The organism is Melghirimyces algeriensis (assembly GCF_900182565.1).
GTDB classification, from domain to species: domain Bacteria; phylum Bacillota; class Bacilli; order Thermoactinomycetales; family DSM-45169; genus Melghirimyces; species Melghirimyces algeriensis.
The window spans coordinates 1-55,390 of sequence record NZ_FXTI01000017.1 but is presented as its reverse complement, the minus strand read 5'-3'; the positions used below and the strand labels follow the sequence as shown (position 1 = coordinate 55,390).

The 55,390-nt window shown below is 46.3% G+C and carries 52 protein-coding genes, 12 tRNA genes, 1 rRNA gene and 1 riboswitch; of the genes, 10 read left to right on the top strand and 55 right to left on the bottom strand.

Going from position 1 to position 55,390, the window contains the following annotated elements; genetic code table 11:
• From FN782_RS16210 to FN782_RS16130, 17 genes are all read right to left on the bottom strand, one after another.
• Positions 1–139, bottom strand: a 16S ribosomal RNA gene (locus FN782_RS16210); the annotation flags it as partial.
• 463 nt (positions 140–602) lie between these two features.
• Complete coding sequence (locus tag FN782_RS16205; protein WP_142506829.1) at positions 603–1,844, bottom strand: MFS transporter; 1,242 nt, start codon at positions 1,842–1,844, stop codon at positions 603–605.
• A gap of 488 nt (positions 1,845–2,332) precedes the next feature.
• The gene (locus FN782_RS16200; RefSeq protein ID WP_246064999.1) at positions 2,333–2,650 is read right to left on the bottom strand and encodes a helix-turn-helix domain-containing protein; all 318 of its coding nucleotides are present in this window, start codon (positions 2,648–2,650) and stop codon (positions 2,333–2,335) included.
• Positions 2,651–3,177: 527 nt separating this feature from the next.
• On the bottom strand, positions 3,178–3,384 hold the full coding sequence (locus FN782_RS16195; protein WP_142506828.1) for a hypothetical protein: 207 nt from the start codon (positions 3,382–3,384) through the stop codon (positions 3,178–3,180).
• A 31-nt stretch (positions 3,385–3,415) separates the two neighbouring features.
• Positions 3,416–3,805, bottom strand: a complete 390-nt coding sequence (locus FN782_RS16190) for a hypothetical protein (RefSeq protein WP_142506827.1) — start codon at positions 3,803–3,805, stop codon at positions 3,416–3,418.
• Positions 3,806–4,065: 260 nt separating this feature from the next.
• Positions 4,066–4,743 carry a hypothetical protein gene (locus FN782_RS16185; RefSeq protein ID WP_142506826.1) on the bottom strand — a complete coding sequence of 226 codons (678 nt, stop codon included), beginning with the start codon at positions 4,741–4,743 and terminating at the stop codon, positions 4,066–4,068.
• 121 nt (positions 4,744–4,864) lie between these two features.
• Complete coding sequence (locus FN782_RS16180; RefSeq protein WP_142506825.1) at positions 4,865–7,882, bottom strand: efflux RND transporter permease subunit; 3,018 nt, start codon at positions 7,880–7,882, stop codon at positions 4,865–4,867.
• Between the two features lie 137 nt (positions 7,883–8,019).
• The gene (locus FN782_RS16175; RefSeq protein WP_142506824.1) at positions 8,020–8,529 is read right to left on the bottom strand and encodes a PadR family transcriptional regulator; all 510 of its coding nucleotides are present in this window, start codon (positions 8,527–8,529) and stop codon (positions 8,020–8,022) included.
• Between the two features lie 95 nt (positions 8,530–8,624).
• Complete coding sequence (locus tag FN782_RS16170) at positions 8,625–11,099, bottom strand: ABC transporter permease (protein ID WP_185956385.1); 2,475 nt, start codon at positions 11,097–11,099, stop codon at positions 8,625–8,627.
• A complete protein-coding gene (locus FN782_RS16165) occupies positions 11,062–11,778 on the bottom strand; it encodes an ABC transporter ATP-binding protein (RefSeq protein ID WP_342778413.1) in 717 nt (238 codons plus the stop codon). The genes FN782_RS16170 and FN782_RS16165 overlap by 38 nt, the downstream gene beginning before the upstream one ends.
• A gap of 146 nt (positions 11,779–11,924) precedes the next feature.
• Positions 11,925–13,079, bottom strand: coding sequence for a peptidase MA family metallohydrolase (locus tag FN782_RS16160; protein ID WP_142506821.1), 1,155 nt, complete (start codon positions 13,077–13,079; stop codon positions 11,925–11,927).
• A 146-nt stretch (positions 13,080–13,225) separates the two neighbouring features.
• Positions 13,226–14,554, bottom strand: coding sequence for an NCS2 family permease (locus tag FN782_RS16155; protein ID WP_142506820.1), 1,329 nt, complete (start codon positions 14,552–14,554; stop codon positions 13,226–13,228).
• A gap of 28 nt (positions 14,555–14,582) precedes the next feature.
• Entirely contained in the window at positions 14,583–16,121 is a 1,539-nt protein-coding gene (gene guaA / locus FN782_RS16150; RefSeq protein WP_142506819.1) for a glutamine-hydrolyzing GMP synthase, read from the bottom strand.
• Between the two features lie 122 nt (positions 16,122–16,243).
• Positions 16,244–16,345, bottom strand: a riboswitch (purine riboswitch).
• 128 nt (positions 16,346–16,473) lie between these two features.
• The gene (locus FN782_RS16145; RefSeq protein WP_142506818.1) at positions 16,474–16,791 is read right to left on the bottom strand and encodes a hypothetical protein; all 318 of its coding nucleotides are present in this window, start codon (positions 16,789–16,791) and stop codon (positions 16,474–16,476) included.
• An 18-nt stretch (positions 16,792–16,809) separates the two neighbouring features.
• Positions 16,810–18,195 (bottom strand): TcaA 3rd/4th domain-containing protein, encoded by a 1,386-nt coding sequence (locus FN782_RS16140; protein ID WP_142506817.1) that lies wholly within the window; start codon positions 18,193–18,195, stop codon positions 16,810–16,812.
• 200 nt (positions 18,196–18,395) lie between these two features.
• A complete protein-coding gene (locus FN782_RS16135) occupies positions 18,396–18,590 on the bottom strand; it encodes a hypothetical protein (RefSeq protein ID WP_142506816.1) in 195 nt (64 codons plus the stop codon).
• A gap of 328 nt (positions 18,591–18,918) precedes the next feature.
• Positions 18,919–19,125, bottom strand: coding sequence for a CDGSH iron-sulfur domain-containing protein (locus tag FN782_RS16130; protein WP_142506815.1), 207 nt, complete (start codon positions 19,123–19,125; stop codon positions 18,919–18,921).
• Between the two features lie 165 nt (positions 19,126–19,290).
• Here FN782_RS16130 and FN782_RS16125 point away from each other — a divergent pair, with 165 nt between their 5' ends.
• Positions 19,291–19,770, top strand: coding sequence for a PH domain-containing protein (locus FN782_RS16125; protein WP_142506814.1), 480 nt, complete (start codon positions 19,291–19,293; stop codon positions 19,768–19,770).
• A gap of 246 nt (positions 19,771–20,016) precedes the next feature.
• On the opposite strand, the gene groL is transcribed toward FN782_RS16125, so the two are convergent.
• From groL to FN782_RS16095, 6 genes are all read right to left on the bottom strand, one after another.
• Positions 20,017–21,657: a chaperonin GroEL gene (groL, locus tag FN782_RS16120; protein WP_142506813.1), complete on the bottom strand. Its 1,641-nt coding sequence runs from the start codon at positions 21,655–21,657 to the stop codon at positions 20,017–20,019.
• A 54-nt stretch (positions 21,658–21,711) separates the two neighbouring features.
• Complete coding sequence (gene groES, locus FN782_RS16115) at positions 21,712–21,993, bottom strand: co-chaperone GroES (RefSeq protein ID WP_142506812.1); 282 nt, start codon at positions 21,991–21,993, stop codon at positions 21,712–21,714.
• Between the two features lie 398 nt (positions 21,994–22,391).
• A complete protein-coding gene (gene tatC, locus FN782_RS16110; protein ID WP_142506811.1) occupies positions 22,392–23,186 on the bottom strand; it encodes a twin-arginine translocase subunit TatC in 795 nt (264 codons plus the stop codon).
• Positions 23,187–23,229: 43 nt separating this feature from the next.
• Complete coding sequence (locus tag FN782_RS16105; RefSeq protein WP_142506810.1) at positions 23,230–23,913, bottom strand: redox-sensing transcriptional repressor Rex; 684 nt, start codon at positions 23,911–23,913, stop codon at positions 23,230–23,232.
• Positions 23,914–23,972: 59 nt separating this feature from the next.
• Positions 23,973–24,968, bottom strand: a complete 996-nt coding sequence (locus tag FN782_RS16100) for a molybdopterin-binding protein (protein WP_142506809.1) — start codon at positions 24,966–24,968, stop codon at positions 23,973–23,975.
• Positions 24,969–25,261: 293 nt separating this feature from the next.
• Entirely contained in the window at positions 25,262–25,834 is a 573-nt protein-coding gene (locus tag FN782_RS16095; RefSeq protein ID WP_142506808.1) for a 5-formyltetrahydrofolate cyclo-ligase, read from the bottom strand.
• A gap of 118 nt (positions 25,835–25,952) precedes the next feature.
• On the opposite strand from FN782_RS16095, the gene FN782_RS16090 reads away from it, so the two are divergent.
• From FN782_RS16090 to FN782_RS16080, 3 genes are all read left to right on the top strand, one after another.
• Positions 25,953–27,872 carry an ABC-F family ATP-binding cassette domain-containing protein gene (locus FN782_RS16090; RefSeq protein WP_246065001.1) on the top strand — a complete coding sequence of 640 codons (1,920 nt, stop codon included), beginning with the start codon at positions 25,953–25,955 and terminating at the stop codon, positions 27,870–27,872.
• 161 nt (positions 27,873–28,033) lie between these two features.
• Positions 28,034–29,395 (top strand): vWA domain-containing protein, encoded by a 1,362-nt coding sequence (locus FN782_RS16085; RefSeq protein WP_185956384.1) that lies wholly within the window; start codon positions 28,034–28,036, stop codon positions 29,393–29,395.
• Positions 29,396–29,415: 20 nt separating this feature from the next.
• Positions 29,416–29,889, top strand: coding sequence for a hypothetical protein (locus tag FN782_RS16080; RefSeq protein WP_142506806.1), 474 nt, complete (start codon positions 29,416–29,418; stop codon positions 29,887–29,889).
• Positions 29,890–30,019: 130 nt separating this feature from the next.
• Here the strand turns inward: FN782_RS16080 and FN782_RS16075 are convergent, their stop codons facing one another.
• The 23 genes from FN782_RS16075 to FN782_RS15970 form a co-directional block, all read right to left on the bottom strand.
• The gene (locus FN782_RS16075; protein WP_142506805.1) at positions 30,020–30,784 is read right to left on the bottom strand and encodes a LamB/YcsF family protein; all 765 of its coding nucleotides are present in this window, start codon (positions 30,782–30,784) and stop codon (positions 30,020–30,022) included.
• 124 nt (positions 30,785–30,908) lie between these two features.
• Entirely contained in the window at positions 30,909–32,999 is a 2,091-nt protein-coding gene (locus FN782_RS16070; RefSeq protein WP_185956383.1) for an alkaline phosphatase family protein, read from the bottom strand.
• Between the two features lie 459 nt (positions 33,000–33,458).
• A complete protein-coding gene (locus FN782_RS17030) occupies positions 33,459–33,623 on the bottom strand; it encodes a hypothetical protein (protein ID WP_185956382.1) in 165 nt (54 codons plus the stop codon).
• Positions 33,624–33,875: 252 nt separating this feature from the next.
• Positions 33,876–34,892, bottom strand: a complete 1,017-nt coding sequence (tsaD, locus tag FN782_RS16065) for a tRNA (adenosine(37)-N6)-threonylcarbamoyltransferase complex transferase subunit TsaD (RefSeq protein WP_142506803.1) — start codon at positions 34,890–34,892, stop codon at positions 33,876–33,878.
• Positions 34,879–35,355, bottom strand: coding sequence for a ribosomal protein S18-alanine N-acetyltransferase (rimI, locus tag FN782_RS16060; RefSeq protein ID WP_246064998.1), 477 nt, complete (start codon positions 35,353–35,355; stop codon positions 34,879–34,881). Before rimI ends, tsaD begins: the two co-directional genes overlap by 14 nt.
• The gene (gene tsaB, locus FN782_RS16055) at positions 35,336–36,058 is read right to left on the bottom strand and encodes a tRNA (adenosine(37)-N6)-threonylcarbamoyltransferase complex dimerization subunit type 1 TsaB (RefSeq protein ID WP_142506802.1); all 723 of its coding nucleotides are present in this window, start codon (positions 36,056–36,058) and stop codon (positions 35,336–35,338) included. The genes rimI and tsaB overlap by 20 nt, the downstream gene beginning before the upstream one ends.
• Positions 36,039–36,521, bottom strand: a complete 483-nt coding sequence (gene tsaE, locus FN782_RS16050) for a tRNA (adenosine(37)-N6)-threonylcarbamoyltransferase complex ATPase subunit type 1 TsaE (protein ID WP_142506801.1) — start codon at positions 36,519–36,521, stop codon at positions 36,039–36,041. The genes tsaB and tsaE overlap by 20 nt, the downstream gene beginning before the upstream one ends.
• Positions 36,522–36,668: 147 nt before the next feature.
• Positions 36,669–36,742 (bottom strand) — tRNA-Gly (locus FN782_RS16045).
• A 19-nt stretch (positions 36,743–36,761) separates the two neighbouring features.
• Positions 36,762–36,838, bottom strand: a tRNA-Pro gene (locus FN782_RS16040).
• Between the two features lie 38 nt (positions 36,839–36,876).
• A tRNA-Leu gene (locus FN782_RS16035) sits at positions 36,877–36,963 on the bottom strand.
• A 17-nt stretch (positions 36,964–36,980) separates the two neighbouring features.
• Positions 36,981–37,064, bottom strand: a tRNA-Leu gene (locus tag FN782_RS16030).
• Positions 37,065–37,197: 133 nt separating this feature from the next.
• Positions 37,198–37,273: transfer RNA gene (locus tag FN782_RS16025), tRNA-Lys, on the bottom strand.
• A 5-nt stretch (positions 37,274–37,278) separates the two neighbouring features.
• Positions 37,279–37,353, bottom strand: a tRNA-Gln gene (locus FN782_RS16020).
• Positions 37,354–37,372: 19 nt separating this feature from the next.
• A tRNA-His gene (locus FN782_RS16015) sits at positions 37,373–37,448 on the bottom strand.
• Between the two features lie 9 nt (positions 37,449–37,457).
• A tRNA-Asp gene (locus FN782_RS16010) sits at positions 37,458–37,534 on the bottom strand.
• A gap of 28 nt (positions 37,535–37,562) precedes the next feature.
• A tRNA-Val gene (locus FN782_RS16005) sits at positions 37,563–37,637 on the bottom strand.
• A gap of 6 nt (positions 37,638–37,643) precedes the next feature.
• A tRNA-Glu gene (locus tag FN782_RS16000) sits at positions 37,644–37,719 on the bottom strand.
• 17 nt (positions 37,720–37,736) lie between these two features.
• Positions 37,737–37,828, bottom strand: a tRNA-Ser gene (locus tag FN782_RS15995).
• Between the two features lie 6 nt (positions 37,829–37,834).
• Positions 37,835–37,909: transfer RNA gene (locus tag FN782_RS15990), tRNA-Asn, on the bottom strand.
• 175 nt (positions 37,910–38,084) lie between these two features.
• Positions 38,085–38,588: a MogA/MoaB family molybdenum cofactor biosynthesis protein gene (locus tag FN782_RS15985; protein WP_142506800.1), complete on the bottom strand. Its 504-nt coding sequence runs from the start codon at positions 38,586–38,588 to the stop codon at positions 38,085–38,087.
• The gene (gene moaC, locus FN782_RS15980; RefSeq protein ID WP_425462723.1) at positions 38,585–39,022 is read right to left on the bottom strand and encodes a cyclic pyranopterin monophosphate synthase MoaC; all 438 of its coding nucleotides are present in this window, start codon (positions 39,020–39,022) and stop codon (positions 38,585–38,587) included. The genes FN782_RS15985 and moaC overlap by 4 nt, the downstream gene beginning before the upstream one ends.
• 55 nt (positions 39,023–39,077) lie before the next feature.
• Positions 39,078–40,103 (bottom strand): GTP 3',8-cyclase MoaA, encoded by a 1,026-nt coding sequence (gene moaA, locus FN782_RS15975; RefSeq protein ID WP_142506831.1) that lies wholly within the window; start codon positions 40,101–40,103, stop codon positions 39,078–39,080.
• A gap of 35 nt (positions 40,104–40,138) precedes the next feature.
• Complete coding sequence (locus tag FN782_RS15970) at positions 40,139–42,037, bottom strand: molybdenum cofactor synthesis domain-containing protein (RefSeq protein ID WP_142506798.1); 1,899 nt, start codon at positions 42,035–42,037, stop codon at positions 40,139–40,141.
• A gap of 740 nt (positions 42,038–42,777) precedes the next feature.
• Between FN782_RS15970 and FN782_RS15965 the strand changes: the two genes are divergently transcribed.
• Entirely contained in the window at positions 42,778–43,881 is a 1,104-nt protein-coding gene (locus FN782_RS15965) for an aminotransferase class I/II-fold pyridoxal phosphate-dependent enzyme (RefSeq protein ID WP_142506797.1), read from the top strand.
• Positions 43,882–43,942: 61 nt separating this feature from the next.
• Here FN782_RS15965 and FN782_RS15960 read toward each other — a convergent pair whose 3' ends face one another.
• Together FN782_RS15960 and FN782_RS15955 are read right to left on the bottom strand one after the other, a co-directional pair.
• Positions 43,943–44,617, bottom strand: a complete 675-nt coding sequence (locus tag FN782_RS15960; RefSeq protein ID WP_142506796.1) for a Bax inhibitor-1/YccA family protein — start codon at positions 44,615–44,617, stop codon at positions 43,943–43,945.
• Positions 44,618–44,703: 86 nt separating this feature from the next.
• A complete protein-coding gene (locus tag FN782_RS15955) occupies positions 44,704–45,135 on the bottom strand; it encodes a hypothetical protein (protein ID WP_142506795.1) in 432 nt (143 codons plus the stop codon).
• 140 nt (positions 45,136–45,275) lie between these two features.
• Here FN782_RS15955 and moaD point away from each other — a divergent pair, with 140 nt between their 5' ends.
• Entirely contained in the window at positions 45,276–45,995 is a 720-nt protein-coding gene (gene moaD / locus FN782_RS17350) for a molybdopterin converting factor subunit 1 (RefSeq protein WP_142506794.1), read from the top strand.
• A gap of 108 nt (positions 45,996–46,103) precedes the next feature.
• The gene (locus FN782_RS15945) at positions 46,104–47,141 is read left to right on the top strand and encodes a ThiF family adenylyltransferase (RefSeq protein ID WP_142506793.1); all 1,038 of its coding nucleotides are present in this window, start codon (positions 46,104–46,106) and stop codon (positions 47,139–47,141) included.
• A 78-nt stretch (positions 47,142–47,219) separates the two neighbouring features.
• Here FN782_RS15945 and FN782_RS15940 read toward each other — a convergent pair whose 3' ends face one another.
• The 4 genes from FN782_RS15940 to FN782_RS15925 form a co-directional block, all read right to left on the bottom strand.
• A complete protein-coding gene (locus FN782_RS15940; RefSeq protein ID WP_185956379.1) occupies positions 47,220–49,544 on the bottom strand; it encodes an endolytic transglycosylase MltG in 2,325 nt (774 codons plus the stop codon).
• Between the two features lie 138 nt (positions 49,545–49,682).
• Positions 49,683–50,588, bottom strand: a complete 906-nt coding sequence (locus FN782_RS15935; protein ID WP_185956378.1) for an NAD(P)-dependent oxidoreductase — start codon at positions 50,586–50,588, stop codon at positions 49,683–49,685.
• Positions 50,589–50,990: 402 nt separating this feature from the next.
• A complete protein-coding gene (locus FN782_RS15930; RefSeq protein ID WP_142506791.1) occupies positions 50,991–51,554 on the bottom strand; it encodes a thioredoxin family protein in 564 nt (187 codons plus the stop codon).
• Between the two features lie 17 nt (positions 51,555–51,571).
• Positions 51,572–51,772: a hypothetical protein gene (locus FN782_RS15925; protein WP_142506790.1), complete on the bottom strand. Its 201-nt coding sequence runs from the start codon at positions 51,770–51,772 to the stop codon at positions 51,572–51,574.
• A gap of 260 nt (positions 51,773–52,032) precedes the next feature.
• On the opposite strand from FN782_RS15925, the gene FN782_RS15920 reads away from it, so the two are divergent.
• Both FN782_RS15920 and cmpA read left to right on the top strand, forming a co-directional pair.
• Complete coding sequence (locus FN782_RS15920) at positions 52,033–52,980, top strand: DMT family transporter (RefSeq protein WP_142506789.1); 948 nt, start codon at positions 52,033–52,035, stop codon at positions 52,978–52,980.
• 95 nt (positions 52,981–53,075) lie between these two features.
• Positions 53,076–53,198: a cortex morphogenetic protein CmpA gene (gene cmpA / locus FN782_RS15915; protein ID WP_142506788.1), complete on the top strand. Its 123-nt coding sequence runs from the start codon at positions 53,076–53,078 to the stop codon at positions 53,196–53,198.
• Positions 53,199–53,272: 74 nt separating this feature from the next.
• Here cmpA and FN782_RS15910 read toward each other — a convergent pair whose 3' ends face one another.
• The gene (locus tag FN782_RS15910; RefSeq protein WP_142506787.1) at positions 53,273–53,710 is read right to left on the bottom strand and encodes a hypothetical protein; all 438 of its coding nucleotides are present in this window, start codon (positions 53,708–53,710) and stop codon (positions 53,273–53,275) included.
• An 88-nt stretch (positions 53,711–53,798) separates the two neighbouring features.
• Complete coding sequence (locus FN782_RS15905; RefSeq protein WP_142506786.1) at positions 53,799–54,596, bottom strand: cyclase family protein; 798 nt, start codon at positions 54,594–54,596, stop codon at positions 53,799–53,801.
• A gap of 71 nt (positions 54,597–54,667) precedes the next feature.
• Between FN782_RS15905 and FN782_RS17025 the strand changes: the two genes are divergently transcribed.
• Entirely contained in the window at positions 54,668–54,838 is a 171-nt protein-coding gene (locus tag FN782_RS17025; RefSeq protein ID WP_185956377.1) for a hypothetical protein, read from the top strand.
• A gap of 228 nt (positions 54,839–55,066) precedes the next feature.
• On the opposite strand, the gene FN782_RS15900 is transcribed toward FN782_RS17025, so the two are convergent.
• Positions 55,067–55,390 (bottom strand): RNA-guided endonuclease TnpB family protein (locus tag FN782_RS15900; RefSeq protein WP_142506785.1); only part of this gene is annotated, 324 nt, incomplete at its 5' end.

The following is a 55,390-nucleotide window of genomic DNA, read 5'->3' as shown; positions in this document are numbered from 1 at the left end:
GTCTTGCAGGCAGGTTGCCCACGTGTTACTCACCCGTCCGCCGCTGATTCCACTCCCGAAGGAGCTTCCTCCGCTCGACTTGCATGTATTAGGCATGCCGCCAGCGTTCGTCCTGAGCCAGGATCAAACTCTCCGTTGAATTCCGTTAGCGACTTCGTCGTTTACGGATTCACGTCCCGCACAAAAGTGCGGGGCTACATTTCGAGCTTGAAACGCTCAAATGAATTGACAGGTCGTTCATTCGCTCTTCAGTTTTCAAGGAACGCTATCTTTCGCTGTTTGTCGCGCATTTCCGCGACCGCCACTCGTTCGTAGCGACAAGATCTATCTTATCACCCTCAGTTGATCTTGTCAACAACTTTTTTTAATTTCTTTTGTTGCCGCTCAGGCTGTTGCCCTCATCTCGCGGCGACAAGTAATAATATATCATGGCCTTTTCATTTGGTCAACACCTTTTTTCAAATCTCAACAAATATTTTTTCTCATCTCAACCAAGTGATTCATGACGTTGTTTTTTCCACCTCATAAGAACCACTCATACACTTTTACCCTTAAGATGTCAAAAAAGAAAAGAGACACATCAGTCCCTTTTCTTTAAACACCTAATCCAGGATTCTCACTGGTTTTGATTTCAGGAAAAAGAATCCGGAGACCGCCAGAAGCAATAGTCCAGAGTACAGCCAGATAATCGTTAATGGAATATGTAAGGAGAGAATCAACGAGTAAAATCCAAAGGATAAAGGGAGCAGACCCATCGATGTCATGGAGATTAAACTCATCACCCGACCGATTTTGGCAGGATCACTATTCTCCTGCACCAGACTGATCAACGGCAAGTTCGTCATGGAAGAACAGATCCCGGAGACCAACAATAAAAGGATTCCCTGCCAAAGCTGTGATACCTGGCTCAGTAAACCCAACCATATACCAAACGTGCATAAAGCCCCTACCACTAAAAGCCCCCGTTTCCGCCGAAAATTGATCACACCAATCATCACAGATCCAAGCAAGGCGCCACCAGCAAAGGAGCTCTGCAAAAAACTGAGCTCAACGGCCCCTTGATGGAGCATTTCCTTTACCATCAATGGAATCCCCAACATAATCGGACCCGAAAAGAGAAAGTTAACAATGGCCGCCGCGAAAAGCAAGATCATCAGATAGGATGTCTGTTTCACATAATGAAAGCCGCCCATCATCTCTATCCAGATGGATTCTCCCTGTTCATCAGACTGTTCCGGTTGATCTTTCACTTTGATAACAAAAAGGCTCCCTGTTAAGAGAAGGATGGCACATAATCCAAACACACCTTCATAGGAAAGGTTGGCAATAACGAACCCAGAAATCACCGGACCGAGCAGAAAAGAAACCTGTTGCGTTGTCTGCATCACAGAGTTGGCGCGCATCAATTGATCCTTCGATACAATGGAAGGAAGAAGGGATTGACTCGCAGGCCAAAAGAACGCATCCAGCACACCGAAAAAAAGAGCAAACAGGGTTAACCAGACAATGTCCAGATTTCCGATTACCAACAAGCCAATCATCGCGGCAATCAAAAGCCCTCTGGAAAACTCGGAAACAAACATAATCCGGGAGCGACTCATCCGATCCGCCACAACTCCGCCCAGTGCCATAAACAATACCCTGGGAATGGAGGTAACCATCATCACAATGCCCAAGGAAGCCCGCAAGTCCAATGCTTGTACCACATACCACTCTTCCGCCAATAAATACATGGAGACAGTCATACTTGAAACCATACTGGCCAACCAGAGATAGAGAAACTTTCGATTGCGCATTAACGGTTGTTGACTTTGATCAACAACATTTGTCTTTTCTACATTCATGGTTTACAACCCCTACTTCCCTTTTGCTTGCAGTGACAGACTCGTATGTAACAACAGCCATTCCAACACGGGAAGCACCCTTATAAATCTTTCATCATAAGAACATCCATTTAGATCGGAAATTGCATCTTAAATACCCGCCGAAGACCGGATGGATATTGCACTTCAACTGTCTGAAACGGTTGACACCCGATGCTTTGCCAGAAGAAAAGAGCAGATCAATGTTCTTCAATTACAGCAATTCGCAAGGGCGCCTTTCTCCTGGACAAATCCCCAAAAGACCTCGCCCCAATCCCTTTCCTTGTTCATCACCATGTATCATCAATAGTCCCAACTAGGGATGTCCATCGTTTGGGTGCTTCTCCAACCAATCCAATACACCCACCGGCTTGTTGGATTCAGACAACCACACCCCCATCATCTCTCTGCCCGGTGTTTGATGAACCTCTTTCCATTTTCATTCACTTCATCCTAATACTCAGGAATCCCTACCAAATTTTCCTCTTTCTCCATGGAAAACTGCCGCTTGATACGACTTGAAACCCTTCCCTTTCCACAATCCTGTACTTCATCGGCTTTGCTCCTTTCAGATTCACCTGGATGATCAGGCGATTATAAGATGCCAGCTTCCCTCTGTGCTTTCGTGCCTCACTGGGTGTCACTCCATGTTGCCTGTGAAATGCCTTGGAAAACGCTTCCGGAGTGTCATAGCCGCGTTTGAGGGCAAAATCAATAACCTTGTATTGGATACGGGACAGCTCTTGGGCAGCCAGTGTCAAATGTCTGTGACGAATATGTTCTCCCACATCGACAAATTGGCTTCGTTCGTGATCTGTTCCATGGTCAAATCATCCAACAAATGCTCTTCCATATAATTGATCCCCTTTGCAAGGATTCAACCCATTCCATACCGCTCACTCCTCGATTTCATACTAACCGCCACCTTCACAAAAATCCTGTCATTTTGTGCTCGGTTTGGACCGGATCAAAGCCTCTCTCTATCTGCACCAACGGGTTTATTATTCAGAATCCATCATGCCTATTCCCCATCAAAAGGGGTTCCAATTGAGGCTCCTCAAAAATAACGACTGTCATCCCCGAATCGCCCGATTCATGATTTTCACCTTTGGATACGGGACTGAATCCCAAAGAATTATCCCAGTTGGAAATAGACGATTTGCAGATTCAGTTTTTAATCAATCCCTTAATAAAAAGGGAGCAGCTATTTGCGTTGCTCCCTTAGGTATCATTGTTCATTTTGACATCCTACATAGTGAGTAAGGACAGCCTTGTGTGAACTCGTTCATAAAGCGAATCTTGACAATAATAATCCCTACTTCGTATTCTGCGGCATCCCCGGCGGTATGACTGTTTGCTCATTGTTTTCAACGACTATTTCTCCTTCAGAATCCAGTGGTACCCCTGGGGGGATGGATGTTTGTGGCTTATTTTCATTCAACTGAGCACTGGCAACGTTTTCTTCTCCTGGAGGGATCAGATGGTTGTTCTGCGATTCAATGTTTTCGTTTTTGGACTCCATTTTTCCACCTCCATAAAAGCTTGTTTAATGATTAAACTGTCACTATTTTGTAATCGTTTATATGTTGGGTGTACCCTTCTATCCACCCCCCTCCGGCTGATGCTGTCAGAGCCGAAAAAATGACGGTGCCTGTGGTAACCCCTTCACCGTCGGCAGAAATCAACCGGATTTCATAGTGAGTGTTAAACGGGACCAATACATTGAATTGCCTGGCAGTTTTTGGGGGATACGAATTTGTTGTAGGAGCTAAAAAGTTCCCCACTGGCCCTGCTGGAGCACCAAAAGGCGGAAGCCCCCAGTTTACGACTTGAACCGTCAGAGTTCTGGTTAAAGTCCCAACATTGCCCACATCAATATGCAAAAACTTACTACCGTCTGTTTCATTTTGCAATACAATACCAGAAGTCAGTGCTTGAGGCATAAAACAACATTCCCCCCTGTGTAAATGTAATACGAAACCATCATATGAGTGTTTTTTTCATTTATGAACGTTTTGAGCTAAAAATGTTGTCTCAACGTAAAGCACCTGAATGCGTTAATGTGTGATGCAGAAAGGAGCCTTGCCACGATCAACCTTTAGCGAGGATTCAGCTTGTGGGGTGAGTATTTTATTGAATTTTTATAATAATAATTATTTTTCATTAAAAACCGGTTCCCATCCACAAGGGGAACCGGTTTGATCTAACCGGATGACGAAGATTTGGTTTCCTTCCGTTGTCTGGGAAACAGGGTATAATAGGCAGCATTGACTGCATCGATCAGCAGAACGATGACCCAGAGACGGCTGATCCGGTTTACCTCTTCCATCTGGAAAGGAAATTCCTTCGGTGTGTTCCAGGTATTCATCCATGTTTTCACCCATTCGGTAACACCCTTGGACTCCACCCCGAATTGAAACGCAAAATACAGATGGGCGGCTACAAACAAAATCAAGTGAATATAAAAGCCCCTTCGCTGGCTTCGTGCATAGGGACGGCCATACTTTTTCTTCTCCTCCTCCGCTTCTTCCTCCCGCATGCGAGCCTCTTCTTCCGGTGACAGACTCTCCTTTTTCCATTGAGCGATTTTACGTCGCATGAAACGATCCAATCGTTTCTTATCTTTTGGACCATAGGTAACGCTATAAATCAGCACTACGATGACCACTATCTGAAATGTAGAAATTTGTCCGGTCGCCTGATAATCAATGATACCAAGAGTCAGAAAACCAAGCAGATTTAGACCCAGCAACCACAAAAATATCCCGCTGGAGCGAACCTGAAAACCATAACGCAAGACCAAAAACACCAGAAGCAATATCCAAAAAGACACTTCAACGCCAATCAGCAACCACCAGCGATTTTCCGCAATCCATTCCATCAGTCTGTTTCACCCCTCCTGATCTATCTTCGTACAGGACTGCCTAACTGTTCTAGATTAAATGCAAGAGCCGATTTCCAGCCTTGATCCAAAGAATGGAAATCGGTCCCGGTTGCATTCACTAAGCTGAGTGACTCTGAGATCTTTGCCTTTTCGCCTCTTTCCGATGAAGAAGTTCATACATCACAGGAACAATCAACAAGGTCAACAAGGTGGACGTGATCAGTCCTCCAATCACAACGACAGCTAATCCCGCAGAGACGAGTGCACCACTTCCCACCCCGAAGGACAGAGGAATCAGGGCACCAATTGTAGCTAGGGCTGTCATCAGAATGGGACGCAAACGGGTCGTACCTGCTTCCAACAGTGCGTCCCGAATCGTCAACCCTTTGTTGATCTGCTGTTGCACACGATCAATCAATACGATCGCATTGGTAACAACAATCCCTATCAACATCAACATTCCGATCATACTGGACAGAGAAATCGGCTGTGAAGTGAGAACGACGGCCCCCAATGCTCCAATCACTGCCAAGGGCAATGAAAACAGAATCGCAAACGGTGCTCTTCCTTCAGAAAACGTTACGACCATCACCAGATATACAACACCAATCGCCACCAAAATCGCTATTCCCATATCCGTAACCATCTTTTGAATCTGTTCGTCACTGCCTCCATATTCTATCTTTACTCCATCTGGCAAGGACAGTTTGTCAATTTTGTCCCGGATTTGTCCATTGACTGCGCTCACATCTTCCCCGGAAATGGCACCGGTGATTGTCGCATAGGGCTCCTCACCATCATATTGTATGGAGCTCGGTTGATCGATCTCCTTCACATCTGCAATATCCTTCACTTCTATCTCTTTCCCATCTGCAGAAAACAGGGGAAGCTTGCCAAATTCCTTCACTGAATCCATCGAATGTCCTGTCACTTGAAGCAGGAGATCCTCTGTTTGTCCCCCTTCACCCATTTCACCAATTTTCTGCTTGGACAAGAATGGTTGAATCGACTCCGCCGCATGCATGGTGGTTAATCCATTGGCAAGGGCATCTTTAGGGCGAATGTTCACTTCCAGTGTTTTTACATCAGCAACAAGTGTATTTTCCACCTTTTCAGTTTCTTGAATCGCTTCAATTTCACTCGTAATCTTTTCAGTCGCCACTTTGATATCTTGAGTATTGGTTCCTTTGACTGTAATATCGATTTTAGCGTAACCGGTACCGGCCATATCAAAAATATCCAATTTGGCATCTTTCGAATCCGGTTTCAGCTTTTCTTTCAAAGTATCCACCACAGCGGCAGTATCTGCTGAAGATTTTAGCCGAATCATCCAATCCGCCTGGTTACTGGAGTCACCCAAGCCATCACCGATCCGCTCTCCCACAACGACCTGGGAGTATTTCACTTCATCCAATCCGCGGATAATATCATCCAACTGTTTTGCTTCTTTGTCTAACATTTCCAAACTGGAACCCTCTGGCATCTCCAGTCGCGCCTGTACATACTTCTCCTCCTGTTCAGGCATAAAAGTAAAAGGTGTGATTCCCGCCAGAGGCAAACTGGCCAAAAACAAAACAAGGGAAAGTGTTAAAACCACTCCTTTATGGTTTAACGACCATTTCAGGCTTTTACCGTACAAAGCATTCAATTTAGGGGCACGATACTCCTTCAGTAAACCCCGACGCATAAACAGATAGGCCAAGGCTGGTACTACCGTAATGGAAACCAGCAGAGAAGCCAGGAGTGCAAACACCACAGTCAGGCCGAATGGAACAAACATCTTTCCAATCAACCCACTCACTAATGTCAAAGGAAGAAACACCGCAATGGTCGTAATAGTGGAAGAAGTGATCGCTCTGCCCACCTCTTTTGTCGCATCCAGCACCAATTCCTTTGATACTCTCTCTTTCTGAAGCCTTCTTGCAATATTTTCAATCACAACAATGCTGTCATCTACGACACGCCCCACCGCCACGGTCATACCGCTGAGTGTCATGATATTCAGCGTGATATCCGTAAAATACTTGATCAATGAAAGAGTCACCAAAATGGATAGGGGAATGGAAATGATCGCAATCAAGGTGGCCCGAAGGTTACGCAAAAAGAGCATGACTACGATTGCAGCAAGAAGGGCTCCCAGCAATCCTTTTTCCAGCACCCCTTGAATCGACCGCTCAATCTCTTGGGCATCATTATAAAGGACATCAATCCCTGCTTCATCCTCAAACGAATCAAGCGTTTTCTGAACCTCTTTTGTCATCTCCACGGTGTTGGCGTCCGTCGTTTTATGAATGGTCAGCGATATACTGGGCTTTCCCTGGAAATAGCTGAGTGATTCCCTGTTGCGATCCCCTTTGGTAATCTCAGCAACTTCCTTTAGCTTCAATTCCGGTTGAGTCCGCAAGACAAGATTCTTCAATTCTTCAACGGATTCAATTTTACCCGTTACGACCAGCGGCTGTTTTTCATCCTTTACTTGAAGACTGCCTATGGCCATGGATTGGTTCATCGATTTCAATTGTTGGGAAATTTCTTGAAGAGAAATTCCTTTTTTCTTCATTTTATTGATATCTAAATCGATTGTAACCGAATTGGGGGCCAATCCTGCACTATCCACCTTTGAAACCCCTTCAACCCTTTCCAAAGAAGGAATCACTTGATCCCTGACCAAAGACCGAAGCTTATCTCCCTGTTGTTGGTCCTGAAGGGTAATAGCCGCATAAATGACTGGGAAATTATCCAGCGACGCCGTGATGACCTCCGGATTCCCTGTTCCTTCGGGTAGAGAAATGGAGTTTAAGGTTTCTTCCACCAACGCTTTTTTCTCATTGACATCTGCCTTGTCATCAAAGTAAAGGTCAACCACAGAAAAATTGATGGATGACTGGGTTTGAATCCGCTTTAGACCCTCTATTTGTTCAAGATTTTGTTTCATCGGTCGGGTCACCTGATCCTCCACCTGTTGGGAAGAAGCACCGGGAAAAGGTGTTTGCACAATGATTCGAGGTTCTGAAATGTCAGGAAAGGCTTCCTGTTTGAAACTTAATCCCGTATAGGTCCCCAAACCTGCAACCAAGAAGATCAGAATAAAAACAGCAATGATGTTTTTTAAGCTGAATCGGGTAAGCCAAGACATGAATGAACTACACTCCTCTCATTTATATACTCAGTATATATACTTAGTATATAGTTAAAGCCTACGAATCTGTCAATAAAAAAATAAAAAAACAGCCACCTGTTATATGATGGCTGCTAAGTGCATTGCTCACTTAATCACTCCATTTCGCTTTCTTCCAATAACATCTCCAGCCATTTCATATCCGCTTCCAAATGTAAAATTCCCCCTTCCACTAAATAAATCATGGCTTTATGACGTTTAGGGTCCAGACCTGCTCGTAACTGTCGTAACTGCATCATATGCCGGATCAGGGAAGATCGCTGGCGATTTAATATTTCCGACTTTCGGGGAAAATCAATTTCTTGGGCACAAAGAAGCTTAAAGAAAAAAGCATCCTTGAGAAGGGATCGTTCTACCGGTGTCAGTAACCATTGATGCAATGCTTCCTTTCCCGCATCGGTAATCCGATATTCCTTGCGATCCCGATCTCCTTCCGCCAAAGGCTCTACCAGGCCATCCCTTGTCAAACGATCCAAGGTGGTATAAACCTGTCCGGCATTGAGTGGCCATTGTCCATGTACCATACTCTCAAATTGAGTCTTAATATCATATCCATGTCGATTCTGTTGATACAATAATGCCAATATGGCATGCTTCACTGACATGATTCGTTCCTCAGTTCTACCGTCGGTATTTGGGACGTACGCCCCAACGGATCAATTAATGTTCTCCGATTGGACACCCCATCCATTGCTCACCATTATTCCAAACGGGTTGGAGGCAGAGAAACATTACCGGCACGAAACGCCGGGATCAACGAAGCAACAAGCGTTACAAAGGCTCCACACAGACAAATGATCAACCACTGAGGCCAAAGAATAAAAAACTCCATATTTTCCATATCCGACAGTGCAATCAGACCTATCAGCCATAGTCCAAGGGCAGAGCCAACCAAAATTCCGGTCACTCCGATGACAGCCCCTTCTCCAATCACCATCCCATAAATCTGAAAACGTCCGACCCCGATTGCCCGCATCGATTCGTAGTCCTGTATCCGTTCCGTGACACTCATAATCAGGAGATTTACAATTCCGATTCCAGTCATCCCCATTGCAACAGCCAATAAACCTGCAAATAGAAGAGAAATCCCTGGATAGGCACGACGTTGCCAATCCACTTCCTCATTTACTGTGTTGATCTGCATCAGTTGTTTTCCCTCATCACGATACAGTGCCTCTTTCATCGCTTTTGGGTCCTGGTTCCTTTCAAGCGTAACCATCCCTCGGCTTGCGTAAGTGATACCAAACTCCTCTTTCATCCGATCCCGCCCAACAAACCCGACATACCCGGAGTCGAAGCCCGTATTCACCACCCCTGTGACCTTAAATGCTTTTTCTCCTGAAGGGGTTTGCAATCGAATCTTTTCACCAACTTTTCCACCCCACTCATAAAAGGCATAGTCCCCCAGTAAAATCGTGCCCTTCGCATTTAAATGAGGCGTTTTCCTCTCCACTCTCTGCAATGTAAACAATGGATGAGATTGGTGCCATTTAGGGTCCACTCCCAGTACACTCATCTGTCGCAGCCCCTTTTTCGACTGCCATACGACTGGAGCCTCTTTCACTTGCGTCACGTTTTTAATTCCCTTTTTTTCTCGCAAAACCTTCATATCTTCTTCTGTAAAGAAACGCTCAGCCCATATTTGCATGTGACCACCAAATACAGCTGTAACATCCCGCTCCAAATACTTCTCCTGGTAATTGATAACGGATGACATGAAGAGCGATAGAGCGATTCCCAACATTAAAATCGCTGCCATATTGGAGAATCGCTGGCTTTGCCGAAGTGCATTCCTTAATGCCATTTCATATTCTACCCGGTGTTTAAAACACAGACACATCAGATGGAGTATCATGCAAAAGGCGACAGGTATTAGAAAATAAGCTCCAAGAATAGCCGAAACAAAGGATGATAAGGTGAAGTCAAACAAGGAAATAACAAGCAAAATCAAGCCCATCCATATTCTTCGTTTGGAAAATCGGTGCCGTAAATCCGTTCTCCGATTACGAAGCGCATCCGTTACACTGATGCGACTGGCTCGCCTCACCGGTAATACAGAAGCAAGCAATGGAAGCAAAATCCCCAGAGTTACAGAAATCCACAGTGCGGTCCCCAGTTGAAGCTGATAGTCCAAGGGAATATGAAATGCATTCATAATCCCCTTTTGTAAAAGATCCGCCAACAGAATTCCCAGAAGAGTTCCAAACAGAGTACCCATACCGGAAAGAATCAATACCTCCCGCAAAACAATACCCTGAATTTGTTCCGGGGTGGAACCGAGAGCCTTCATGGCTGCAAACTCCCGTTCCCGTTCTGTAATATTGGTATACACCGTCTGAAACAGGATCATACAACTGATGATAAGTCCTGTTCCACCCAAGCCAAGCAGCAACAGATACAGCTCATACAGCCGGTTATTCTGACGGGGATCTGCCACAGCCACTTCGGTATAGACAGATTCATTCTGTTGTTTCATCCGCTCTTCAAGCGCTTGCTGAACCCTCTGCCGCTTTTCGGATGCCACTACTTGAACACGGACAACTTCCAATTCCCCTTTTTGTTCACTCATCTTCTCCAGAGTATCCTTGGGCAAAAGCGCTCGCCAATGGTTTCGTTCTGCACTTTTCCAACTGTTGGGACCATCCAGAAACATGGCATCCTCAAACATGGCGACCACGGGCACATCATGTTCTTTTCCATCGATTTCAAGATGTACCAAATCGCCCAGCTTGACTTCCCACAGTCGGGCGGTGGTTTTTGAAAGGAATAAACCGGATGCATTCGGGTTTCCTTTGATCACCTTGAATGGAAGCAACGATGAATCCATCCGGCTCAATCCGATCAATTGAACAGAACGCGCCGCCAAACCGGCTTTCTCCTTACCCGGAAGATGAATCCGTGCCGATTGTTGAACCAATCCAAGAGCCTGTTGAACACCAGAAACCTTTTTTACTTCGTTCAATACCTGATCCGAAAAGGTTCCATCTGTAGATCGGATGATGAGATCGCTCTTCCCCAAGGACTTCTGCGTCTGCTGATCAACGAAATGATTCGTCGTCGTAATCCCGCTGATCACAGCAAGAAGGGATGCCACACCCACAGCAATTCCCAGTAGAGTAAGAAAGCTTCGCAGAGGTTTACGTTTGAAGTTGTGCCAGGAAATCTTCCAGAACACGTGGCATATCCCCCTCTTTCTGCCGAATATCTGACTCGATCCGACCATCTTTATACAAAAGGATTCTCTCTGCATATCCAGCCACAGACAAGTCATGAGTCACCATCACAATGGTCATCCGTTCCTTCCGATGAAGGTGTAAAAGAATCTCCATCACCTCTTGACTACGTTTACGGTCCAAATTGCCCGTCGGTTCATCCGCCAAAATGACTTTCGGTTGCATCGCCAAGGCTCTGGCAATGGCCACACGTTGTTGTTGCCCTCCGGAAAGCTCATCGGGAACCGCCTCTTCCTTCCCTTTCAAACCCAGCTCCTTCACCAATTCCTGAACACGCAACTGGATTTCTTCTTTTGGACACCGATCCACCGACATGGGAAAAGCGATATTTTCCCGAACATTCAGCATAGAGAGGAGCTGATAATTTTGAAAGATATATCCGATTTTTCGCCTCCTCATTAACGTCCGTCGTTTTTCGGACAATGTGTGAAGGGGCAAACCATCCACATACACCGTTCCTTGATCAGGAAGATCCAGACCGCCCATCAGATTCAACAGGGTACTCTTTCCTGAACCACTGGGTCCCATGATTGCTGTAAATTCCCCTTGCTTTACCTCAAGATTCACATGATCCACCACCGGTTGTTCACCGGATCGGTATTGCTTTCTTAAGCCCTCCACGACAATCAAATGAACCCCTCCAACCTATATACTTAGTATCTATACAGGTTTCAGTATTCAATATTGTGCCAAAAAATGCAAGGGCCGCACCCCATGATGAAAGACATCGGGGAACGGCCTGTACAGTTACCACTTGAAGCGCTATTTCACTTTGGGGGGTCATCCTTCTGTTGATTGCTCTGAAGCCAATCCTGTTCCAGGTGTTCCAAACTTTTTCCCAAAACCTTTTGTAAAGCCTTTCGTGTACGGATATTGGTCTGTTTCTGTTTATCTGAAATCGTTCGGAAATCTTGGGGATGAAGCTCCAATACGGAAAACAACCGATTGATTTTTTCCTCTCCATATGTTTCCATCAAGTAACGAAAAAATTGATAACACTGATTGTAATAGGCGACTGCTTCTCTTTCATTCAACCGTTCCAAGTTCAGCTGTTCCAGATGGGCAAATTTCCAATGCGGTGAAGACGTTCGTTCCTCCCGTGTATGCAAACCCGGCAATAGATGCGATTGAAAATACTCTGCGGCACCCTCCTGCAACCAATATGCCGCATTGTCTCCGGTCATATCACTTACCATCATATGGGTCACTTCGTGAACGATACCGGAAGAGATCAACTGCTTGTCGGAAAACTCCTCTGCACCCACCAATTTTACGGATTCCCCGGACTCATGCCATCCTCCAACCCACGATGGCAAAGAAAGCTTGACCGATTGACGAAACCACTCCGGTTTGTGATAAAACTTCACTTCAATCGGGTGTGCAGGGCTCCAATCCATTTTTCTTTTCAATTCTTGAACCGCTTTATGAGCCGCTTCCATTCCAATGGAGGCTTGTTCTTTTAAATCGGTCGTAGAATACCGAATGACAATATTCCCACGGGTCAATGTGTAAAATGGGAGATCAGAATCCTTCCATCCTTTCTCCGTCTCTTGAAACAATATCGGAAAGCAGACAGAAATCTTCTGTCCCTTCCGGGTATAAGACTGTTCAACCCACGCTCGAATCTGATGCTCTTTGTCTGGAATGATGGAAATCAACCGAAGACGATAACTTCCCGGATCAATCCATTGAACGGCATCCTGAAACCACCGTTTTTGTTCCCGAACATAAAAAGAAAGCGATGGATTGATTCCATTTAAATATTGCTCTTCATTCTTTTTATTGATCGCCATTTCTTTTTGCTGGATCAGCTCTTCGATCTCCTGTTGAACAGAACGTGCATCGTTTTGATTGGCAAACCAACCGGGTGTCACCATGAAACAGACAAAAATCAGGGTAAGAAATGCCGCCTTCTTGGACAAAAATGCCACCTCCAGCGGTGGGATACATTCCTTAGTTTAAATCCCATTTCCCCTTTTTTATACAAAAAAAGACTCCATCAAACGATGGAGTGAGGTTCATGACCAAGTGGTGAAGGGGTGATTTCTCTCACCCATTAAACGATGGACTAAATGCTTCCCAAAAAGATAAAGCGGGCAATAAAAATCAGAGCTAGGACATACATGACGGGATGAACAGTCTTGGGCTTTCCGGCAAAAATCTTGGTAACAGGATATAAGATAAAGCCAATGGCGATCCCTGTTGCAATGCTAAACGTCAATGGCATCATCAGTACCGTTAAAAAAGCAGGGACCGCTTCAGACAGGTCTTTCCACTCTATCTCCTTCAAGCTGGAAGCCATCAATACTCCCACAATAATCAGAGCCGGTGAGGTAATCGCGGATACCGATGCAAACACTTCCACCAAGGGAAAGAAGAAAATCGCGAGAACAAACAGAAGAGCGGTGGTTACCGAAGTCATTCCCGTTCTTCCCCCAGTGGCCACCCCGGCCGTAGACTCCACATATGAAGTAACCGTTGATGTACCCAAGGCGGCTCCGGACATGGTCGCGAGTGAATCTGCCGTCAATGCCCGATTTGCTCTGGGGAGGCGGTTATTTTTCAAAATCCCCGCCTGGTTGGCCACTCCGACCAGTGTCCCGGCGGTATCAAACAGATCGACAAAAAGAAAAGCAAAGATCACAGCAAAAAAACCCATGTCAAAAGCTCCGGCAAGATCCATCTTCAGCAGAGTGGGTGCCAGACTGGGCGGAGCGGAAAACAGAGCAGAGGGGATTTCCACTACACCGATCCCCATGCCTACCACAGCCGTTCCAATCATCCCGACAAAAACGGCCCCTTTGACTCCACGGATCATAAATAGCAATGTCAGAACCAATCCAAAAAGCGTCAATAAAATTTCCGGCTTCATTAAATCACTGTTTAAGGAAACGTAGGTTGCTTCATTGGCCACAATCAGCTCCGCATTTTTCAGACCGATAAAAGCGATAAAAAGACCGATCCCTGCTGAAACAGCATGTTTCAAGCCTGGAGGAATGGAATGAATAATCAACTCACGAATTTTCGTCACCGTCAAGACTAAAAAGATGAGTCCGGAAATAAAAACAGCACCCAGTGCCGTCTGCCAGGGAACATCCATCCCTAGAACCACGGTGTAGGTAAAATAAGCGTTTAAGCCCATTCCGGGAGCCAGAGCGATCGGATAATTGGCAAGTACACCCATCAGGAGTGTACCGATTGCCCCGGCCAATGCCGTCGCTACAAAGACGGCCCCAAAATCCATACCCGCTTCCTTTCCAAGCAGAAACGGATTGACCAGAAGAATGTAAGCCATTGTCAAAAAGGTCGTCGTCCCGGCCAATATCTCCGTTTTTAAGTCCGTCTGATGCTGATTGAAGCGAAAATAACGGGCCAGAGCATTCGGTTCATGATTCACTTATGGTTCCCCTTCCAACGTTACATTTTTATTCCCACTCAATGGTAGCCGGTGGTTTGGAAGTGATGTCATACACCACTCGATTGACACCATCCACTTCATTGATCATGCGGTTGGAAATGCGTTCAAGCACCTCATAGGGAATTCGAGCCCAGTCAGCGGTCATACCGTCAATGGAAGTGACCGCTCGGATGCCGACGGTATAGGCATAGGTACGAGCATCACCCATGACACCGACGCTTTTGAAATCGGGAAGAGCGGTGAAATACTGCCAGATTTCATGATCCAGCCCTGCTTTTTTAATTTCCTCCTGAAGGATCGCGTCCGATTCACGAACAATTTTCAGTTTTTCTTCCGTCACTTCTCCAATGACTCGAATTCCCAATCCCGGTCCGGGAAACGGCTGGCGCCAGACAATTTCCTTGGAAAGTCCCAGTTCCTCGCCCACTTTGCGTACTTCATCTTTAAATAAGGTGTTTACCGGCTCAACGAGATCCATTTTCATATCTTCCGGCAAGCCTCCGACATTGTGGTGAGATTTGATCGTCTGAGCGGTTTCCGTTCCGGATTCCACGATATCGGTATACAGCGTTCCCTGAGCCAGAAAATGATGTTCACCCAGCTTCTCTGTCTCTTCTTCAAAGACACGAATAAACTCGTTTCCTATTATTTTCCGCTTTTTCTCCGGATCGGATACGCCTTTCAGTTTGCTTAAAAAGCGCTCCTTGGCATCCACTTTTACCACGTTCATCTGGAACTGATCCGCAAATGTGCGCATGACACTCTCCGCTTCCCCTTTACGCAAAAGACCATGATCAACGAAGACACAGGTTAATTGATCTCCGATGGCTCGATGGATGAGAGCAGCTACAACTGAAGAATCCACCCCGCCACTGAGAGCACAGAGTACCCGTTTTTCACCGATCTGTTTTTTCAGATCCTTCACCGTGTCGTCAATAAAACTTTCCATGCTCCACGTTCCTTCACATTGGCACACACAATAAAGGAAGTGACGGATCATTTCATTTCCGTTTTCGGTATGGCGCACTTCAGGATGAAACTGAACAGCGTGGATCTTCCGCGAGGGATGACTCATCGCTGCCACTGGGGCAGAGGAAGTTCGACCATCCACCTGAAATCCTTCAGGGGGGGAGGTGACCACATCTGTGTGGCTCATCCAAACGGATTCCTGTTTACCCAGCCCATGGAAAAGGGGAGAATCTGAAGTGATTTCCACTTCGGCTTTCCCATACTCTCGCTTCCCTGCACGAGCTACATCCGCTCCAAAGTGGGCACTGATCAACTGCATTCCGTAGCAGATCCCTAAAATCGGAATCCCCAACTCAAAGATCGCCGGATCACACTTGGGTGCCCCATCCGCGTAAACGCTGGCCGGCCCTCCGGAGAAAACGATCCCCTTGGGCTTCATCGCTTTCAGTTTCTCCGCAGTGATATGGTGTGGAACCAATTCACTGAAAACGCCAAGATCCCGAATCCGCCGCGCGATCAATTGATTGTACTGTCCACCGAAATCCAATACTACAACACGTTCCAACGATTGTTCCATCGAAGACCCCACCTTTACTTATTCAGGAATTCATAAGAAAAAGACCGGGCTCTGCACCGCTTCTACCCAGCGATACAAAGCCCCGGCCCAATCTTTTTCATTGGTTACACAAAAGAAAAAGGACCGGTGACCCATATCCTCGTAGTCCAGCCATTTACGGTGACCGGGTAGAAACGTTCAGGCCCTATCCCTGAATATATACGAGAAAGAAAGATCTACCGTGTGAGAATATGCAATTTCTGCATGCGTTCATCATACCAATCGGACATGCGGAAATCAAGTTACCCCGGCAAGGTGCTTGTTTCCATTATAAAAAAAAACCATCGCTCCAAGACGATGGTTGACTTCCCTGTTATTCGCTTCCCACTTCCTTATAAATGCAGGTACCTTGATCACCAGTGACCGGTTTCATCATCAACTTTCCGTCATCTTCTGTCACTTCATAGATCTTGGAAAAGGGACCGATCTTAAACTTGTATTTGTCATCGTCCAATTCTTCATACGTTCCGCTGGCGCTGCCTCCACCGCTGATAGAAAAGTTCTTTTCATCCACAAAGGAAATGGTTTTTGCCAAACAATTGGACCCACTCACTTTTTCCCAATTGCCTTCCAATCCTCCACATCCAGTAAGCAACAATGGCAAGCCCAAGATCGCTATCCACTTTTTCATATCGTTATCTCCTTGAAATCATTTAAATTCACTTTTTACAACTTCCTTGCCTTCCATCTCACTCTGCCCAAAATCATAATCAAAACCAGCGATTAACCATTTCTTTTTCTCTTCAAAATATAATAATGTTACTTTGTTTTGGAAAATTTTCTCTTCCAATGGTTCATCACCATCATCCCAGCTCCTGTATGTCCTCTCTTTTTTATGGAACTCAACTGTAATCTCTACTTGATACCGATCCGTTTCCTCATCCTTTTTAAACTCATATGATCCAAAATCAATTCGGGTTCCAATCGCCTTTCCTTTATAGGTTCTTTCAAACTCCTTATCTGAAGCAATCTCTTCCGCTTCGTCATTTTTTAAAGAATCCGTTAATGTAGTATAAACGTCTGCATTTTGGGTCTTGTGTGCCTTGACGTATTGCTTTGCATAATTGTTGATCAACTGAACGATCTGTTTCCGAACGTTTTTTTCACTGAAGGGATCAGGGGTGACATCCACTGTGGTAGTATTTTCGTCCACACTTACTTTTTCACTTTTTCCTTTCCCCCAAGGGAATGTCTGCTCCCCATGCAAGGTAATGGTTCCATTTTTTGAGACGGGACCAAACGCTTCAAATTTCTCCACCTTGCCTACTTTTTTCCCATTCACAAACAACAACGTGTCACCAACATTTGATTCAACTTCAATCGTTTCCCCTATTAACTCTAAATCCACACTTACCAGCTTTTTATCGGTGTGCTCATCAAAAATATTGATTTCATCACTGGTGGATAAGTCCGCATATTCAAATTTTTTCTTGGCATCCACCTTATAGATTCCCGGCATCACAGGACCATACCGTTTTTCCAATGTTCCCTTTTTGGAGGTGAAAGCCTTCTCGCCGTCTACCTTCACTTTAACACCTGGCTCTGTGGTTTTCAGTTGAAGATAGTAGGGACGTACACCGATGGAATATTGATCGGGGAGAAGAGGGATCTCCGTTTTCTTCACATAATACGTCCCGGCATTCATCATTTCTTCAACAGTCATACCGTCGGTAGCATAATTCAACACATCATCTGATTCAGCATGGTGAGCAGCCTGTGCATTTAATAACCAAGTCAATTCCATATAATCTTTCTCATTCTTTTGCATATGATCCACAAACTGCTTGATGCGTTTTTCATCCATTTCCAAATCCCCGTCCAAATCAATCATGGACTCTACCGTATCCACATCCCCTGTGGCAACGGCCAACTCAAACTCTTTGACCAATTCCTGCGGATCAGATGGGGAGGCGATGATAAAAATGAGCAGGATGAGACCGGCGATTCCCCCACCTATCATCAGTTTCTTACGATGATTTTTTATCAGAGATCCAAGTGACTGTTTGACTTGTTTTATAAATGAATTTGCTTTCATTCCGTCCTCCCATAAGATAATCTGATACCTTCTATCATTTCTCTCTTCCTTAAAACAGTTTTTTTAGACAAAAAAATACAGTCCGGTTTTCCAGACTATCATACAAATATGTAAAAACAATATCAATCTGACAAAGAGCGTTTTTATAAGAAAGTCTTTATGATTATCCCTCTTACTTTTGATCTATGCACAATACGGTTTCATCCCATCCGTTGGATTAATTGTTGAACATGATTCTTGGTTGAACCCTTCACTCGATCCGCCTCCGGTGAAACACCAAACCAACCATGCAATTCATCCCAGAGGGTTTGTTTCTGAGTCTGCGTGAGATCCAACTTCTCCGTCAAGTAATGATACAGTTTCTCTGCTTGGCGCATGGAATTGTCAGTTGTCATTTTTTCTCCTCCATCCTTTTTGTAACATCAACATTAAAGAAAAATGAAAATGAAATCAATGTATAATGAATAAAATTGTCTCCAAACAAACAGAAATGCTATATTAATATAGGAATAAGGTACAAAAAACGTTGTACTGAGAATGAACTTATATTTTCATTATTTTTGTAATCCAACCCGTATACATCGAGGAGGGATCAGCATGAAAAACAAACGAGCACACGGGATCGAATTTCTCTGTATGGTAGGAGGTTTCATCCTCGCCTGTGCCATTCTGTTCATTTCCAAACTGGCCAATTAAAAAGAGGAGACGGTTATGCTCCTCTTTTTACAACACCCGTTTCGCCCGAACACAATCTTCAAATTCCCCTTTATGATTTCCATCACAGAAAGGCTTATTAGTAGAAAGGCCACATCGGCAAAGCGCAAATGATCTCTTCGTTTCAAAACGATTTCCATCCGCATCCACCAATTCCACATCCCCGCGAACAATCAACGGACCCTTGTCCATTGTTTGAATCTTAACATGCTCCATGGATCTACCTCCTTACCAACAGTGTTCGTCGTTCCTTTTCCATTTAAACCTTTTTATTGTTTTCACATGCAAAGTAGACTCAAAAAATACTATCGGTTCGAATAACGGATTAGGGGTATTTTCCGTAAAGGACAGAAGTGTGGGAAAATGAAAGGATGGTAAGAATTGGCCAAAATCGATAAATTACTTAAAAAAGCCAGAGAACATCTGGAACCGAGTGAGGAAATGTTATCAAGTGTTATGGGGGCTTATGAAACCAAATCATTGGGGCAAAAAACCGTCAGAAATGGTGTTTTCATCGCGACCAACCACAGAGTTGTGTTTTACGGTAAACGTTTATCCGGTTATGACTTAGAAGTATTTCCATATTCCAATATCAGTTCAATCGAGATGGGAAAAAGTATGATGGGACATTATATTTCCTTTTTCGCATCTGGTAATAAAGTGAAGATGAAATGGATTAATCATGGTGATGTTGAGGGATTTATCTCATTAGTGAGAAATCGCATCGGGAAAAAATCGGAATCCGAAAAAAATGTCTTAACCAGTGAAGCGGACGAACTTAAAAAGTATGCAGAATTGAGAGATCAGGGTATTATTACTGAAGAGGAATTTGCGAAAAAGAAAAAACAGATACTTGGATGAAACCGGGCTGGTCCTTTCCTCCCGGTTTCATTTATGTTTTTCGCCTATCCAGTCAGCCCGTATTGTCCAGCCCAGCTAATCCCTTTGGATCGCCAATCCCACAGTCATGCCATACAAAAAGAGGCTTTCCACAAGTTTGCTCAACTTATGGAAAGCCTCGATTTTTTACTTAACGTTACCTCTGTGTTACCTTTTTGGGGGCATCCAGATAAAAATCAAATTCCCATAAGGATTTTATGGGCTGGGTTACATCATGCCGCCCATACCGCCCATGCCACCCATATCACCAGGGGCACCGGCTTTCTCTTCTTCTTCCGGCTTGTCAGCCACAACAGCCTCAGTGGTCAGAACCATGGCTGCAACGGAAGCGGCATTTTGCAGAGCGGAGCGAGTTACTTTGGCCGGGTCTACAATACCGGACTTGATCATGTCCACCCATTCGCCAGTAGCAGCATTAAACCCAGTACCCACATCTTTATCTTTCAAACGCTCCACAATCACAGAGCCTTCCAGACCGGAGTTGAAAGCGATCTGACGCAACGGCTCTTCCAAAGCGCGACGAATGATTTTGGCACCGGTTTTCTGATCGCCGGAGAATTCGTTTTCCAACTTCTCAACAGCGGATACAATGCTGGCGAGAGCCGTACCACCACCGGCCACAATCCCTTCTTCCACAGCGGCACGAGTGGAGTTAAGGGCGTCTTCAATCCGCAGCTTGCGCTCTTTCAGCTCGGTTTCAGTAGCGGCACCCACTTTGATGACAGCGACACCGCCAGCCAGTTTGGCCAGACGCTCTTGCAATTTTTCTTTGTCAAACTCGGAAGTGGTTTCTTCCAATTGCTGACGAATTTGTTTCACGCGGCTGTCGATTTCGCCACGATCGCCAAAACCGTCGACAACGATGGTTTCATCCTTGGTTACGCGAATCTGACGGGCACGACCCAGCACGCTAAAGTCAGCCGTTTTCAGATCCATTCCCAAGTCTTCCGTAATCACTTGTCCACCGGTCAATGTAGCAATGTCTTGCAACATTGCCTTGCGACGATCACCGAAACCAGGAGCTTTTACAGCCACTGCATTGAAGGTACCGCGCAATTTGTTCACTACGAGGGTGGCCAGTGCTTCCCCTTCCATATCTTCAGCAATGATCAAAAGCGGTTTACCTTGTTGGACCACTTTTTCCAAGAGAGGCAGGATCTCTTGTACATTGGAAACTTTCTTATCCGTGATCAGGATATACGGTTCGTCCAAGACAGCTTCCATTTTGTCATTATCTGTTACCATGTACGGGGAAATGTAGCCGCGATCAAATTGCATCCCTTCGACGACTTCCAGTTCTGTGACGAATCCTTTGGATTCTTCGACAGTAATTACACCGTCGTTACCCACTTTTTCCATCGCCTCGGCGATCAGTTGACCCACTTCGTCATCATTGGCAGAAATGGCAGCCACTTGGGCAATGGAGTCTTTTCCTTCAATCGGCTTAGCGATATTGCGGATTTCATCAACAGCTGTTTTAACAGCCTTTTCAATCCCGCGACGAACGACCATCGGGTTGGCACCGGCAGCCACATTTTTAAGACCTTCACGGATCATGGCTTGAGCCAAAACCGTAGCGGTGGTTGTTCCGTCACCGGCTACATCATTGGTCTTGGTTGCCACTTCTTTCACCAGCTGGGCACCCATGTTTTCAAACTTGTCTTCCAGTTCAATTTCCTTAGCAATGGTTACACCATCATTCGTGATCAGAGGAGAACCAAATTTCTTTTCAAGCACGACATTGCGACCTTTCGGCCCAAGCGTCACTTTTACAGCATCCGCCAAGGCGTCTACGCCACGCAACATGGCACGACGGGATTCTTCGCTAAATTTAATCTCTTTCGCCATAACGCTTTCTCCCTCCTATGTAGGTGATTTTATTTTGACAGGATGTGAAAAAACTTAGTCGAGAACAGCCAGAATATCGCTTTCGCGCAGAATCAGATATTCCGTGTCGCCCACTTTCACTTCCGTACCTGCGTATTTGGAGAAGATTACACGATCGCCTTCCTTTACTTCGAGCGCTACCTTTTGACCGTTTTCAAAACGACCGGAACCCACAGCAACCACTTTTCCTTCCTGGGGTTTTTCCTTGGCCGTTTCCGGCAATACAATGCCACTGGCCGTCTTTTCTTCTTTTTCGATCGCTTGAAGAACAACTCGATCCCCTAATGGTTTGATCATCGTCAGGCACCCTCCTTCATGAGGTAAATGGATTCTTTATTAGCACTCGATGAAGATGAGTGCTAACACAATTACAATAATAACGATCTGCTTTCCATTTTGCAAGACCTCTGTAAAAAAAAATTACCGTTCCCATGAACGAATGGTTAGAAAAGGGAGAAATTGTGTCAATATGATTCGCTTGCAGTTTGGATCATTGCTTTCTACTCCTGTTACGCTTCCGGCGATGTCGCATATAACCAGGTGCAAACGGTGCAACATCAACAACCTGTATCAATCAACATCGAAAAACAATCAAAGCTGATTCCTCCTATATCAGAGGAATCAGCTTTGATCTCCTTTAAACCACGGCAAACGTCCTATTTCAGGGTAAATAAAGAACCCTTCCCCTCAACCATTTACCAACCATCTTCGTGATCCATTTTCTCTCGCTCCTGCCAATAGCGCTCCCGTTCCTCGTCTTCAGCTTGTATCCGACGATAAACGCGCGACGAAAGCCAGATACTGACCTCATAAAGTAAAATCAGTGGTATGGAGACCAATATATTGCTGATAAAATCCGGCGGTGTCACCAAAGCAGCCAAAACAACCATGGCCAGATAGGCAAAGCGTCGACTTTTGCGCAAAAGATCCGGGTTTAAAATCCGAATCTGCGTCAGAAACAAAATCACCACCGGTAGTTCAAACAACAGTGCAATCGGAAGGATTACACGAAACATAAACCGAAAAAATTCATACATTCCGTAGGTTTCCGACACACCCAATGAATCAGCCAGTGCAAACATAAAGTTGAGAAGGAAGGGGAAAACCCAATAATAACCAAATGATAATCCCAACACAAAAAGAACGGCGGCAAATGGAATATATCTAAGCGTGGCCTTTTGTTCCCTGGGCGTCAATCCCGGTTGGACAAACCGCCAGATTTGATAGAGCAGAACCGGAAGCGTACCTGCAACCGCCACCACAAAAGCAATCTGCATATAGATTGTAAGCGGGTCACCCACAGAAAAAGCATGTAGTTCCACTTTCTGTTTCAAGGACGTTTGAAGTGTATCGTATCGAACAAAGTTGATGATCGGCTCGGCGAAAAAAAAGCCCACCATCAACATAATGACAAAAGTACCTAAAACGACGAGAATTCGGCTTCGCATTTCGCCCAAATGCTCCGTCCAATGTTGTTGATTACCCCTCATACGTTTACCTTCCTTCTCCCGATCGATTCAAAGCAGAACCGCTTTAATCCTCTTTCAGGGGAGCCTCCCCCTTCAGAGTAACATCCTCGTCTTCCTCCAGCGGAAAGTTCTTCAGGAAATAGATCAGCGTTTGCAGTTCAATGGTTAGATCAATATTATGCATTCTGACCCCCTGAGGGATCGTCAGACGAGCGGGAGTAAAATTGAGAATCCCACGAATCCCTGCCTTCACAATCCAATCCGTCGTTTGTTGTGCTGCATGGGCAGGTACGGTCAGAATCGCCATCTCCACATGATGGAGTTGACAGACCTCAGCAAAGCGGTCCATGGAATAGATGGACACTCCATCTACTTCCTTTCCAATCTTAGAGGAATCTACATCAAATCCAGCTACAATTTTTGTATTGTGACTTCGATAAAAATTATATTTCAACAAAGCGGTGCCCAGATGGCCAACTCCTACCAGAACCACATTGGTCACTTCATCTTGCCGCAGAAAATTCCTGAGAAACTGCAATAAATAATTTACATTATATCCATAACCTTTTTTGCCCAATTCTCCGAGGTAAGAAAAATCACGGCGGATGGTGGCAGGGTCAATCTGCAATGCTTCGCTCAATTGTGCGGAAGAAACGCGTTTTTTCCCGATCGCGTGCAATTTTTCCAAATACCGATAGTAAAGTGGCAAGCGCTTGGCTGTCACTTGGGGAATCTTGATTTCAGACATAGCACGCCTCCAAACATACGAATCTGACTCTTTGCTATCATGATACTGTATCTCCACATTCAACAGGAATGCAATCCACCATAACCCAGATGGACGATATCTTCCCGGTATATTTTCTTTCCAGCGAGGATCCGGGGAAGCAGTTTATCAAAAGAAGTATAGGAATCATGGATGACACATCCAGGAAGCCCCAACACCGGAATCCCCTGATAATAAGCAACCATCAGCATGGAGCCTGGAAGCATCGGGGTTCCATAGCTAACGATCTCCGCACCCAATGATTGAATGGCACCCGGTGTGCGATCATCCGGATCGACAGACATACCTCCTGTTACTAAAACCATATCCGCTTCCCTCTCAATAAAGGAATGGATCTGAGCTTGGATCATCTCTTTATCGTCACCGGCGAGCGTCTGGCCCATCACCGTGGAGCCGAATTTCTGAAGCTTTTCCTGAATCACCGGTCCAAACCGATCGGGAATCCGACCCTGTATAATCTCACTTCCGGTGATCACCACTCCCACCTTCAATGTTTGATAGGGCAGAACATCCACCACCGGATTCTCGGAAGTCGTGAGGATTTTCTCCACCGATTGGACCCGTTCCTCCGGATAAATCAAAGGAATTACCCTGGATGCGGCAACCACTTCTCCTTCCTGAACCGGCCGATCGGACTCCAGTGTGGATATCACGGCCTGCTCTACCTGATTGACAGCATGGACACGAGAAGCATCCACCTCTAAGAGTCCGTGGATGTTGGACACCAGATTCACTTTTCCCTCACGAGGTTCCGTCACAGTCACCCGTTCTCCGGCAGCGGCACGGGCAATCCGATTTGCTGCTTCATTTTCGTGAAGTTCCCCCGGTGCCAGTTCCATCACATAAATATGTTCCTTACCAATCGAAAGGAGACCCTCAATATCTTCTTTTTGGATCACATGTCCTTTGCAAAACAGGGGTCCTTTAAACTTGCCAGGCAATACCTGAGTCAGATCATGGGCCAAAACCATCCCTACAGCATCAGTCACATGCACTTCCTTCAAAGAACTCTTCATCCGTCTTCCCCCCTCGCATCCCATCATGTTTATTTTAAGTACTTCGATTCTTGATCTTCTATCCTGTCATTATTGTATCAACCTTGGTTCTATTTGTGTATGTATTCACAAGAACTTAATGCTGGACTGACAAAAGAATTAAAAACATGAATTGAAAAATCCATCTTCCAGCCTATTGTCCCAACACCTGTTTCCGGAATAAACTGAAATTGAATCAAATGACTTATGGATTTTTTATTCTCATAATTACCGCTTAGCAGCCCACGTTCGTGGGCTGTTTGATATATCATTCTTTAAAAATGAATGACGCCTTCAGGGGTAATCACCGCATGTACAGGTTGATCGTGGGATTCAGGATAAACCGTGGACACCAGTTGAAAGGAATAAGCTACTCCCACACGTACCATATCAACATCTGGATCTGCAAAAAATCGGTCATAATAACCCCCGCCATACCCCAGACGATAACCTTCCCGGTCAAAACCGATCCCCGGAACCACCACCAAGTCTATCTCTTGGGCATCAACATGCTGACCCTTCGTTGGGTCTGGCTCCAAGATCCCATAGGTCCCCTCGATTAAATCAGAGAAGCTTGTAATGGAATACAGCTCCAATGTACGGGTACGGGGAACGGAGCGAGGCAAAACCACCTGCTTTTTCTGTTGCCATGCCTTCTCCATTCCTTTCCGAACATCCACTTCTCCACGATGAGGCATATAAAAAAGGATGGACCTTGCCTTTTGAAAACCAGACTCCCTTTCCAAAAACTCACAAATTGCCGCAGACTCTCTTTTCGCACGCCGATCATCCATCCCCTTCCGCTCAGCCAACAGCCGGGTACGAAGAATCGTTTTTTCCGTATCCATTCCTTCCCTCCTCCAGGATTTATGCTGATTGTATCACAATAGCACACAGATCCAGGTGTCCCCCTCTTTTTTCGCGACCTTCCTTGGGATACAATGGAATCGGTCTTGTTTACAAGAGGTGATACAGTTGAGTATCCTGCAAGCAAATCGTATTGACAAATCATTTGGCGCAACTTCTATCCTAGAAGGCGTTAGCCTAAAGGTGGAAGAAAAAGAACGGGTCGGTCTAATCGGTCCCAACGGCGCTGGAAAGTCCACCCTCCTGAAAGTGATCACCTCCCAACTCCCCGCTGACTCAGGAGAAATCCATATACAAAAGAATGCACAAATCGGATATCTTGCTCAATCCATGGAACCGGAAGCGGATGGAACGGTGTGGGAGGAAGTGATGAAGGCTTTCAGCAGTCTCAAAGAGATGGAAACGAGACTTCGGGAACTGGAAACAAAAATGGGGAAAGAATCCGTTTTCTCCGATGAAAAGCGATATCTTCAAATTACAGAGCAATATGCCCGGCTACAGGAAGCATTTGAACAGCAGGGAGGTTATAGCTTTGAAGCCAAGGCGCGTGGCGCACTTACAGGGCTCGGATTGGGGAACATCCAATGGGAGACCACATCCGTTCACTCATTGAGTGGAGGGCAAAAAACCCGTCTTGCGCTGGCCAAACTGCTTTTGGAACAACCGGATTTAATGATCCTGGATGAACCGACCAACTATCTGGACATGGATGCTCTTTATTGGCTGGAACAAACGTTGGAAACCTACCCTGGAGCGCTTTTGGTGGTTTCCCATGATCGCTTTTTCCTGGATCGGGTGGTAACCGTCATCTATGAACTGGACCGAAATCGGATGACACGCTTTAACGGCAATTACTCCGATTATATGGTACAACGGGAAGCGTTGCGAGCAAAATGGGAAAAAGAGTATGAACAGCAGCAGGAAGAAATTCGCCGAATGGAAGACTTTGTCCAACGAAATCTGGCCCGTGCCTCCACTACCAAACGGGCACAGAGCCGTCGCAAAGCCTTGGAAAAGATTGAACGGATTGAAGCCCCACCCCGTGATCGAAAAAAGGTGGCCATCCGTTTTGAGCCTGCTGTCTCCAGTGGAAAAGAGGTATTGATCACCGATGATCTTACAGTGGGCTATCATCCGCAACAGCCACTGATCACTGATGCCAGTCTATACCTTGAACGCGGGGATCGCATCGCCCTGCTCGGTCCCAACGGGACCGGGAAGTCCACACTGTTAAAAACGTTGGCAAATCAAATCAAACCCCTTTCCGGAAAAATAACCTTTGGCAGCAATGTCCATCTGGATTATTATGATCAGGAACAGGAAGAGCTGCAGAAGGACAAAACGGTACTGGATGAGATTTGGGACGCCCATCCCAAGCTGGATCAATCCGACATCCGATCGTATCTGGGGCAGTTTTTATTTACGGGTGAAGACGTATTTAAGCGGATTGCCGATCTGAGCGGTGGCGAAAAGGCACGTCTCTCTCTTTTGAAACGCCTGTTACATCAGGGAAACCTTCTTTTGATGGATGAGCCAACGAACCATTTGGATATGGAGAGTAAAGAACGCCTGGAGTCAGGTCTGGAATCCTTCTCCGGCACATTATTGTTTGTTTCCCATGACCGTTATTTCATTAACCGACTGGCCAATCAAATCTGGGAAGTAAACAATGGGAAAATCACCGTTTTTGACGGAAACTACGAACGTTATCTGGAGCAAAAAAAAGAGAGGAACGATCCGGAAAAGAACTCAACAACTGCTGATGTTTCAGATTATACACTAGAGGTTCGCAAGCAACGGATAGAAGAGCGACAGGAGCGCCGCCGCCGTGAGGAAGCCAACCGATTGGAAGAAGAGATTGAGAAGCTGGAACAGGAAAAAATTCATCTACAAGAGGAACTTTGTCAGCCGGAAATATACAGTAACCCCGAAGAGAGCACACTTCGCCAACAACGTCTTAAAGAACTGGAAGAACTGCTTGTTCAGAAAACGGAACGCTGGGCAGACATTGCAGAATAGACCGCAGACAGCGGTCTATTCTATTTACAAATACATAAAATGTTCTATTTTTAATAGAAAAACTTTCAACTGGTATTCTTTTCTTGTATACTTCTGTATGTAAAAAAATGATAGTACATTCAAAAGTGCTGAAAAAGCCATTAAAGCGAGGTGAGATCGATTTGCTGAGAACGAAATTTTTGGGAATCGGACTATTAAGTATTCTTCTCATCTTTCATTCCGGATGCTCGCTTCTCAATCCCTCTGCGGAGACTGGAAAAAAAGAGACCTCTTCAAAAAAGGCGGATTCAGAAAAGAAGGAAACATCCGTTCAATTGGACAAACTTCCATCTGAACTGGAAGATCTCAAACACCTGCGAGAAGGTCCCGGACGTTATGGAGCGGACAAATATGACTTAAACAAGATTCGTCCGGCGTTGAACAAAATCCCCAAAAACATTTCAGCCGATCAACTGTATGAACGACTGCTGAAACTGGTTGCGGAGGATTACCGAACGATGATCCATTCCATGGAAACCTTTGATACCTCCATTATTGATGTAGCGGAGGGACCTGAAGGGATCCGCAAGCTAAAAGTACCGGACAGCCAGGAAGTGAATATTATGATCCTGCTGGATTCCAGCGGCAGCATGGCGGACAAGGTAAAAGGCGGGGTAAAGATGGATCTCGCCAAAAAAGCAGTGAAAAATTTCTCTTCCAATATGCCCCAAGGAGCCAATGTCTCCCTTTTGGTATACGGTCACAAGGGTTCCAATGCCAAAGCGGACAAAGAAACATCCTGTGCCAGTATGGAAGAAGTCTATCCACTGGGCCCCTATAAAACTAAGACGTTCCAAAACTCGCTGGATAGATTCCACCCCACCGGATGGACCCCATTGGCCGGAGCCATGAAAGAGGCTAAAGAAAAACTCTCTTCCCATGTAGGTAGCAACGTACAGAACATCGTATACGTGGTGAGTGACGGAGTGGAAACGTGTGACGGCGACCCGGTAAAAGCTGCGGAAGAACTAAATGAATCCAATATGGAAGCCGTTGTCAACATCATTGGATTTGATGTGGACAATGATGGCCAAAAGGCTCTTCAAGAAGTGGCTGACGCCGGTGGGGGAAATTACCAAACGGTGGGCTCCAAAGTGGATCTGAAAGAGTACTTCGAAGGTGAATATGACCGTCTCTATGATCAATGGGGAGACTGGGCAAGCGACCATTACGACAAAGCAAAGTATGTTGCCAGCGTCAAATATGACCGGCTGGATCAGATGAAGAGTGATCTTTACCGGCAGGCAGAAGAAGAAAAACATTATCTTTATGACGCCACTGAATACCTGGAAGAGGAACGAGACTTTGACTATGATTTGATCAGTGATGTGCAGTCGCAAATCTTTGACCGAAGAGACACGATCCAGTCCTATTCCATCGATCGACGGGATGAATTACAAGATGAAGTGATTGACAAACGGGACAGCATTCAGGAACAGGTTATGAATAAACGGGACTCTGAACAAGATGTACTATCGGATTAAAGATAACAGGAGGGTTATCATTGCTTAAAAAATCACTGATTTCCGTTTTATTGTTAATGCTGGTTGTTCTGGGCACAGGCTGTGGCTTGCTCGCTGATGAATCCAAAACGGACAGGAAAGAAACGAAAGAGAAAAAAGAACCCAAAGTAGCCAAAATCACCTTTGGTGATTATCCCAGCGATGATGATGTCAAAGGACTGTTGAGAACACGAAGTCATTTTGGAAATGAAGAGGATATTGCCCTGAAATTTGATCTCCCAAAAGGTCAAACATTTGATACCAAATATATTAAAGCCAAAGTACTGAAGGAGCCAGGCGATAAACTGATTGAAGAATTTACGAATGATGTTGATCCTTCTTGGGACGGTTTAAAATGGGAATTCACTTCCAATGATGATTTTAACGGCTTCTATGACCTTGGCAAATATAAAATTCAAATCTTTCGGGGAGAAGAGCTTCTGGCAGAGGGAAAACTGGAAATTGTGGATCAATAATCGATGAAGAGACTTTCCAAATTGGGAAGTCTCTTGTTTTTTGAATCACTATATGTTAATTCACGATTTCACCATGAAATCTGAACAGTTGTCAGAAACCCTAGCTTTAGTACGGTCATCCCTTTTTTCATCAGCATCCAACTTTTTGAATCCGTATTCCGTGTTCCTCCAATCCTTTCCGTAACCCTCGAACAAAAGCGAGGGCCTTTGGGTCATCGCCATGCACACAGACGGTGTCCGCCTGAATCTCCAGATCCGTTCCATCCAAAGCGTGAACCTTTCCCTCTTTGACCATCCGTACCACACGTTTCACCATCAAATCCAGATCCTCCATACAGGCATTGGGGGCCGTACGGGGAGTCAGCGTTCCATCCGGTTGGTAAGTCCGATCGGCAAACACTTCATGCACCACCTTCAGACCCGCTTTTGTTCCGGCCTGAATCAGCTCACTATTGGAAAGGCCGAAAAGAAGCAGATTCCGGTCTACCGCAGCCACAGCTTCCGCAATCGCCTGAGCAATAGTGGCATCCTTGCTCGCCATATTGAAAAGTGCCCCATGAGGCTTTACATGTCGCAAACGCTCTCCATAGTGGGAAACGAATGCTTGCAGTGCACCAATCTGATAAACAGTCATGTTATAGACATCATCGGGGTCGACAGCGATATACCTCCGTCCAAATCCCAACCGATCCGGCAATCCTGGATGAGCTCCCGGACCAACGCCTTTTTCCACAGCCATCCTCACCGTCTGATGCATGATATTGTGATCCCCTGCATGGTAGCCACAGGCGATATTGGCAGAGGTGATTTCATCCAATATGGATGCATCCTGACCGATGACATAAGGACCAAAACTCTCCCCCAAATCGCTGTTCAGATCAATGGTCCATTCCATCTCCAATCGCTCCCATCCCATTCTCTTGATTGCTCTTGACCCCATTATTGTCGTTTGCTTCAGTCGGTTGAAAGCGAATCTATTTTCAACTTTTTATACAATCGAATCATCCCGGAAAAACCCTTCAGCCGTCCGGTCTGGATGCTTTTTCCCAAGCATCGGACCATTCACGGATGGCGATAATCATAAAAGGCATCACCACATAAATGATCGACGTAGCAGCAGAAACAATCCCCGAATCGTTAAAGACAATGGCAGCCAATGCCCCAGCTAGAATAGCCGCAAATCCATTAAACATCTGGGGATAGCGTCGCATTAACAGCTTGAGACCTCCGGCAGGGCGAAAAGAAAGAATCGCCATGGCAACCAGAGATAAGAGAAACACCTTTCCCCAGGAGGAAACACGAAGCAACTTCAGATTCATCTCCAACTTTCGATGGATGATACGAAGAACTGCTTCAAAATCTCCTTCCCGAAGGTCGGCAAGTGCACGTCCAATATGACTGGGAGAAGGTCCCGGCAACCAACTGTTCAACACCACCAACAGTAAAAGGCCAATCAGACCGAGACCCACTGCCTTTAAAAATAACCCGGTGCTCCAACGTTTTTGAAAAAAGCGCAAATAAGCAACGGCAAAGCCAACAGCAGACGCCAATGCACCACCGGCATTGGTCCCCCAAAACGGAGCCGCAAAAAAGAGCAGCAAAAAAAAGAAAAAGAGACCGACTCCCCACCGTAACCATCGGGTGACAACCTCCCGTTTTTCCAACCAAGCAGCGCTTGCGAGAATCGAGGAACCGAGAACCACTCCCATATATTCGTTTCCAATTCCATAATAGCGGGCTCCCTTAATGGGATCATACCCCAAAAAAGATTGCTGGATCAGCGGCCCACCCATCAAACCATCCACGACTACCGGCAAAAAAACGAACAACCCCGTCCAAAAAAATAAAGAAAGGGTGGAAATCCGGGTTAACAGAAAGGCCAGACCTAATCCACTCACAACCAGAATTCCGCTGAAAAGCCACCAAGAATGAGCGGTCATACCGGAAAAAACCAAAAAGATAAAGGGGGCGAGCATCACTGCAAGCAGAACAGACTCCATCCAACCTCTACCTTTTCCATTCTTCAAAATAAATATCAGACCTGTCAAAAGCACGGTGATTTGCAACAGAATATACGAGTATAAAACAGAGGGGCGCAGATTGTAAATGGATTCAACGCGCTCTACGGTATTCCAGAAATCTTTGATCGATCCGGGAATGGAATTCATGGGAAGTCCCATCATCCCCTTTGGAACCGTGATCCCCAAACGGGTAAGAAGGGTAGGAGCCAGATCGATATTGCTTACAATTCCTGTTCTGCGGGTTGTTGAGGAAGTCAGCAAACGAAAATCGGTTCCCTTTTGATAAAACAGAATCGGCTGAAGGCCTTCTTTTTGGGAAGAACCGCTTCCGGATGAGGTTAAAACCAGCAGTTGATGTTTATCCATCTTCTGCACCATTTGACCCAGGAAATCATCCAGTTCCTGCAAGATACGCATCCGCAAGCGATCTTGCAACAGCGGGGACATGGTATGTCCCACCCGCTCCAAACGGTAAAGATCCCCCAAATCTACCACAGCTAACCCTGGCTTATGCCACGATAACAGCTGTTGACCGATTCGTTGATAATTGGCTTTCACTCCAAAGGGTCGATCCAAATCCTGAACCAGCACATTCTCCCCAATATCCCCTTCTTCCGTCACACCTCTTCGATCCATGGTAATCAGCGGGGCATATCGAACCGGCTTTTTTCCTTCATCCAAATTTCCCAATACCATCGTGGCATACCCGTGACGGCGAAGCGATTCAGACAAAATTCCCGGTTTCACTACATAGGTGTTTTTTTCATTTTCAGCAATGAGGTTCATGAGTCCAGGATAGACAATGGACTGGGATGAAAACGTTTCACCCATCCGACGGGCATACAATACACCGGCGGTCACAGGCTCCTCCTCCTGATCTTCCACCTGTTCCACCGCATGATAAAACATTTCGTTCGTGGGGGATACGGCCCGGCTTCCCATACCCAGTGTGGCGTAACTGTTGGAGAGCGTGTTTCTGCCACCGGTTTTCATATTCATCGCTCCAACAGAAGCATGTTGAATCAAATGTTGCAAATGAGGGAGCTCTTGGTTTCGGATATCATCCAAATACAGATCCGGTACGTTCATCCACCAAATCTGTCGTACGTCACGTACCATAGATTGGCTGTAGACTGTTCCTTCTGTACAAAAACAGAAAAGTATCAATCCCAGAAACAAGCAAAGGAAAACAGAAAACGCATATTTTAATTTCACCTTGATTCCCCGTTTCCAACTTTCTCTTTTCGTATCCTCCCCTAGTCCTTAAGAAGTATTCGATTGTTGCAATCCACAGGATTTCCACATATTTATCCACAACCAAAACCCTATTATTTCAGTTATCCACAGGACTTATCCACATTATCCACAGGTACTAAAACCGATTTATCCACAATGTCTTTTTATCTAAATCTTTTTGGTTAAACAAAACAGATTTCCATGGTATTTATATGGAATTTCACTCTTTTTATGCACTTTGTCCCCCTTGAATCGGAGGTCGTGCCTGTGGATAACTAAAAGGGACTGCTGACAAAGGTCAGCAGTTGAAGTTCATGACAAAGTGGTGAAGGGGAGATATCCGTTTCCGCATCTCTTTCCTCCAGCAACGAAGTGGAAAAGAGTCCGCTTCATCCCCTCCGGTCCCAACCAGCGGACAAAATATCCGCTAAACGATTGGGACCGGTCCCGCTGGGTCGTCGGAAAAGGATGCTCCACCGGATCTCCCCCCTCTTATTTATCTTTGTCCGCAGTTCTTTCCTTACTGATCGAGATTGATTTCAATCGTCTTCATTTTATGCTCTTCGTAACCTTTTCCTTCACCCAAACTAAAAATCATATTGGTTGAATGGCAAAATGACTCCAATGGTACTACTCACTCAAAGTTATGTGCTTTTTGGTTCAAACCAGAACAAAGCCCTGCGCCGAATGGCGACAGGGCTTTGTTCTATAAAATCGGCAAAACAAATCTCAAATCAAGGATAAATCAGGTTTTGCATTTAAATCCAAACCATCCGTTTGCCCATCCAGATAACGAAATGTACCTGCAGCTGCAATCATGGCCGCGTTATCTGTGCACAGTTCCATAGAAGGAATGGTGAGATGAATGTTTTCCTTTTGACAGCGGTGTAACAGTTCCTGTCTCAAGCGCGAATTGGCCGAAACCCCACCCGCAAGAACCAGATGCTTGACTCCCTGTTTTCTTACCGCACGAACCGCTTTTTCAGTAAGCACTTCCACCACAGACTCCTGAAAACTGGCAGCCACATCCGCTCGATGAATCACTTCTCCCCGCTGTTTGGCATTATGAAGCAGGTTAATCACAGCCGACTTCAACCCGCTGAAACTGAAATCCAAAGAATCCGGCTCCAGCCAGGCTCTCGGCAAATCAATTATAGGCTTGCCTTCCTTTGACAGACGATCAATTTCCGGACCACCCGGATAGGACAAATCCAGAAGACGGGCCACTTTATCATAGGCTTCTCCGGCTGCATCATCCCGTGTTCGACCCAGCCGTTCAAACCGATTGTGATCCGACATATAGACCAATTCGGTATGACCACCGGAAACCACCAGCGCCACCAAAGGAAATTGTAACGGTTGCATCAAGTGAGCGGCATAAATGTGACCGGCGATATGATGAACTCCAACCAATGGAAGATTTGCAGCAAAAGCCATCGCTTTTGCTGCGGCTACTCCAATCAAAAGTGCACCGACTAGGCCGGGTCCTTGGGTAACCGCGATCGCTGATAAATCTTCCTGTTTGACATGGGCATCATTTAAAGCCTGTTGAATAATCTCCGTGATCCGTTCCACATGTCGACGGGAAGCCACTTCAGGTACCACTCCCCCAAAGCGGCGGTGAACTTCCATCTGAGAAGAGATCACATTGGAACGAAGAATCGCTCCATTTTCCACTACTGCCGCTGACGTTTCATCACAGCTTGTTTCAATTCCCAATACCAACGTTTTTTTATTTGATTTCATCCATTTCTCCACCTAGCTTTACCTGCATCATCACAGCATCTTCCTGATTATCGGTATAATAATGCGGACGTATACCGATCGGCTGAAATCCCTTTTTACGGTATAGATTCTGAGCAATGTGATTCGATGCTCTCACTTCCAGCATCATGTGATGTGCACCGGATTTTCTCGCAGACTTCATCAAATCTTCCAATGCTTGCTCTCCAATCCCTTGCCCCTGAAGGTCCGGATGAATGGCAATATTGGTCACATGCGCCTCATCTAAAACCAGCCACATTCCACTGTAACCAACAACCCTTCCATCCTTTTCTACAACCTTATAGTGGGCAAGCCGATTATACACCAATTCATTATAGAACGCTTCCCTGGGCCAAGGCGTGGCGAAAGAGGCGTGTTCCACCCGAAGAACGGCGGAGAGATCATCCAAAGTCATCGCCCGGAACTTAATCCCCAGACACTTCATTCTTTTTTCCTCCGTTTTTGGATAACCAATCTGCCTCTGCCTTCGTCAATTGAAGATAATTGGGTACCGCACCCATATGATCCACCTCTCCCCGTTTCAGACATGAGAGAGCCAACGTTCCCAGATGGGCAGCACTGACGATATTCTCTCTTCCCTGTCCAAAAAATGCCTGATCACCCAGCACATCTGTGATCCGTTCCTGAAAATGGCCGGTGTCCTCTCCCAAAAAGAGCAATGGACCTTCATTCCGTAGATCACTCAACCACTGATCCAGATGAATCACTTTTTCTTCCTTTGCTGAAATCATTTCATTTGTTTCTCCGCGAAACAACCCCGTATAAACCCGGTTCCGCCGCGCATCAAAAAGAGGAACCACGCCTCCCGGAAAACGGAGCCCATTCATCGCCAAGGCCGCCAGACTGGAGACCGACACCATCGGAATTCCACGACTCCAGGCGATCGTTTTAGCCGTCGTAAACCCAATGCGAACTCCGGTATATGAGCCGGGACCTGCTGCCACTGCTACTCCGTCCAAGTCACTTGCATCAAGTTCCAGATCTCCTAAAAGGCGGGCGACCGCAGGCATCAACCGAACCGAATGATTTTTATGTAAGTTTGTCGTCAATTCTCCCAAAACACGATACTGATCCAAAACCGCCACACTCAACACCAATGTGGAGGTATCAATCGCCAGCAATTTCATTGATGCTCAGCCCCTTACAAATCCGCTCCACCTCATTGACAGGAGGCTCCACTTTAATCATTCGAACCTCATTTTCCTGGCGAACAATTTCAATTCGTATCACATCTTCGGGCAATAAGGGCTGAATCCGACTTGCCCACTCGACAAATGTAACACCCTCTCCGTAAAAGTATTCATCCCATCCCAGTTCCTCAACCGTAGAATCCAGCCGATACACGTCCATATGATAAAGAGGGATTCTCCCTTGTTCATACTCCTTGATCAAGGTAAACGTAGGACTGTCAATCGGGGCTTCAATTCCCAAACCTTTTCCCACTCCCTGCATAAATGTCGTTTTCCCTGCACCCAAATCACCCTCAAGGGTGATCACATCTCCCGGCTGAAGACGTTTTGCCAGGTTCATGGCCAAAGAGCGGGTTGCTCTAGGACTGTTGGTTTGAAAGAGACAAAAATTAGAATCCATACCATCACCTATTTTTTAAGTTCAATTGATTCGGTTATCCATCACTGCCTTATCTAGTTTATCCTGAAATCAATTTTCTTGAAACCTCAAGGTTTATCCTCATATACAAAAACCGTAGCTCTAAAAGCTACGGTTTTTGCTTGAATGTGGAGCGGGTGAAGGGAATCGAACCCTCGCATTCGGCTTGGAAGGCCGATGTTCTACCACTGAACTACACCCGCATATTAAATATTGTATAGGTGGTCGGGGTGACAGGATTTGAACCTGCGACCTCCTCGTCCCGAACGAGGCGCTCTGCCAAGCTGAGCCACACCCCGGTGCCAATGCGGTTTTGCTTTGATCTATGCTGTATGAATGGTGCGGTCGGCGAGACTCGAACTCGCACGGCCATATGGCCACTACCCCCTCAAGATAGCGTGTCTGCCGATTCCACCACGACCGCACATGATAAATTGGCATTGGTGCGGGTGGAGGGACTCGAACCCCCACGCCTGAGGCGCTAGATCCTAAGTCTAGTGCGTCTGCCAATTCCGCCACACCCGCAAAACTCCGGGCTGATTTCCTCGATTAACCGCCTCGATCGACATTTTCTATCGTATCATGTTGCGGTATGAATGTCAAGAGTATTTTTTAAATTATTTTTGGACGATGAAACCGAACCCACTTGTTCATTTTTTGGTGACCCATCCAGGATTCGAACCTGGGACACCCTGATTAAAAGTCAGGTGCTCTGCCGACTGAGCTAATGGGTCATAACTGGCTGGGGTGGTAGGGATCGAACCTACGCATCACGGAGTCAAAGTCCGTTGCCTTACCACTTGGCTACACCCCAGCGGCAAGGTTTCTAAGAGTGGGGCGACCAGTGGGAATCGAACCCACGAATGCCGGAGCCACAATCCGGTGCGTTAACCACTTCGCCATGGCCGCCATATTGAATGGCGGAGCTGACGGGACTCGAACCCGCGACCTCCGGCGTGACAGGCCGGCGTGAACTCCAACTTCACCACAGCTCCGCAATCTGCCTCGGGAATCCCCCGAGTATGGTGGACGGTGACGGGATTGAACCGCCGACCCCCTGCGTGTGAAGCAGGTGCTCTCCCCCTGAGCTAACCGTCCTGAACATGGTGACCCGTAGGGGATTCGAACCCCTGCATGCCAGCGTGAAAGGCTGGTGTGTTAACCGCTTCACCAACGGGCCACGATCATTTGTCCAAATGGCGGAGAGAGCGGGATTCGAACCCGCGCGGGGCCAGAGACCCCCTAACGGTTTAGCAAACCGTCCTCTTCAGCCACTTGAGTATCTCTCCGCAATATGGCTCCTCAGGCAGGACTCGAACCTGCAACCTACCGGTTAACAGCCGGGCGCTCTACCATTGAGCTACTGAGGAACATCTTTTGAAGCGACATGATTCATTGTAACTGATTCTGTCGAATTTTGCAAGAGGTTTTTTTGCTTTTTTTCAAGATGTCCACTTGCTTGCCTCGTTCGCAAGGCGCTTTAATAACTTAGCACAGGTTCTTGAGCGCCGTCAACCCCTTTTTCGTAAAAAGTTGCTACTCCTTTTACTTTCGTATTTTACCGTGGTCCTTGATCGTCCCGTGCAGAATCTTCAACGCATGCGGCAAGACCTCCAACACTGCTTCTAAGCACTCCCGAACCGCTTTCGGACTTCCCGGAAGATTAATCATCAGGGTTTGCCCACGAGTTCCTGCCACTGAGCGGCTCAACATCGCAAACTTCGTTTTTTCCAATGTCGTCATTCGCATCGCCTCAGGAATGCCTGGCACTTCCCGATCCATCACCCGCTTGGTCGCTTCAGGAGTCACATCCCGCAATGACAAGCCCGTACCACCCGTTGTAAGAACCAAATCCAACCTTTCTTCATCTGCCATTCGGATCAATGCGTTTTCAATCACCTCCTGTTCATCCGGAACAATTTCATAAACGGCAACGGTTCCTTTTATCAATGGAACCAAGCGGCGGATTTCCTCTCCGCTTACATCTTTCCTTTTCCCTTGGGCTCCCTTGTCACTGACAGTCAGAATTCCGACTCTCCACACGATCATTTCTCCTCCCGATGATAATCACCACTTTTTCCACCTGTTTTGGATAACAGACAGGTTTCTTCAATAATAATCCCTTTATCCACGGACTTACACATATCATAAACCGTCAGTGAAGCCATACTAACTGCTGTCAAAGCCTCCATTTCCACTCCGGTCACATTGTCCGTCTTTGCCTCTGCTTCCACAACCAGAAGGCTGTCCTCTTCCTCATGAAAGCGAATATCTACACTTTTCAAAGGAATGGGGTGGCACATCGGAATGAAGTCAGCAGTTTTTTTAGCGGCCATGATACCAGCCACCTGTGCCACGGCCAACACATCCCCTTTGCCAACCGTTCCTTCCCAGATCATGTTCAATGTCTCTGGTCTCATGCGGATCCGGGAACGGGCAATAGCCGTGCGACGCGTCACCTCTTTTCCGGATACATCCACCATCCGAGCCCGTCCCTGTTCATTGATATGCGTAAAAGAATCCAACCGTTTTCCTCCTTTATCCTCCAATAAATGACATCTCCACCTTTTGATCACGGGGAAGATGGGTCGCAGAAAGGCGCTCATCAGAATAACGATCCTCTCGACCAGACCAGATTTGATGAATTCGCTCCAGCACCACCTGATCATCCACCCCTTCTCTGAGAAGGTCCCGCAAATCCGTACCTTCTGATGCAAACAGACAGGTATACAGACGACCGTTGGCAGACAAACGGGCACGGGTGCAGGAAGAACAAAAGGAATCGGTAACCGAGGCAATCACTCCGACTTCCTGATCGGTTCCCAGATAGCGATAACGATTGGCAACTTCTCCATAATAGTTCGGATCTGTCGGTTTTAAAGGCATTTCCTTGTGAATCTTGGCCAAAATCTCCCGTTTGGAAACGACCTGGCTCAGATCCCAACCATTGGTGTTTCCCACATCCATATATTCAATAAAACGAAGGATGTGCCCCTTTTCCCGAAAATAATGTGCCATGGGAAGAATTTGTCCATCATTGACGCCCCGCTGAACAACCATATTCACTTTCACCTTCAGCCCTGCTTGTTCTGCTGCATCAATTCCTTCCAGAACACGTTTGACACTAAATTGCCGCCCGTTCATCCGGGCAAAAATCTCTTGGTCCAAGGCATCCAGGCTGACATTGACCCGATCCAGTCCCGCATCTTTTAACAAAACGGCATGTTTGGCCAACAGGGAAGCATTGGTGGTGAGAGCAATATCCTTGATGCCATCCACCGCTTTGATCATCTTGATTAAACGGGAAAGGTCCTTGCGCAACAAAGGCTCTCCACCCGTGATTCGGATCTTTTCAACGCCTCCGACAGCAAACAGCCGAACCAAGCGGGTGATTTCTTCAAAGGTAAGTAACTCTTTCCGCGGGAGAAACGCATAATCCGGACCGAATACTTCCGCTGGCATACAATAACGGCAACGAAAATTGCACCGATCCGTCACAGAAATACGAAGATCCCGGAGTGGTCTTCCCAATCGATCCTTCCAATAAACCTGTTTCTCTTCCATCCGTTCCACCCACCTCCTTCCTTTTAACGATCCCGTCAGACCAATTGACCCATCTGTGACAAGTTATAACCTCCGAGCCGTTGGGCTGCTGAACGAAATGCCTGGGATAGGAGGATTTTCTTTAGCGTATTCCCCGCTGTTTCCTCCCATACAGTAACAGGAACGATCAGATCCAGCGGTTCGACCCATGCCGGTCTCCAGATCAACCCGTAGTGCTTAGCCACAGAATAAGGACCAACCATGACATCAGCCGTCCCTTCACTGAGAGAAGCAGCCGCTTTCCAATGTGATGTCTCCACCCGCTCCCATCCATTAGGAACGCTTCCAACATTCTGTTTTGCTTCCAGCATTCGCTTGATGCGTTCCCGAATGCCCGATCCAGGAGGGAGGTTAATGAAACGAAGACCTGGACGAAGCAAGTCAGCCGCACAGGTAACGGGTTTCGATACAGTTGATCCGGTAATCCACCCCATATCCCGCTCAGCGATACAAATTCGTACAAAGCCATCAGGGGTACCCGCCCGACGATAAACCACCAGAGCGTGGCATCCACCGTTTCTCAATCGTTTCCACCCTTCCTCCTCTTCCATTACCTCTCGTTGAATCGACCAGCCGGGACAGCATGTGGACGCCTCAGCGCCCAACCAGTCCAACAGAGGATCATCGCACCCTGCAAGGAGGAGCGTTTTTCGAATCGCTTCGAGCGGCTTCACCAATTCCAATGTTACTCGTTCCCCAGCATGGTAACGTTGGACATCCTGCGGTATCCGAAGCCACGAAGCTGCCCGAACAACGGACATGGTTACTCCTGCCCCTCCTGGAAGAGGGGAAGCCACATATTCTCCATTGACATACGCCGTTTGCATGCGAATAAAATCTTCCGCTCCCATCTTCCCCTGTACATCCTGATTCAAACGGGCTGAGACTACATGGACAGAATCCCTTCCCAAACCATACCACTTCTGAATCAAAGGCCGAACAAACCAATCAAAGGAAAGATAGGCGGAGACGGGATAGCCTGGCAAACCCAGTACGGGTTTCCCTTTCACAACAGCGATTACCACGGGTTTCCCCGGTCGAGTCGCTACACCGTGAAGGAGAACGTCTCCCAGATCCTGAAGCACCTTTGGGGTAAAATCCCTGCTTCCGGCGGAGGAACCGGCGTTCACGACAACCATGTCACACATATCCACAGCCCTGGAAATCTCCTGGGAAAGAATTTCTTTCCGGTCAGGGACGACTCCCCGATAATCCGGCTCCGCTCCACACTCCTCCAGAAGGCTCTTAAATACGGTACCATTAAATTCACGCAGTTGCCCCCGCTCCAGCGGGAGACCTGGCGGAACCATTTCAGAACCTGTGGGAAGAATCCCTACACGGGGTCGTCGCAAAACGGACACCTGTTCCACCCCTGCCGCCAACAGAACCCCTTGATCCACAGGACGAATGGTATGGCGAGCAGACAAGATCACTTCTCCTTCTGCCACATCTTCACCCGGTTGCCGAACATGCTTCCACGGATTTACCGGTTCATCCACCTGCACCCGGTCTTTATCGACCACTTTCACCTTTTCAATCATAACCACACTGTCAAAGGCGGAAGGCAACAAATCCCCTGTATTGATATAGATAAAGTCCCTGCCTTCCCGGAGCAAAACCGGCTTTTCCAAAGATGCCCCCTGGAGCATTTCCGCCTGTACCGCAATTCCATCCATCGCCGCAGATGCATGGGGAGGCATGGATCTCTCAGCGATCACTGGATGGGATGTCACCCGTCCACAAGCGTTGGATACGGAAACCTCTTCTTTCTCCGGGTGAAAATCCACCGCAGTAAGCAATTGATGTAATGCTTCATCTCTTGGTATTGAATCCAATCGGGTATTTCGCACAAATGCCCCCACCTTTTCCGAATATTCTTCGGTTAAAACAAGCATAGCACCCACTTTTCAAAGTGTCGAGGAGAAGAAATGGATATTTTTAAAACAGAAACAATAAAATGTGTCTCAAAAATTTAGCGAATAAAAATGTACCAAAACAGTACAGATGAATATCAATGTACACCCATTAAATCAAAGGTTCTATGAGTTTGTATCAAAAGTATAAAATATAAAATGAATATGTAAAAAATGAAATTTAACACTTGATCTTTCCGATAATCATCTCTTATTCTATGTTTGTAACAAACAAACTTCATAATGAAAATGAGGAAGCTGTCCATATTACTGCGCTCCGGAACTTTTGAAGACCCATATCTGCTTGATTTTTGATAATTCCTTACTCCTTATGATGGATCATTCATGCAAAGGAGGTCTTTCTCTTGGATATCGCTATCGGTGTGCTGAAGCTTCTCGGAAAAGTACTCCCTGCAGTAGCTGAATTTCTGCAACTCTTCACCTGATTGAAACTCACCCCTATGAATATCCGTTTATGTGGATAATGGCATCTAATGGGTCTATCCTATGTGTCATCATAAAATTCTTCGGAGTAGAGTCAAATTAACCAAGGATGAGCGAAATACAAAGGGGATTCCCACCAGGAGCATTGTATTTGGTATTCAACTCCTATCATTTCAAGAATGGTCAGTTTGTTTACTTAATATTTAAAAAAACGGATGGGAAAAGTTCCCGTCCGTTTTTTAACAAGATGAAGATTTGCCAAAAAGGGGGAATCATCCATGTCAACCAAACCGCCCCGATCCCAGATTGTAAGCCATCTCCCGGCTACAGTTCCTTTTACAGCACCGGAAACGTTGGAGCGCCAAACTGGTATCAAAATCCACCTTCGATTGGGCGCCAATGAAAGCACTTATGGAATATCTCCCAAAGCCTATAAGGCTATGCAAGAATGTATCACGGAAAGCCATCTGTATGGGGACAGTACTCATTACGATCTGCGTAAGGAGCTGGCAACCCTCCACCGTATCAAAATGGAAGAAATTTCAGTAGGAGGTGGAATCGATGAATTACTGGGCTGGATTGCGCGGGTATACCTGAACCCCGGAGATTCGGTCACTACATCGCTTGGTGGTTACCCCACCTTCAATTATCATGTGAAAGGTTTTGGTGGAATCCTTCATGAAGTACCCTATCGAAATGGGAAAAACGACTTGGAGGGATTACTTCAAACCGCTGTAAAAACAAAATCCCGCATCCTCTATTTGGCCAATCCCGATAACCCGACAGGCACTTGGTTTACCAAAGATGAATTAAAAGATTTTCGCTCGCAAATCCCTGAAGACTGCCTTTTGGTTCTGGATGAAGCTTATATCGAATTTGCTCCGGACGAGGCGGTTCTGCCCGTCGATCCCGCCGATCCCGGCATCATTCGAACGCGCACTTTTTCCAAAGCCCACGGATTGGCCGGTGCACGAATCGGCTACGCGATCACTCACCGCGAAATCGTCCAATCTTTTGACAAGATCCGCAATCATTTTGGAGTCAACCGGATGGCACAAGCCGGTGCACTCGCTTCATTGAAAGATCCTGACTTTTTGCAACAAGTGGTAAAACATGTTGCCAAAGGACGCCAGGAATACGCAAAATTAGCTGAAGAATTGGGATTTTCCGCTTATCCTTCGGCGACCAACTTTGTCGCCATCGATGTAGGAAGCGCGGAACGGGCAACCTCAATCCGCGAGGCCCTTTGGGAACAGGGAGTCTTTATCCGGGTTCCAAATGTCCCTCCCTTGAACCATTGTCTCCGTATCAGTGTTGGTACCCCCAAGGAGCAGAACCTTTTGGCACACATCCTTCGCAAAACGGTACACAACCTGGTGTAGACAGGTTAAAACCAGCCATAAATCAAAAGACCACTTGTCGGTTGGCAAGTGGTCTTTTGATTTAATCCCGGTCTCCAAAAATACGAAGCAGGTAGATAAACATATTGATAAAATCAAGATATAAAGCCAGAGCTCCCATAATTGCTGTTTTTGTGTGTGTATCCTCATCCATGTGTTGGTCCTGGATATTTTTGATTTTCTGAATATCATAAGCTGTCAATCCGCAGAATATGGCGACACCCAGGTACGTCACCACCCAATACAAAGCCGGGCTTTTAATCCATATATTGACAATCGTAGCCAGGATGATTCCAATCAAAGCCATGATCAGGATGCTTCCCATCCGGGAAAGATCTCGTTTTGTCACAGCGCCATATAAAGCGAAAATCCCAAACATTCCTGCCGTGATGAAAAACACCGAAGCGATGGAGTAAGGGGTATAGAGAGCCACCAAGGGTGTGATGGTAAAGCCATTAAGTGTGGCATAAAGAAAAAAGAAAAACGTGGCTGATCCTACAGACAATTTATGTACTCTGGCGGCCAGAAAAAACACCAGAAGCAGTTCAGCAATAAAGAGCCCAAAAAGCACTCCTGTATTCTGGTAAAAATAGTTGAGAATCCGCCCATCATTTATCAGAAAAAAAGAAACAATGCCTGTCAGAGACAAAGCAGCGAACATCCAGGAAAATACTCGGATCATTAAACCGGTATAAGGGCGATCCGCACTCGTTTCCATCAAATTTTCCTCCTATGGTTGTGTTTTCCTCTATAAGTATAGAAGAGAACCATTTTAGGCGCAACAAAAAAGATTTCGATATGTTGTCAACGTTGATCCGAACGAAATTTATACAGAGAGCTCTTCAACTGGTTTAAAACATCTTCCATCATACGGGATCGATTTTCCCAAGGAAAATCCGGAACAAGAGACGTAAGCTCCTCCATCTTCTTTTTGTCATATTCAAGAAACTGAATAACCGTCTCACACGTATCGATCAGATCTTCCCAATCCTCAATTGCCACTCGCTTTTCCCGTCGATTCTCTTGATTACGATCCACCATTGATTCCTCATTTCCATACGAAGGATTGATCCGACTGATCCGGACCCGGTATTCTTCACCAGACTTCAAAGTGATATCCAATTCAGAAGCCAATGCCTCCACCCGACAGATTAAACGATCTTGTTCTGGCATATTTTCCAACTGTTGAACAATCAAACGGAAAATCAAACTGGTTACTTCCTTGGCATCCCGCATGGTTTTTCATTCCCCCTCGTCCTGGTCAGAAAACCCTCAAAGCTCTTTCACTTCTTCTGTCAGATCACAATGCGATATAATGTAAAGGACAACACATTTTGTTTCGGTTCATTATTTGTTTATTGAAAGGGGATCGTTTCATGCAAATCTCCATCCTGTTATTTGCCGGATTAGCCGATGTCGTGGGACAATCATCCATCGAACTGGAACTTCCGGAGGGCGCCACTGTTCGGGATCTCATCAACCGGCTTGCAGAAAAATACCCCCATGCGGAAAAGTTGATCCGGAATTCCGCAATCGCGCTCAACCAAGAATACGCTGAACAGGAACAGGAAATCCACCCAAATGCAGAAGTGGCTGTCATTCCTCCTGTCAGTGGAGGTGAAAAGCCATTTTGTTCCGTTACTGAAAAACCTCTTTCCGCCGATGAACTGATCCAGAAAGTGACCAATCCTTATGCTGGAGCAGTTTTAACGTTTGCCGGTACCGTGCGGGAATTCACCCATGGACAGCGCACCGTTTCCTTGGAATACGAAGCTTATGCCCCCATGGCGGTTCGTAAAATGGAGGAAATCGGTGAGGAAATTGAAAAACGGTGGCCTGGTGTACGCATTGCAATGGCACATCGCATCGGAAACCTGAGGATCGGAGAGATCAGTCTACTGATCGCTGTTGCTTCCCCTCACAGGAACGAAGCTTTCGAATCCGGCCACTATGCTATTGAGCGACTAAAAGAGATTGTTCCCATCTGGAAAAAAGAGATATGGGAAGATGGTTCAGCATGGCAAGGACCTCAAACAGGACCTTGGGACCCTCTGAAAAAACCCGGCATTCCCAAAAAGACAAATTTCAAAGCCTGAACGGAGGGAATTTCCTTATTCCTCCATTCATCATGAATGAAGATCTTATATTTATCTTACAGTTTATACACCCTCGATGGCTACACCATCCGTTGGAGGAGGTAGACAATGGAAGAAGATTCGATTCGCTATTCAAGACAAATTCTCTTCCCGCCGATTGGTGAACAAGGACAACGTCGTTTGGCTCAATCACAAGTCGCAGTAATTGGCCTCGGTGCCCTCGGTACCGCGCTATCCCACCATATGGTACGGGCAGGAGTGGGACAGATCCGGTTAATCGATCGGGATTTTGTGGAGTGGAGTAATCTGCAACGGCAAATGTTATTTGATGAAAGTGATGCCAAACAGGGTCTGCCTAAGGCGGTTGCCGCTGAAAAGAAATTGTCCGCAATCAATTCAGGTGTAAAATTGGAAACCCACATTACAGATTTAAATGGAAGCAATGCGGAAGATCTGCTGACGGGGGTAGATCTTGTTTTAGACGGGACAGACAATTTTGCTACCCGCTACCTAATCAATGATGTCTGTGTGAAGCATGAGATCCCTTGGATCTACGGAGGGGCTGTCAGTTCCAGGGGAATGACTTTTACCATCCGTCCCCATATCACTCCCTGTCTTCGCTGCCTCTTTCCTGACTCCCCTGGACCGGGTACAGCAGACACCTGTGATACTGCAGGAGTAATCGGCCCGATTATTCAAATGGTGGCCGCTTGTCAGGCAACAGAAGCTCTTAAATTGCTTGTAAATGATCTGGACGCCTTGGACCAACGGCTTCGCCACTTTGAACTGTGGCAAAATCACAACGCCGGGTTTCATATGAACGGGAAAAAGCGAAAGGATTGCCCTGCTTGCGGCAAACAACATTACGAATACCTGGATCATTTTAACCGGGAAGAAACAGCCGTCTCTCTCTGTGGGAGGAACACAGTCCAAATCACACCCAACCCTCCACAACAACTGGATCTGAATCGGTTGAAAAAGAACCTTTCATCCCTCGGTCCTGTGGAACAAAACCGCTTTCTTCTTCGAGCGCAGGTAGATCCACAACACAAGCTCATTCTTTTTCCCGATGGCCGAATTCTGGTCCAGGGAACAGACAATCCGACATTGGCACGCTCTCTTATAGCCAGATATATAGGAACCTAAAATCAGAAAATGAAAAGGGATGAAACGCTGAATCGGTTTCATCCCTTTTCATGTTTAGCGTATACAACCGTCCAATGATCATTCCATCGCTGATGGGTGTCCATTCTTCCAATTGGTGTTTTTATTCGTTTTGATTGGCTTTTGTTGTTTTCTCCACGTTGGATGGGATTCGATTCCATTTTCCCGCTGTCTGTTCACTGTTTCCTGTTGATTGGCAAAATCTTTGGGTTTGAGAGAAGAAACATGGGAATCTCCGTCTTTCATCAAGCCCAGTACTACACGAAGAGATTCGAGACTTGGATTGTTGATTGGACCAGGAGGTAATCCTTGAACTTTCCATATGTGATACTCCTCCAGTTCTCCATATGGAGCAGGCAAGGTTCGAATTCCTATAGGTAAATCGTTTTGAAGCGAATATTGAATCCTGCGGAAAACTTCCCGCTTATCCTTTCCATTTGATGCCTGTTCCTCGATCAGAGAAGCCATAATCACCCACTCATCCACACGGAGATCGCAACGTTGCAATTGCTCTTTCAAATCCCCTGTCAGCCTGTTGTTAAATCGTTGCAACATCATATCAATCAACATCTCCGCATCTGCATCTTTGTTCAATTCATAGGTTCCAGGAGCCAGATACCCTTCCAATCGATAGGGTCGATTGCTGGGAAGCAGATTCAGAAAGGAAAACTGATCCCATTTTTTATAGATACCACGATTCCACTCTTCTTCAGATATTCCATAATGCTTTAATAATTGGCCAATCTCCTGAACCGTCGCTCCTTCCCGAATCACAACTTTTTGCGTTCCACGATTCAGGGTTTGAAGCAATTTTTCAGGGCTTATCCCTGCCTGAATTTGATACGTTCCCGGCTGCAGACGGACCCCTTTTTGAATCGATTGCTGAAAAGCATAGACGGGAAATAAGAAACCGTTTCGAATCACCCCTTTTTCTTCAAGCTTCCTTCCGATCTCGAACATGGAAGCGTCTTTGCCAATCCGAACCGTTACCGTTTCAGATCGCGACGGTTTAACCAAAGCTTGCTTGACCCACGGATCTGACAGAAAGAACAGGAAAACTCCGATTGTCAGAAGGAGTGGGAGGATTTTTACCATCCCTTTCATCACACGGATCAGGCCTAAATCCAGTAAAAAACGCCGGATGATTTCCAGAATTGTGACACCCCGGCTCTGGGCATAAATGCGATAGCCCATGGCATATAACAACAGCGGATACAGCATCAGCAATGCCATCAACCACCACAGATGTTCTCTGCCGAACGTTTCCAATAACCAGCCACCGATGAACGGACCAATAAACAATCCAAATTGACTAAAGTTATTCGCGCCGTAGTAAACGCCTCTCATTCTTTCTTCCGCAATTCGATCGATAAACAGACTGGAAACGGGAAAGACAAGAACCTCGCCCAATGTAAACAAAAACATCCCGACCATAAATGCGATATCTGTCCCCCCGACCGCAAAGGAGGAAAAGCCGGCAACACATAAAGCACTGCCGATGACCAGACCGGTCAAAATGCTTTTCTTTCCTGCCCAACGATTCATCGGGTGTTGAAACAGAATCACAACACCTGCATTCATCATTAAAAGATAAGAAAAAAATTCCGGTTCCTTCCCCAAAGATTTGAGATGAATGGGCAGTGTGGATTCCAATTGGGAAAAAGCCGAAAAAAAGAGGACGCCTGCCAGAACAAACAAACCCAAAGAACGGTCACGGGCCAGCACCCTTACACATTCTGAAAACGGAACCTTTGAGTGGTTCCCATTCATCAGATCGGAACGGAAAATACGAAACAATACGCAGAGAAAAACAAAATAGATGAGATAAATGGTTGAAGTATACTGAAAAACCTTCATCCCCATCAGCTGGAATAAAACGGCCCCCAGCAAAGGACCGATCACCATTCCGACATTTATCGCAATATAACGGTAGCCAAATATTTTTAGCCGTTGCTTGGGAGTGGATAGATCGGACATCAATGCTTGGGAAGTGGTTTCAAAAACGGAGCGACACAATCCATTCAACGCATTAAGCATAAATAAATGATGAACCGTATCTGCCAAGGAAAACCCCCAAAATGCTCCGGTCCAGACAAACAGAGAGACAATCAAGATCAAATGCCGACCCCAACGATCGGACAGATAACCTCCCACAAACCCTCCTACAGAACCGGTCAGCCCGGCTACTCCCAGAACGATCCCCACTGTAAACGCATCAAGATCCAGATTGTTGGACAAATAAATCGCAAGAAAAGGAAGACTCATAAATGAAGCGATCCGGCTGATCGCCGTGCCCGTGATCAAAACCCACACCAGTGGATGATAACCGCCATATTTTGCCCATTTGTATGTTTTTCTGCGGGATAGAGAGCCACAATGATTCATCATGTTTCTTCCTAAAATAATATTTTACATTGTCATTTTATAAACTTATTCCCCTTGCGTAAATGACAGAAAGGACTTATTCGTATACGACAAAAGCGCGAAAAAAGACAGCCGGTTGGATCGACTGTCTTTCATGCCTTAATCTTTTTCTGAAATTTTCACATTACCAAGCTGTTCTAAAATGGTAATTAAAGCCTGCGTTCCATCTTCATCCTTACCGTAAGCCTGTACCGAGCGCAGGAGTTGATGAACCTGAGCGGTACCCAGTAGGGGAAGACGGACTCTGTCCGCTTCTTCCAGAACAATTCGCAGATCTTTCTGCTGAAAGCGGACGGAAAATCCAGGGTCCAGATCCCCCTGGATCACACGGGGGGCCAGGTTGGATAAAGCCCAAGATCCGGCTGCTCCCTGAGTGGTCACTTGAATCATCGTCTCCAGATCTACACCCGCTTTTTTGGCAAAGGCGAGAGCCTCTACCATTCCCAGGAGGTTTAAGCCACACATAATCTGGTTGCAGGCTTTTACGGTCTGTCCAGCCCCGATCGGCCCACAATGGACAATATTCTTCCCCATCACCTCAAATAAAGGCATCACATCTCTCAGTACTTCTTCTTCGCCACCAACCATAATGGAGAGTGTCCCTTCTTTGGCTCCCACATCCCCGCCGCTGACAGGGGCATCCAGCATCCGTACCCCCTTCTCCATCACCCGTTCGGCCAGCTTTCGGGTGGCATCCGGAGAAATCGTGCTCATATCAACAAGGATCATTCCCTCTTTAGCTCCTGCCAATACGCCCTTCGGCCCTTCCACCACAGCCCGCACATCCGGTGTATCTCCAACCATAGTAATGACAACATCACTTACCGCTGCCAATTCTTCGGGAGAGCTGGCCACCTTGGCCCCCCACACTGTCGCTTCCTCCATCCGGGATGCTGTCCGATTCCAAACCGTTACCGGGTATCCGGCCTGATGAAGATTGCGGGACATGGCTTGCCCCATGATTCCTAAGCCAATAAAACCAACGTGCATGGTTTGTTTTTGCATAGAGAGTTCCCCGTTACGAAAAACTTCCAAGACTCTACAAATAGAGTTTATGTTTTCTTCCTGGTTCATCGTATCCCGCTTCGGCGCTTACTCCCTACAACGGTTTGTTAACACTCCACAGGCGTAAATTCCCGTGTAACTCACGGTATATATTAGCGTTGTCTTGTTAATGACGTTACGCTCATGAACGCTTTGCTTGGTTCTCGCACTGGAAACCCCTCACGGTTCTACCCGATGATTACGCCACTTTCGCAACGTATGAGCCTCACATCCAAGCATCAAAACTATTCGCTTTCCGTAACGGTTTTCCCTCCTTTCTATCTTAGACTATTAATAACAAAGAGACTTTTTTATGGCTTTACATACTTTTGTCAACTGTTACTAGCTCTCCCTCCTGTGTCATTACGAATCTAACATTTGCAACGTTTCTTTCACACTGCGATGAACGGCTTCCCATAAATCGGTTCGATTTACCAGTTGAACTTTCAATCCTTGATACAGCTCCTTTCGTTTTTGTTCAAACTCAGGATCATCCGCAGACGGGAAGCTCTCCTTTAATTCATCCACCAGCCGTTGCACTTCAGGGGCGCGCGGTCCCCAAACCGCTTGTTCCTCCCCCTGTTGATCGATAAAGATAAAAATGGGAATGGAACGGGATTTCCCGTTGGTGAGATATTGATCCATCAACTCCAGGTTTTCATCCCGAATGAGATACCGCATCTCAATCTGGGCTGCTTCTGCAATCCGCATCAGAATGGGTACACAGAGCATCGCATCCCCGCACCAATCCGCGGTCAGCACAATCCCCCGTAGCTGTTGTTTCTTCAATCTCTCATAGAGACGTATATCTTCATCCGACAGAGAAAACTGTTGATAAATATGAAGCAATTCCTTCCGATTCACGTTCATACTGTCAATATATTCCTGTCCGCTCATTCCTTTGTCAAACCACTCATTCAGATCCATCTCTCCCACCTCCTCGATCATATCTCTTTCAATTGTAACCATTCACCTGCGATAAAAGAAAGAATCTTTCTGCAAAAACGTATCTCAATATTACAAGTAGCAAGGACCGCTTTTCGACGAAGATCCTTTGTATGAGGTTCATGACAAAGTGGGGGAGAGGGGATTTCCGTCTCCGCATCTCTTTCCTCCAGCAAAGAAGTGGAATCAGTCCGCTTCACCCCCTCCGGTCCCAACCAGCGGACAAAATATCCGCTAAACGGTTAGGACCTCCAGGGGTTCCGCTAAGTTGTCGGAAAAGGATGCTCCACCGGATATCCCCTTCTTATTATTTTTGTCAGCAGTCTCTTTGTATCAACCATATGGGAAACAACGTTTCCTCAATGATCCCATTGCCGAAAAAAAGTCCAGGGAGTACAATCAACGTTAAGTCATTTTTTCGATAAACGAAATAGATAGTTGTAAAGAGGTGTAGAATCTGGTGAGTAAGAATATGGTGTATGCAATCATGACCTTCAATATGTTGATCTGGGGATTGAATACGGTCGCCTTAAAAATATTGGTACAGTACCTCTCCCCGTTAACCATGCAATCCCTCCGGATCATCCTTGCGGGGGTGGTCCTGTTTTTCTTTTTACTGTGGAGAAAGGAGTGGCGGAAACCCTCCCTTCATGAATGGCGCTATCTTATAGGTGCCATTCTGTTTGGAGTCATGGGACATCACTCCTGTCTTGCATTGGGCCTGGAACATACCACAGCCACCAATGCTTCCTTGATCCTCGCACTATTGCCATTATCAACGGTGGTGCTGTCCATTCTCTTTCTGAAAGACCACATCACTGGATTGCGTGCCGTGGGAATCACTCTGGGATTGATCGGTGTGATTTTTATCGTTCTACGGGGAAGTGGAGATTTAAGCAGTCACTTAGCCGGGGACCTATGGGTGTTCGGTGCCATGATGACCCAAGCCATCAGCTTCATCTTCATCAAAAAAGCGACGGATACAATGGATGCCAAGCAGGTAACGTCTTTGATGTTTCTGTGTGGACCTCTGGGAATCTTCACGATCAGTCTGTTTCTTCATCCCTATGGACTGAGGGATTTCACCACTGCTCCAGGTTGGATTTGGGTGATTTTTCTCGCTTCATCCGTCATTGCTACGGGTATGGGACATATGCTGTATAATACATCCATTCACCGATTAGGACCGGGACAGTCGGCCATCTTTATTAACCTGACGCCCTTTTTCTCTTTAGTGGGCTCTGTTCTTTTTCTGGGAGAACAAATTCTCGCTTCCCAGATTGCCGGATTCTTTCTGATCTCCGCTGGAGTGATTCTTGGGTCCGGAGCAGTGGAAGAGAGAAAACGGCCATTCTTTCAACGGCCGTTCCTTCGCCCTGCTCAAGCATCCAAGATAGAAAAAAGATAAAACAAAGTATATAGGGAGGATTGTCCTGGGGTCACAAAGCCCCATTCTTCTTCATAAACTTTAATACAAACCACGCCATCCAGGAGGCGTCTCATATGCCCCACTGGCTATGTAAACAGTTGCAACGGGCTTTTTACGGAAAAGACCGGAGACAGATCCGTATATTAAATGATTGCTGGTTTCAGTACCAACGAAAAACTTGTGTAACACCGGAATAGTCCATATGTAATGACCTGGCTCTCGACTCATGGAAAAGGGTCAGACACATCAAATGTCTGACCCTTTCCTTTATTTACTCCGTTTGTTGCCTTTGCTCAATCGAGCCTCCACTTGCTCCGGCTGTCACCATCAGAATGGAACCCATCACTGCACTTCCCGTCAAATACAATGTTTCCGTTAGGGCTGGGTCAAGCGTGTAATGAGGATAGTCATCGTGATGATCCAAAGGTTGGTGTTGCCGGAGATCTGGACGTTTTTTCAACATGCTTTCCACCGCCTGACGACAATCATCAGAGGATAAGACCATGGGGTACAGCCGTTCAAAGGTGGCAGCGATAAACTCATCCCGGTTTCGAGAGACAGGGGGTAAATCTTGTCCTTTCATTTCCGCTTCCACAAAAGAGACGATTTGAGCCAACTCATCAGGAGACTGCTGAAATAAATGACCGCAATGTGCCGTCATATCCGTCATCTTTTCGCTTATTTTCCGTGGAATCTGTTGATCCTCCATAGATTGAAGCCTCCTTTTTGTCTTATTTTTCCGCAGAAAAGAAAAACCATACCGCTTTAGGGGATGGTTTTTCTTTTCAAAATAATGTCTAGGAAATTTCCTCTTCCAAAATGGCCACAACTCGACTCCAGCCCCCGCTGGCATCAGCAATATTGATGGGGAACGCACATACCTGAAAGCCAAAGGGTATCGGAATCTGATCCAAATTGCACAGTTTCTCTATCTGACAATATTCTTTTTCCCTCCCGACAAGGTGTGCTTCCCAAAATTGTGTTTTTCCTTCTCTAGCTTCTCTTGCCATCTGGTCAAAGGGACGATCCAGCCCCCAAGCATCAATTCCAATCACCTTGACTCCCTGCTCCAGCAACCATTCAACTGCCGATTTCGTCATCCCCGGTTGTTTAAACGCATAGTCAGGGGTTCCAAAATATTTGGAAGATCCTGTATGAACCAAAATAATATCATACGGCTGAATGGTGTACTGGATCCGATCCAGCTCCTTCTGCACATCGACATCAGATATTTTGTCACCGATCGCTTTGTGTCGCATATCCAAAACGACACCACTCCCATAGCACCAATGGAGGGGAACCTGATCAATGGTTCGGGCGGGTTTCGCTTCACTCACCGGACCGTAGTGATAGGGGGCATCCACATGTGTACCGGAATGCGTGGATAGCGTAACCTCTTCCACCGCCCATCCAAAACCGTCTTGCCAGTGTTCCTTACCGATTCCCAAAAGGTTTTCGGTAACAGCCACCGATTCCTCATGTTTGGAGTATTCTATTTCGTGCGGGTTCAACTCATATGGACGTGTAGCATTGTTCAGCTGGTCACTCAAGTCAATCAGCGTAATCCTTTTGCCGTTTCTTTCAACTGTATCCATTATTCCACCTCACTCAGACAATAAAAGAATTACGAGACTGCTGACAAAGATAAATAAGAGGGGGATATCCGGTGGAGCATCCTTTTCCGACGACCCAGCGGAACCCCTGGAGGTCCCAACCGTTTAGCGGATATTTTGTCCGCTGGTTGGGGCCGGAGGGGGTGAAGCGGACTGTTTCCTCTTCTTTGCTGGAGGAAAGAGATGCGGAGACGGAAATCCCCTCTCCCCCGCTTTGTCATTAACCTCTCACGTTTTTTCCTGTATTCTCTTTGAACTTTCAACGCAGTATTCCTGTGCAACAAACGCTCCAAATTTACCTTGCCCTTTTGAAATCAGCAAATCAGCCAATTCTTTTCCTTCTTTTGTAGCCATCAGATGTTTGATGGTTTCCGGAGATTCTTGACACTCCCCATGCCTGAAGGCAGGGGATTCTTGGGAGCTCCCGTCTACTGATAGGATCATATCCAAGCTTAAACGGTCTGCCCGACCGCAAGTACTCGAAGTCCTTCTTGCAAGATGTTTTTGGATGCATTGATGTCTCGGTCATGGTGAGAGCTGCACGTAGGGCATGTCCATGCCCGAAGGTGGAGGTTCTTTACATCCTTGTTTCGGTAGCCACAGGAAGAGCAAAGCTGACTGGAAGGGAACTGTTTCCCCACTTTCACCACGTTTCTTCCATGCCAGGCTGCCTTGTAGGTAAGCATCGCGACAAACTCCGACCACGAGGCATCCGTGATCGATTTGGCTAACTTGCGGTTTTTCACCATATGCTTTACTTGGAGGTCTTCGATACA

What these genes read in the sequence shown, in the direction of transcription:
- FN782_RS16205 (WP_142506829.1), bottom strand. Translation starts at nt 1,844, where the DNA reads ATGAATGTAGAAAAGACAAATGTTGTTGATCAAAGTCAACAACCGTTA.
- FN782_RS16195 (WP_142506828.1), bottom strand. Translation starts at nt 3,384, where the DNA reads ATGGAGTCCAAAAACGAAAACATTGAATCGCAGAACAACCATCTGATC.
- FN782_RS16190 (WP_142506827.1), bottom strand. Translation starts at nt 3,805, where the DNA reads ATGCCTCAAGCACTGACTTCTGGTATTGTATTGCAAAATGAAACAGAC.
- FN782_RS16185 (WP_142506826.1), bottom strand. Translation starts at nt 4,743, where the DNA reads ATGGAATGGATTGCGGAAAATCGCTGGTGGTTGCTGATTGGCGTTGAA.
- FN782_RS16180 (WP_142506825.1), bottom strand. Translation starts at nt 7,882, where the DNA reads ATGTCTTGGCTTACCCGATTCAGCTTAAAAAACATCATTGCTGTTTTT.
- FN782_RS16175 (WP_142506824.1), bottom strand. Translation starts at nt 8,529, where the DNA reads ATGTCAGTGAAGCATGCCATATTGGCATTATTGTATCAACAGAATCGA.
- guaA (WP_142506819.1), bottom strand. Translation starts at nt 16,121, where the DNA reads ATGGAACAATCGTTGGAACGTGTTGTAGTATTGGATTTCGGTGGACAG.
- FN782_RS16145 (WP_142506818.1), bottom strand. Translation starts at nt 16,791, where the DNA reads ATGAAAAAGTGGATAGCGATCTTGGGCTTGCCATTGTTGCTTACTGGA.
- FN782_RS16140 (WP_142506817.1), bottom strand. Translation starts at nt 18,195, where the DNA reads ATGAAAGCAAATTCATTTATAAAACAAGTCAAACAGTCACTTGGATCT.
- FN782_RS16135 (WP_142506816.1), bottom strand. Translation starts at nt 18,590, where the DNA reads ATGACAACTGACAATTCCATGCGCCAAGCAGAGAAACTGTATCATTAC.
- FN782_RS16130 (WP_142506815.1), bottom strand. Translation starts at nt 19,125, where the DNA reads ATGGAGCATGTTAAGATTCAAACAATGGACAAGGGTCCGTTGATTGTT.
- groL (WP_142506813.1), bottom strand. Translation starts at nt 21,657, where the DNA reads ATGGCGAAAGAGATTAAATTTAGCGAAGAATCCCGTCGTGCCATGTTG.
- groES (WP_142506812.1), bottom strand. Translation starts at nt 21,993, where the DNA reads ATGATCAAACCATTAGGGGATCGAGTTGTTCTTCAAGCGATCGAAAAA.
- tatC (WP_142506811.1), bottom strand. Translation starts at nt 23,186, where the DNA reads ATGAGGGGTAATCAACAACATTGGACGGAGCATTTGGGCGAAATGCGA.
- FN782_RS16105 (WP_142506810.1), bottom strand. Translation starts at nt 23,913, where the DNA reads ATGTCTGAAATCAAGATTCCCCAAGTGACAGCCAAGCGCTTGCCACTT.
- FN782_RS16100 (WP_142506809.1), bottom strand. Translation starts at nt 24,968, where the DNA reads ATGAAGAGTTCTTTGAAGGAAGTGCATGTGACTGATGCTGTAGGGATG.
- FN782_RS16095 (WP_142506808.1), bottom strand. Translation starts at nt 25,834, where the DNA reads ATGGATACGGAAAAAACGATTCTTCGTACCCGGCTGTTGGCTGAGCGG.
- FN782_RS16075 (WP_142506805.1), bottom strand. Translation starts at nt 30,784, where the DNA reads ATGGAATGGACCATTGATCTGAACAGCGATTTGGGGGAGAGTTTTGGT.
- FN782_RS16070 (WP_185956383.1), bottom strand. Translation starts at nt 32,999, where the DNA reads ATGAACGTACCGGATCTGTATTTGGATGATATCCGAAACCAAGAGCTC.
- tsaD (WP_142506803.1), bottom strand. Translation starts at nt 34,892, where the DNA reads ATGAAATCAAATAAAAAAACGTTGGTATTGGGAATTGAAACAAGCTGT.
- rimI (WP_246064998.1), bottom strand. Translation starts at nt 35,355, where the DNA reads ATGAAGTGTCTGGGGATTAAGTTCCGGGCGATGACTTTGGATGATCTC.
- tsaB (WP_142506802.1), bottom strand. Translation starts at nt 36,058, where the DNA reads ATGAAATTGCTGGCGATTGATACCTCCACATTGGTGTTGAGTGTGGCG.
- tsaE (WP_142506801.1), bottom strand. Translation starts at nt 36,521, where the DNA reads ATGGATTCTAATTTTTGTCTCTTTCAAACCAACAGTCCTAGAGCAACC.
- FN782_RS15985 (WP_142506800.1), bottom strand. Translation starts at nt 38,588, where the DNA reads ATGATCGTGTGGAGAGTCGGAATTCTGACTGTCAGTGACAAGGGAGCC.
- moaC (WP_425462723.1), bottom strand. Translation starts at nt 39,022, where the DNA reads ATGGTGGATGTATCCGGAAAAGAGGTGACGCGTCGCACGGCTATTGCC.
- moaA (WP_142506831.1), bottom strand. Translation starts at nt 40,103, where the DNA reads ATGGAAGAGAAACAGGTTTATTGGAAGGATCGATTGGGAAGACCACTC.
- FN782_RS15970 (WP_142506798.1), bottom strand. Translation starts at nt 42,037, where the DNA reads ATGCTTGTTTTAACCGAAGAATATTCGGAAAAGGTGGGGGCATTTGTG.
- FN782_RS15965 (WP_142506797.1), top strand. Translation starts at nt 42,778, where the DNA reads ATGTCAACCAAACCGCCCCGATCCCAGATTGTAAGCCATCTCCCGGCT.
- FN782_RS15960 (WP_142506796.1), bottom strand. Translation starts at nt 44,617, where the DNA reads ATGGAAACGAGTGCGGATCGCCCTTATACCGGTTTAATGATCCGAGTA.
- FN782_RS15955 (WP_142506795.1), bottom strand. Translation starts at nt 45,135, where the DNA reads ATGCGGGATGCCAAGGAAGTAACCAGTTTGATTTTCCGTTTGATTGTT.
- moaD (WP_142506794.1), top strand. Translation starts at nt 45,276, where the DNA reads ATGCAAATCTCCATCCTGTTATTTGCCGGATTAGCCGATGTCGTGGGA.
- FN782_RS15945 (WP_142506793.1), top strand. Translation starts at nt 46,104, where the DNA reads ATGGAAGAAGATTCGATTCGCTATTCAAGACAAATTCTCTTCCCGCCG.
- FN782_RS15940 (WP_185956379.1), bottom strand. Translation starts at nt 49,544, where the DNA reads ATGAATCATTGTGGCTCTCTATCCCGCAGAAAAACATACAAATGGGCA.
- FN782_RS15935 (WP_185956378.1), bottom strand. Translation starts at nt 50,588, where the DNA reads ATGCAAAAACAAACCATGCACGTTGGTTTTATTGGCTTAGGAATCATG.
- FN782_RS15930 (WP_142506791.1), bottom strand. Translation starts at nt 51,554, where the DNA reads ATGGATCTGAATGAGTGGTTTGACAAAGGAATGAGCGGACAGGAATAT.
- cmpA (WP_142506788.1), top strand. Translation starts at nt 53,076, where the DNA reads ATGCCCCACTGGCTATGTAAACAGTTGCAACGGGCTTTTTACGGAAAA.
- FN782_RS15910 (WP_142506787.1), bottom strand. Translation starts at nt 53,710, where the DNA reads ATGGAGGATCAACAGATTCCACGGAAAATAAGCGAAAAGATGACGGAT.
- FN782_RS15905 (WP_142506786.1), bottom strand. Translation starts at nt 54,596, where the DNA reads ATGGATACAGTTGAAAGAAACGGCAAAAGGATTACGCTGATTGACTTG.